At 63.9% G+C, this 57671-nt stretch carries 47 protein-coding genes and 1 pseudogene (1 of these 48 running past the window's edge); 20 read left to right on the forward strand and 28 right to left on the reverse strand.

Features of this window, described 5'->3' with window-relative positions:
* Window positions 1-242: 242 nt before the first annotated feature.
* The 3 genes from GGD65_RS35775 to GGD65_RS35785 form a co-directional block, all read right to left on the reverse strand.
* The gene (locus GGD65_RS35775; protein ID WP_157644419.1) at window positions 243-626 is read right to left on the reverse strand and encodes a hypothetical protein; all 384 of its coding nucleotides are present in this window, start codon (window positions 624-626) and stop codon (window positions 243-245) included.
* Window positions 627-656: 30 nt separating this feature from the next.
* Entirely contained in the window at window positions 657-2243 is a 1587-nt protein-coding gene (locus GGD65_RS35780) for a lipopolysaccharide assembly protein LapB (RefSeq protein WP_018321026.1), read from the reverse strand.
* Window positions 2244-2566: 323 nt separating this feature from the next.
* Complete coding sequence (locus GGD65_RS35785; RefSeq protein WP_026202471.1) at window positions 2567-3613, reverse strand: transglycosylase SLT domain-containing protein; 1047 nt, start codon at window positions 3611-3613, stop codon at window positions 2567-2569.
* 435 nt (window positions 3614-4048) lie between these two features.
* On the opposite strand from GGD65_RS35785, the pseudogene GGD65_RS35790 reads away from it, so the two are divergent.
* Window positions 4049-5554 (forward strand): annotated as a pseudogene (locus GGD65_RS35790) (glucan biosynthesis protein G).
* Here GGD65_RS35790 and GGD65_RS35795 read toward each other — a convergent pair.
* Window positions 5536-6648 carry a sugar ABC transporter substrate-binding protein gene (locus GGD65_RS35795; protein ID WP_018321023.1) on the reverse strand — a complete coding sequence of 371 codons (1113 nt, stop codon included), beginning with the start codon at window positions 6646-6648 and terminating at the stop codon, window positions 5536-5538. The pseudogene GGD65_RS35790 and the gene GGD65_RS35795 overlap by 19 nt on opposite strands.
* Before the next feature lie 114 nt (window positions 6649-6762).
* Window positions 6763-7497 (reverse strand): DeoR/GlpR family DNA-binding transcription regulator, encoded by a 735-nt coding sequence (locus GGD65_RS35800; RefSeq protein ID WP_245283312.1) that lies wholly within the window; start codon window positions 7495-7497, stop codon window positions 6763-6765.
* Between GGD65_RS35800 and GGD65_RS41050 the strand changes: the two genes are divergently transcribed.
* From GGD65_RS41050 to GGD65_RS35830, 7 genes are all read left to right on the forward strand, one after another.
* Window positions 7402-7599, forward strand: coding sequence for a hypothetical protein (locus tag GGD65_RS41050; RefSeq protein ID WP_245283313.1), 198 nt, complete (start codon window positions 7402-7404; stop codon window positions 7597-7599). The two genes, GGD65_RS35800 and GGD65_RS41050, sit on opposite strands and share 96 nt — an antisense overlap.
* A gap of 189 nt (window positions 7600-7788) precedes the next feature.
* Entirely contained in the window at window positions 7789-8808 is a 1020-nt protein-coding gene (locus GGD65_RS35805) for an ABC transporter ATP-binding protein (RefSeq protein WP_183238264.1), read from the forward strand.
* A gap of 56 nt (window positions 8809-8864) precedes the next feature.
* The gene (locus GGD65_RS35810; RefSeq protein ID WP_183238316.1) at window positions 8865-10112 is read left to right on the forward strand and encodes an ABC transporter substrate-binding protein; all 1248 of its coding nucleotides are present in this window, start codon (window positions 8865-8867) and stop codon (window positions 10110-10112) included.
* A gap of 57 nt (window positions 10113-10169) precedes the next feature.
* Window positions 10170-11090 carry a carbohydrate ABC transporter permease gene (locus GGD65_RS35815; protein WP_018321019.1) on the forward strand — a complete coding sequence of 307 codons (921 nt, stop codon included), beginning with the start codon at window positions 10170-10172 and terminating at the stop codon, window positions 11088-11090.
* On the forward strand, window positions 11087-11896 hold the full coding sequence (locus tag GGD65_RS35820; RefSeq protein ID WP_183238265.1) for a carbohydrate ABC transporter permease: 810 nt from the start codon (window positions 11087-11089) through the stop codon (window positions 11894-11896). Before GGD65_RS35815 ends, GGD65_RS35820 begins: the two co-directional genes overlap by 4 nt.
* On the forward strand, window positions 11896-12735 hold the full coding sequence (locus tag GGD65_RS35825; RefSeq protein WP_183238266.1) for an endonuclease/exonuclease/phosphatase family protein: 840 nt from the start codon (window positions 11896-11898) through the stop codon (window positions 12733-12735). Before GGD65_RS35820 ends, GGD65_RS35825 begins: the two co-directional genes overlap by 1 nt.
* A gap of 3 nt (window positions 12736-12738) precedes the next feature.
* Window positions 12739-13116: an NUDIX hydrolase gene (locus tag GGD65_RS35830; protein WP_183238268.1), complete on the forward strand. Its 378-nt coding sequence runs from the start codon at window positions 12739-12741 to the stop codon at window positions 13114-13116.
* 42 nt (window positions 13117-13158) lie between these two features.
* Here the strand turns inward: GGD65_RS35830 and GGD65_RS35835 are convergent, their stop codons facing one another.
* Entirely contained in the window at window positions 13159-13746 is a 588-nt protein-coding gene (locus tag GGD65_RS35835) for an ANTAR domain-containing response regulator (protein ID WP_018321015.1), read from the reverse strand.
* On the reverse strand, window positions 13743-14918 hold the full coding sequence (locus tag GGD65_RS35840; RefSeq protein ID WP_018321014.1) for a transporter substrate-binding domain-containing protein: 1176 nt from the start codon (window positions 14916-14918) through the stop codon (window positions 13743-13745). Before GGD65_RS35840 ends, GGD65_RS35835 begins: the two co-directional genes overlap by 4 nt.
* Window positions 14919-15346: 428 nt before the next feature.
* On the opposite strand from GGD65_RS35840, the gene GGD65_RS35845 reads away from it, so the two are divergent.
* The 9 genes from GGD65_RS35845 to GGD65_RS35885 all read left to right on the forward strand — a co-directional run bounded on the left by GGD65_RS35845 (window position 15347) and on the right by GGD65_RS35885 (window position 24809).
* The gene (locus GGD65_RS35845) at window positions 15347-16747 is read left to right on the forward strand and encodes an amidase (RefSeq protein WP_183232640.1); all 1401 of its coding nucleotides are present in this window, start codon (window positions 15347-15349) and stop codon (window positions 16745-16747) included.
* 17 nt (window positions 16748-16764) lie between these two features.
* Complete coding sequence (locus GGD65_RS35850; RefSeq protein WP_018321012.1) at window positions 16765-17760, forward strand: acetamidase/formamidase family protein; 996 nt, start codon at window positions 16765-16767, stop codon at window positions 17758-17760.
* Window positions 17761-17793: 33 nt separating this feature from the next.
* The gene (locus GGD65_RS35855; protein WP_026202469.1) at window positions 17794-19035 is read left to right on the forward strand and encodes an urea ABC transporter substrate-binding protein; all 1242 of its coding nucleotides are present in this window, start codon (window positions 17794-17796) and stop codon (window positions 19033-19035) included.
* A gap of 93 nt (window positions 19036-19128) precedes the next feature.
* Window positions 19129-19995: an ABC transporter permease subunit gene (locus tag GGD65_RS35860; RefSeq protein WP_018321010.1), complete on the forward strand. Its 867-nt coding sequence runs from the start codon at window positions 19129-19131 to the stop codon at window positions 19993-19995.
* A gap of 13 nt (window positions 19996-20008) precedes the next feature.
* Window positions 20009-21076 (forward strand): branched-chain amino acid ABC transporter permease, encoded by a 1068-nt coding sequence (locus GGD65_RS35865; RefSeq protein WP_183232641.1) that lies wholly within the window; start codon window positions 20009-20011, stop codon window positions 21074-21076.
* A gap of 2 nt (window positions 21077-21078) precedes the next feature.
* Window positions 21079-21798, forward strand: a complete 720-nt coding sequence (locus tag GGD65_RS35870; RefSeq protein WP_179737427.1) for an ABC transporter ATP-binding protein — start codon at window positions 21079-21081, stop codon at window positions 21796-21798.
* A complete protein-coding gene (locus GGD65_RS35875; RefSeq protein ID WP_179737429.1) occupies window positions 21788-22513 on the forward strand; it encodes an ABC transporter ATP-binding protein in 726 nt (241 codons plus the stop codon). Before GGD65_RS35870 ends, GGD65_RS35875 begins: the two co-directional genes overlap by 11 nt.
* A gap of 46 nt (window positions 22514-22559) precedes the next feature.
* The gene (locus tag GGD65_RS35880; RefSeq protein ID WP_183238269.1) at window positions 22560-23321 is read left to right on the forward strand and encodes an SDR family NAD(P)-dependent oxidoreductase; all 762 of its coding nucleotides are present in this window, start codon (window positions 22560-22562) and stop codon (window positions 23319-23321) included.
* A gap of 84 nt (window positions 23322-23405) precedes the next feature.
* Window positions 23406-24809 carry an amidase gene (locus tag GGD65_RS35885; RefSeq protein ID WP_179737433.1) on the forward strand — a complete coding sequence of 468 codons (1404 nt, stop codon included), beginning with the start codon at window positions 23406-23408 and terminating at the stop codon, window positions 24807-24809.
* A gap of 776 nt (window positions 24810-25585) precedes the next feature.
* Here GGD65_RS35885 and GGD65_RS41055 read toward each other — a convergent pair.
* Window positions 25586-26839, reverse strand: coding sequence for a site-specific integrase (locus tag GGD65_RS41055; RefSeq protein ID WP_179737435.1), 1254 nt, complete (start codon window positions 26837-26839; stop codon window positions 25586-25588).
* Window positions 26840-27122: 283 nt separating this feature from the next.
* On the opposite strand from GGD65_RS41055, the gene GGD65_RS35895 reads away from it, so the two are divergent.
* Window positions 27123-28583, forward strand: a complete 1461-nt coding sequence (locus tag GGD65_RS35895) for an ATP-binding protein (protein WP_018315832.1) — start codon at window positions 27123-27125, stop codon at window positions 28581-28583.
* Window positions 28580-31564 carry a bifunctional [glutamine synthetase] adenylyltransferase/[glutamine synthetase]-adenylyl-L-tyrosine phosphorylase gene (locus GGD65_RS35900; RefSeq protein WP_183238271.1) on the forward strand — a complete coding sequence of 995 codons (2985 nt, stop codon included), beginning with the start codon at window positions 28580-28582 and terminating at the stop codon, window positions 31562-31564. Before GGD65_RS35895 ends, GGD65_RS35900 begins: the two co-directional genes overlap by 4 nt.
* On the opposite strand, the gene GGD65_RS35905 is transcribed toward GGD65_RS35900, so the two are convergent.
* Genes GGD65_RS35905 through GGD65_RS35925 form a run of 5 tightly spaced genes read right to left on the reverse strand, consistent with a single transcriptional unit; the run spans window position 31524 to window position 37501 of the window.
* Window positions 31524-31754: a formate dehydrogenase subunit delta gene (locus GGD65_RS35905; protein ID WP_018315834.1), complete on the reverse strand. Its 231-nt coding sequence runs from the start codon at window positions 31752-31754 to the stop codon at window positions 31524-31526. The genes GGD65_RS35900 and GGD65_RS35905 overlap by 41 nt on opposite strands.
* Complete coding sequence (gene fdhD / locus GGD65_RS35910) at window positions 31744-32571, reverse strand: formate dehydrogenase accessory sulfurtransferase FdhD (RefSeq protein WP_183238272.1); 828 nt, start codon at window positions 32569-32571, stop codon at window positions 31744-31746. The genes GGD65_RS35905 and fdhD overlap by 11 nt, the downstream gene beginning before the upstream one ends.
* Before the next feature lie 4 nt (window positions 32572-32575).
* Window positions 32576-35461: a formate dehydrogenase subunit alpha gene (gene fdhF / locus GGD65_RS35915; protein ID WP_183238274.1), complete on the reverse strand. Its 2886-nt coding sequence runs from the start codon at window positions 35459-35461 to the stop codon at window positions 32576-32578.
* A gap of 10 nt (window positions 35462-35471) precedes the next feature.
* Entirely contained in the window at window positions 35472-37028 is a 1557-nt protein-coding gene (locus GGD65_RS35920; protein WP_183238275.1) for an NADH-quinone oxidoreductase subunit NuoF, read from the reverse strand.
* On the reverse strand, window positions 37025-37501 hold the full coding sequence (locus GGD65_RS35925; protein WP_018315838.1) for a formate dehydrogenase subunit gamma: 477 nt from the start codon (window positions 37499-37501) through the stop codon (window positions 37025-37027). Before GGD65_RS35925 ends, GGD65_RS35920 begins: the two co-directional genes overlap by 4 nt.
* A 225-nt stretch (window positions 37502-37726) precedes the next feature.
* Here GGD65_RS35925 and GGD65_RS35930 point away from each other — a divergent pair, with 225 nt between their 5' ends.
* On the forward strand, window positions 37727-38620 hold the full coding sequence (locus GGD65_RS35930) for a LysR family transcriptional regulator (RefSeq protein WP_018315839.1): 894 nt from the start codon (window positions 37727-37729) through the stop codon (window positions 38618-38620).
* Window positions 38621-38623: 3 nt separating this feature from the next.
* On the opposite strand, the gene GGD65_RS35935 is transcribed toward GGD65_RS35930, so the two are convergent.
* The 15 genes from GGD65_RS35935 to GGD65_RS36005 all read right to left on the reverse strand — a co-directional run.
* Window positions 38624-40954, reverse strand: a complete 2331-nt coding sequence (locus GGD65_RS35935) for a PAS domain-containing sensor histidine kinase (protein ID WP_092256462.1) — start codon at window positions 40952-40954, stop codon at window positions 38624-38626.
* Window positions 40955-41181: 227 nt separating this feature from the next.
* On the reverse strand, window positions 41182-42555 hold the full coding sequence (locus GGD65_RS35940) for a cation-efflux pump (protein ID WP_018315841.1): 1374 nt from the start codon (window positions 42553-42555) through the stop codon (window positions 41182-41184).
* Between the two features lie 207 nt (window positions 42556-42762).
* On the reverse strand, window positions 42763-43734 hold the full coding sequence (locus GGD65_RS35945) for a zinc-binding dehydrogenase (protein WP_183232644.1): 972 nt from the start codon (window positions 43732-43734) through the stop codon (window positions 42763-42765).
* A gap of 25 nt (window positions 43735-43759) precedes the next feature.
* A complete protein-coding gene (locus GGD65_RS35950; RefSeq protein WP_183238276.1) occupies window positions 43760-44734 on the reverse strand; it encodes a nitronate monooxygenase family protein in 975 nt (324 codons plus the stop codon).
* A gap of 1330 nt (window positions 44735-46064) precedes the next feature.
* Window positions 46065-46715, reverse strand: coding sequence for a hypothetical protein (locus tag GGD65_RS35955; RefSeq protein WP_183238278.1), 651 nt, complete (start codon window positions 46713-46715; stop codon window positions 46065-46067).
* Between the two features lie 59 nt (window positions 46716-46774).
* Entirely contained in the window at window positions 46775-46972 is a 198-nt protein-coding gene (locus GGD65_RS35960) for a hypothetical protein (RefSeq protein WP_018315845.1), read from the reverse strand.
* A gap of 188 nt (window positions 46973-47160) precedes the next feature.
* Entirely contained in the window at window positions 47161-48567 is a 1407-nt protein-coding gene (locus GGD65_RS35965; protein ID WP_183238279.1) for a hypothetical protein, read from the reverse strand.
* A 743-nt stretch (window positions 48568-49310) separates the two neighbouring features.
* Window positions 49311-50084, reverse strand: a complete 774-nt coding sequence (locus tag GGD65_RS35970; RefSeq protein WP_049814768.1) for a fumarylacetoacetate hydrolase family protein — start codon at window positions 50082-50084, stop codon at window positions 49311-49313.
* 11 nt (window positions 50085-50095) lie between these two features.
* The gene (locus GGD65_RS35975; RefSeq protein ID WP_018315848.1) at window positions 50096-51115 is read right to left on the reverse strand and encodes a 2-dehydropantoate 2-reductase; all 1020 of its coding nucleotides are present in this window, start codon (window positions 51113-51115) and stop codon (window positions 50096-50098) included.
* Between the two features lie 98 nt (window positions 51116-51213).
* Window positions 51214-51642 carry a CBS domain-containing protein gene (locus GGD65_RS35980; protein WP_018315849.1) on the reverse strand — a complete coding sequence of 143 codons (429 nt, stop codon included), beginning with the start codon at window positions 51640-51642 and terminating at the stop codon, window positions 51214-51216.
* Window positions 51643-51820: 178 nt separating this feature from the next.
* The gene (gene oxlT / locus GGD65_RS35985) at window positions 51821-53155 is read right to left on the reverse strand and encodes an oxalate/formate MFS antiporter (protein WP_018315850.1); all 1335 of its coding nucleotides are present in this window, start codon (window positions 53153-53155) and stop codon (window positions 51821-51823) included.
* Window positions 53156-53415: 260 nt separating this feature from the next.
* The gene (gene oxlT / locus GGD65_RS35990; RefSeq protein ID WP_026201561.1) at window positions 53416-54705 is read right to left on the reverse strand and encodes an oxalate/formate MFS antiporter; all 1290 of its coding nucleotides are present in this window, start codon (window positions 54703-54705) and stop codon (window positions 53416-53418) included.
* A 406-nt stretch (window positions 54706-55111) separates the two neighbouring features.
* On the reverse strand, window positions 55112-56611 hold the full coding sequence (locus GGD65_RS35995) for a tripartite tricarboxylate transporter permease (RefSeq protein WP_183238280.1): 1500 nt from the start codon (window positions 56609-56611) through the stop codon (window positions 55112-55114).
* Window positions 56612-56653: 42 nt separating this feature from the next.
* Window positions 56654-57151 (reverse strand): tripartite tricarboxylate transporter TctB family protein, encoded by a 498-nt coding sequence (locus GGD65_RS36000; RefSeq protein WP_092256893.1) that lies wholly within the window; start codon window positions 57149-57151, stop codon window positions 56654-56656.
* Between the two features lie 84 nt (window positions 57152-57235).
* Window positions 57236-57671, reverse strand: partial view of a tripartite tricarboxylate transporter substrate binding protein gene (locus tag GGD65_RS36005; RefSeq protein ID WP_183238282.1) — the end only. 569 nt of this gene lie beyond the right edge of the window; the window shows 436 of its 1005 coding nt (coding positions 570-1005); its start codon lies beyond the right edge, outside the window — the gene reads right to left on this strand; it ends in the stop codon at window positions 57236-57238.

A 57671-nucleotide genomic window follows, 5' to 3' on the forward strand; every position in this document is an offset into this window, starting at 1 on the left:
GATTGCATAGGCTGCTCCTCCGAATCGTGGGAGCCTCAAACGGCGCCCCATCCTTGGCACTCTCGTGCCCATGGAGGAGCCGTCCACAGCATCAAAAACGGACTTACGGCAGCCACGTGCCCGCCGGCGGGGGAATGGCGAGCGCTTCAAACGTAAAAGCCTTGGCAGGCGATTAGCCCATCTCTTCGCGATCAGCGCAGTGCTCGTCCTTCTTCCAAGAACCTGGCTGTTTCCTGACCCAACTATTTCACCCATAGTTTGAGCGGAACCGGCTGCCGATCAGGGCAAATCATCGTGCCTGTGTAGTAGTCTGACAGCCTTCCGGTGTAGGTGCATTCGACGCCAGAAAACGAAAATGTCGCGTTCAATCGCGATGCTAAGACTGACATCCGCAGGCGCATTTCGCCGATCCTCTCCTCCGGACCATCCTGAGTGCACAACCCGACGTGCTTCATCGTCAATGGTCCGGAGTACTCCTTTATGACTTGGCCGGAGGCCGCTTCCGTGACGGTGGCTGTCAACTCCCATTCGCCGAGGTGACCGGAATATCCGACAACCTCGAGCGATTGAGCGTTTCCCGCACTCGCAACAACGCCCAGAACGATCGCCAGCAATATTGATTTCACGTGTGCTCCCATGCCTCTCGTGCCCGTTTCTCAGCGCTTCATCAGAAATGCCCGCGCCTCGGCAACTTCCGTTCGGGTGCTATCAGCTGCATCAGCGATCGCTATGACCTTTTTATAGTATTGCTGAGCCTTGTTGGATTCGCCGGACTTTTCCGCCGCCTTGGCTGCGCCTACGTAAGCGCCGAGCCGGTTTGGCTCCTTCCGCAGCGTTGCTTCAAATGCCCCAAGCGCTTCATTTGCCTTGCCGCTCTCAAGCAGCATTTCTCCATAGAGTTCGCGCGCCGGTTTAGGCACTCCCGGCGTCACTGGATGCTTCTCCGTTTTGTCCTCGGCAGCGGCGGCGGCGCTCATGGCATTCAGCGCAGCGTCACGATTGTCTTCGGCGAAAAGCTGCCAAGCCGTCGCAACCTGCCGCTCAATTTCGACCTGTTCGGCCCAATAGGTGTCCTTGGCGGCACGTAGCTTGTCGCGCAGTTCGGCGAGTTTGGCGATGTGGGCCTTCGCGACTTCTGGCTCGCCTGCACGGGCCGCGCCCAGCGCCCGCACGAAATAGGTTACCGCCTGCACGTGAGGCAGCAGGCTGGGACGAACCTCAAGCGCCGCAGCAGCCTTCCAATCGCCGCGCTCCACTGCATAGCGTGCCGGCGAGGCGGCCAGCGCGTATGGCCCGGCGATAAAAGTCTCGGTGAAGCCTGTGACCCCCTTCATCTCGTCGACAACGGCTGCTGCGTTCTCGTCCTGCCCGAGTTGCAAATAGGCGTAGACGAGGTAATCCATTGCGTGCAGCTGATCGTGGCCCTCTTTGTCCGCTCTCGCCACACGCGACGATTCGGTGTTGGAAGCAATCGACTCCCTCCAGTATCCGACGCGGGTAAAGATGTGGGACGGCATATGTTGGGCGTGGGCTGCCGCTGGTGCAACCTTGGCGTAGCGTCGCGCAGCCTCGAGCCCTTTTTCGGCAATTGGCGGATAATCGTAAAGATGAATCAAGTAGTGCGCCACGCCGGGATGTTGGGGCTGCCGTATTGCGATCGGCTCAAGGATTGCCGCACCCTTGAGCTGGTTAGTGTAGGTTTTGTCGGCCGGCGACGCCGAGGTGTTGAGGGCCAGCGCATAGTAGATCTGCGCTTCGTCATCGTTTTGATACCGCTGCGCAAGTTGCTCCATGGCCTTGGCGTAAGCCAGCATGCGCGTGCGATGATCGACCTTGTCGTAGTCGGCGTACATGGCACTAAGCGCATCGAGGTAGTCGCGTTCGCGCTGGGTCTTGGCGCCGATGAGCTTTCCTTTTGCGATCGCCTCAGCACCCTCGGCGAGGTTTTTCGCGGGGGTGGGAACGTGGGGATTCCACAAGAGGCTGAGGGCAATGCCCCAGTATGCGATGCCGCACTCCGGATCGGCCTTCAGAGCATCTCCGAACGCGTGCTGCGACGCGCGGTACCAGAACGAGTGCTGGTACAGCATCCCGCGATCGAAAAGCTTCTGCGCCTCCGGCTTGCACGATGTTTCGAAATGCACCGTACCGAGCTGATCGCCGTCCGATTCTGCTAACGAAGGTTGTGCAAACGAAAGGCCCAACACAACCGTAGCCGCGATAGCGAATGGCGTCTTGATCATGACCTGCCTCCACGCGAGAACTAACTTTGCGAGGCGCGCATTCTAAGCCTGTTCACACAGGCCGACCATGCAATTCCGTTCGGAGAAGAGCCAGAGATGGACGTGGCCGTGTGGCACGTCAGCTGTCCTGACATTGGACCTGCGCTTAGCTCGTCGACAAAGCGCAGAACACGTCGCGCCAGCTGGCGCAGTCAAACTGCGATGCGTCACGCCAGCTTTGGGTCATTGCGGGCGTCGGCTCAAGCAGTGCGGATGGTCAGCTACGGGGCATGAGCGGACTTGGTATAGCCTGCAAGCGGTGGCAGGGCCTGCCGAAAACGGATTTATTGGCTTGCCGCCGCAGCGGCAGTCGCCACATATTTCGTGTAGAATTCGGCGACCCGGCCGCGCCACATACCGACGAACGCCTCTGAAGTCACGTTGTCCACCGATTTCCAAGTACGCTTGAACGCTGGAAGTGCATTGCCCCAGATAGCGCGTTTGCACCACCTTCCGCCCTTCTCCTTGCCTTCGCTGGTGGCGCACATGGATTTCCAAGCGATGCGAGCGGGCTGGCTGATGTGCTCAGCGGCGCCTTCCCAGCCCTGCTGATGGATCAGGTAAAGATCGCTCAAATCCGGCTTCCGGTGCGTGATCCACTCGAACAGGATGCCTTCCGTAATGACCTTATAGGCGGCCGCAACGGCGTTATCCCTCGGACTGCGAATCTGCCCGAAGCCGAACTTCCCGAACTCATATTGGCTCAGCTGAAACAGGCCGATATACGACCCGGTGCGTTGATTGGGATTGAAACCGGATTCGATCTTGGCAACCGCCATCATGAAATTGAAATCGAGACCAAACGCGTCGGAAGCGCGCTTGATCTCTTCGGCCGGCGTTCCGACTGGGATGTCCTTGAACGAACGCAAGACGATCTCCGCCGGTTTCTCGGCGGACGGCAGTTCAGACCAGACGTAGTAGACCAGATAACGGAAATCCGGCGTCGACGCCGCTTTCGGAGTATCGTTGGACGCATCGCGTCCTGCCGGCAGCGGTTTGACGATATCCTGCCCCAACGACGCCAATTTGGTCGTGACGGGTTCATCGACGATCTCGGCTCCGGTGCTCAACGGCCCGGAACCTGCTGACGTCACCGAGCCCAGCTTGGCTCCTTCTGCCCGAAGCGCTATCGCAAGTCTGGCCGATGCCTCGGCGTACAAGGCGGGCGTCACCATGTTCGCAGGAGCCGCCATGTTCTCGGGAGCCGCTATGTTCGCTGCAGCGCCCAGTATGACATTCGGCCCCGTCCCGGCCGGCCTGTTACCGGCGGCTAGATAAAGTCCCACGGATGCGACCGCAGCCGCGATGCAGCTCGTCTGCCAAACCTTCATTGCCCGAAGTCCACGGATGGCTTCTGTACAAAGGCTGTTCGCATGTTCCTGCGGTCTGTGGTGAGTCCTCCTTCGTAAAATCTTAAGGTTTAAATGTGGTGAATGAGAGCAGACCTTCTGCCTCGTCACTCATCCTTGGCGGGAGACGCTGTGGGTCGGCTATGGGCCAGAAGCGTCGCTCAGCGGGCATCACCGTGAAAGTCAGGCTACGCGCCAATAGGCGACAATTGGATGAGAGAAATCCACCAACTGCGGGCGGGCCTCCGTTGAACCTGATCAACCAGCACGTTTTGAGGCACCGGAACCCCGGATTCCGGCAGATGCCCGTGATTGGGCTGCTCAACTTTCCTCCCGCCAGTGATGGCCGGTCGGGTCGAACTCGCGGGCGCGGTGGCCGTTGCTTGGCCGCGATAGCAGTAGCGAGTAGGAGAACCCGTGAACCGACGCCAGTTTGTTCGAGGGTCGGCGTTGCTGCCGGCATTGTTGCTCGCTTCGCGGAGCGGTTTCGCTGCTGCTGGCCCGCCGGAGGGCGCGTTCGGTCCTTCCACCGTGAGGGACCTCGCCCGTATGCTGGGGCGCAAACCGTACGAGGCGCCAGACGAGAAGCTGCCAGGCGGGTTGAAGAACCTCGACTGCGATCAGTACCGTTCGATCCGCTTCCAGCCCGAGCGCGCCCTTTGGCGCGGCAAGAATCTTCCGTTCGAGGCGCAGCTCTTCCATCGCTGCTTCTTCTACAAGAACAGGGTGAGCATCTTCGAGGTCGCGGACGGAAAGGCTACCGACCTCAAGTACCGCAAGGCGGACTTTTCCTTCGGCGAGAAGTTCCCGCCGTTCGAGGACAGCGATCTCGGGTGCGCGGGCTTCCGCATCCATGCGCCGATGAACCGTCCCGACTATTACGAGTCTGCGTCTTCCTGGGCGCGACCTACTTCCGCGCTGTCGCCAAAGGGCAGACATACGGCCTTTCCGCCCGGGGACTGTCGATCGATACGGGCGAAGCAAAGGGCGAGGAATTTCCGCTCTTCAAGGCCGTCTGGCTCGAGCGGCCGGCTTCGGGTGCAACTTCGATGGTGATCCACGCTCTTCTCGACAGCAAGAGCTGCGAGGCAAGCTACCGCTTCACTGTGCGGCCGGGCGAAACCACGGTGTTCGACGTCGAAATGTCAGTCTATCCGCGGGTCGAAATGCAGCGGGCCGGTCTCGCGCCGATGACCAGCACGTTCTTCTACGGTCCGAACGACGCAACGATATCGACGACTTCCGCCCGTCGGTCCACGATTCCGACGGCCTCGCGATCTTCAACGGGAAGGGAGAAAGCCTCTGGCGGCCGCTCAACAATCCCCGCGATCTCCAGATCAGCACGTTTCAGGATCTAAATCCCCGCGGGTTCGGGCTGATGCAGCGGGAGCGAAACTTCTTCGCCTATCAGGACATCGAATCCAGCTTCGAAAAACGCCCCAGTCTCTGGATGGAGCCGATCGGCGATTGGGGCGAGGGCGGGGTCGTTCTGTTCGAGATCCCGACGAAGGAAGAGGTTCACGACAACATCGCCGCACTCTGGCGCCCGAAGAATCCGCTACAGGCCAAGGGCGAACACAACTACACCTATCGACTGCACTGGGGACCTGATAGCCCGAAGCCGCATTCGCTGGCCCGCTTCACGCGAAGCGGAATAGGGGCGAGGGGCGAAGACGCCCGCCTCTTCGTCCTCGATCTGTTCGGCGACAACCTGAAGGGCGTCGATCCTGCCGGCGTCAAAGGGGTCGTGACGGCGGAAAAGTCCGAGGTGAAGAATATCGTCACGCAGCCCAATCCCTACACCGGCGGTTGGCGGCTGAGCTTCCAGTGCCAGGTGAAGGGAGAGCCGATCGAGCTGCGGGCATTTCTGACAGAGGGCGACAAACCCTTGTCGGAAGTCTGGTCTACCGATGGGCTCCCTGAACACAGCGCTCCAGCCGGTCGCCGGCGATAACGCGCCTTCGCGGCAGAGGCGGAGCTGCCTGCGATCGCGAGCCGCACTGCCATGCTGCTTCCCACCTACAACGAAGATCCTTCCACACCGAGGTGCGGTTGACACCCGAGCGCTTGGTGGGACCGGCGAACTTATGCGCGGTGCGCGCCTGGGTCTCGGCGCTCGCGGCCCACTGGATGAACAGCCAGGTCGCTTTCCGCTTCTTCTCCGGCAGCGCGGAATTGATCGGAAAGCCCCAGTTCCAGATCGACGTGGTGCGCTTGCCCGAGGGCCCCTTGGGCCAGCGGGCATAGGCGACCTTGCCGATCACCTTGGACTTCTCAGGATTGTTGATGACCGAAGCCGACGAATGCGCGTCGATGTAGCTGGCGACGGTGCCTTGCGAGAAGGCGTCGGCGACATCCGGCCAATTCCAGTTGGCGGCTGCCGTCGGCGCGTACTTCTTCATGATGTCGACGTACCAGGCGAGCGCCGCCTCGGCCTCGGGGCCATTGACAGTGAGCTTGCCGCCCTTCATCCAGTCGCCGCCGAACTCGCGGAAGATCGACGGATAGATGTACATGTTCTGGCCGGCACCGGCGACGCCGCGCAGCGCAGCCCCCCAGACGCGATCGTTCGGCGTGTTCAACGCCGCGGCATTGGACATGTAGGCTTCTAGTGTGTCGGCCGGCTTCAGGCCTTTCGCGTCGTAGAGGTCCTTGCGATAGACCTGAATGGTGACTTCACCGTCATAGGGCATGCCGTAGAGCTTGCCGTCGATGCCGTTGGCGCTGCGCCAGGCCGGAATGATGTCGTCGAGCTTGAACCAGGCCGGATCGGTCAGCGATTTGTCTGCGAGGTAAGTGTCGAGCGGCTCGACCCATTTGTTCGCGGCATAGAGCGCGTAATACATGGGATCGGCAGCGTGGGTTGCGTAGGTGCCCGTCTTCGAGGTCAGGTCGATGACGCTCTTCTGCCGGATCTGCGCCGGCGGGATCTTCTCGAAGCGGACGTCGATGCCGGTGAGCGCCTTGAACTGCGGCGCCAGTGCAATGAGGTTTTCGAAATAGCTCGCCGGGATCACGGCGACCGTGATGGTCTCGCCGGAAACCTGCTGCCAGCGCGAAGCGGGGAACGACCGCGGACCTCGCCTCCGGGAGGCGCGATCAAGCCGAGCAGCGATCAGATGCAGTGTCGGCTAGATGTCGCCGAGGAGCTCGAAATCTGCGCGAGCGTCGCCGGCCGTATGGATCTGGCCGCTATATCGTTGTGCGCTCAGCTCGAACGCTGCCGGCAATCGGTCGTCGATAACGAGATGGTGGCACTCGTCGAGGTGGCCGCCGCGAACCGTCGCATTGCGCCCGAATTTGGTGATGTCGGCCACGAGCACGGACGTTCGTGAATTGGCGGCGATGGATTGGCGTGCCTTGACTTCATCGACATGGAAGTCGAGCAGCGAGCCGTCCGCATCGACGCCGCCGACGCCGAAGATTCCGAAGTCGGCGCGAAATCCAGAGAAGAAATGCACGGCGGCCTCGCCGATGATGTCGCGGTCGAGCGGCCGCAGCGTGCCGCCGGCGATGGTGATCTCCACGTCCGGATTGTGCGAGAAGGCTGCGGCCACGTTCAGGCTGTTGGTGATCACCCGCAGATCCCGTCGGCGGGAAAGTGCCTGCGCGACATATTCGGGAGTCGTGCCGAGCCCGATCATCAGCGACGTCCCGTCGGGAATGAGTTTGGCGGTCGCAAGCGCGATCCGCCGCTTGGCTTCGGCGTTCAGCCTGTGCCTGCTGCTGTAGGCGAGGTTCTGATTCTGGACGGGGAGGCTGACCCCACCATGCACGCGCCGAAGCAATCCCTGGTCGCAGAGCGCATTCACAAGGCGGCGGATAGTCTGCTGGGTCACTTCGAAACGCGCCGCAAGCTGCTCGATGGAAGCGAAGCCTTGCTCGCGCACGATCTCCAGTATGTGGACCTGACGTGTCCTGGCGCTCCTGGCCATGAGCCCTCCGTTCGCGACAAAAATATCATTTGAAGGGGCAAGAGGCAATTTTCTGTTTCATATGGTGTCACACTATGTTCATATGAACATAATAGCTGCTACGCCGATGAATGAGCGTGGCTCGAGGGAGGACGCATGTACTGGTCTTTGACTGGCACTGTGCTGCTCCGTTGGAGCGAGCCGCCATCAGCGTAGCCGCATCATGCTGCGAGCGAACCGGCCATGTCGGCGATTACGCTGAATCATGTCTCCAAGTCGTGGGGCGCGATGCGCGCCGTCGATGACATCAGTCTGACGGCGGACGAGGGCTCGCTGCTGGTGCTGCTGGGGCCGTCCGGCTGCGGCAAGTCAACCACGTTGCGGCTGATCGCCGGGCTCGAGGAGGCCGATGCCGGCATGATCGCCATCGGCGGCGTCGACGTGACTCGCCTGTCGCCGGCGGACCGGAAGATCTCCATGGTCTTCCAGTCCTATGCGCTGTTCCCGCATTTGAGCGTAGCCGAAAACATCATCTTCGGCCTGCGCGTGCGGCGGGTGTCGCGCGCCGAACGCGACGTCCGGCTTCGTCGCGTCGCCGACATCGTTGGTCTTGCGCACCTGCTCGATCGCAAGCCGTCGCAATTGTCGGGAGGGCAGCGCCAGCGCGTCGCGCTGGGACGCGCCATCATCGCTGAGGCGCGGGTCTGTCTCATGGACGAGCCGCTGTCCAACCTCGACGCAAAGCTGCGGCACGAGATGCGAACGGAAATCCGCGCGTTGCAGCAGCGTCTCGGTATGACGATGGTCTACGTCACCCACGATCAGACCGAAGCGATGACGATGGCGGACCGCGTCGTCCTGATGCGCGATGGCCGCGTCGAGCAGAACGGCTCCCCGGAAGAACTCTATAACCGGCCGGCGACGGCGTTCACCGCGCGGTTTATCGGTACCCCGCCGATGAATCTGGTGCGTCAGGGCAATCATCTCATCGGCGTTCGGCCGGAGCACATCCGCATCGTGCCCGGTGGCGATCATGCCGCGCGGGTCAAGGCCGTCGAGCATCTCGGAGCCGACAGCATCGTGCTGTGCGACATCGACGGTCAGCCGATCTCGGTGCGGCTCGACGGCTTCAGCAAGGTTCAGCCCGGCGAGGATGTCCGGCTGGCCTGGGAGGCCGGTCACGAGCATCGATTCGATCCGGCTACGGAATGCCGATTGGAGACTTCAGCCAGGGAGGGCCGGCTGGCGACCTCCGCTGGATAGCAGCGGTGGCGCTCGGCGGATTACAGAGGGAGAGAGAGATGTTTGCGCGACGAACGATGTTGATGGCAGCCGCACTTGCCGTGCTCTCGATGCGTCCCGCCGCTGCGGTGGATCTGACGATGTACTATCCGGTCGCGGTCGGAGGTCCCGTCACCAAGATCATCGATGACATGGTTTCGCGCTTCGAGAAGGACAATCCGGATATCAACGTGACGGCGGTCTATGCTGGCAACTACACGGACACGATGACCAAGGCGATGACCGCCATGAAGGGCGGGCAGCCGCCGCAACTGTCGGTGTTGCTGTCGACCGACGTATTCACGCTGATGGACGAGAATGCCGTCGTGTCGTTTGACGACCTCGTCAGCGACAAGGCCTGGTTCAAGGAGTTCTATCCCGCGTTCATGGCCAACGGCCAGGTGGACGGCAAGACCTGGAGCATCCCGTTCCAACGTTCGACCATCGTGCTGTACTGGAACAAGGACGCCTTCAAGGAAGCCGGCCTCGATCCCGAGAAGGCACCAGCGTCCTGGGACGAAATGGTCGAGATGTCGAAGAAGCTGGTCAGGAAGGACGGCGCCAACACGACGCGTTGGGGCGTCGAGATCCCGACGACCGGCTACGGCTACTGGATGCTGCAGGCGCTCGCCATTGAGAACGGCCAGAAGATGATGAACGAGGCCGGCACCGAGGTGTATCTCACCGCGCCGAAGACGGTCGGCGCTCTCGACTACTGGGTCGACCTGTCGCGCAAGCACAACGTCATGCCGACCGGCAGCATCGACTGGGCGACGCTCCGCACCGACTTCCTCGAAGGCAAGACGGCGATGATGTGGCACACGACGGGCAACCTCACGGCGGTCAAGGACGCCGCGAAATTCCAGTTCGGCGTGGCCATGCTGCCGGCCAAGGAGCGGCGGGGATCGCCGACCGGCGGCGGCAGCTTCTACATCTTCAAGAGCGCTTCGGCCGAGCAGCAGAAGGCCGCCGTCAAGTTCATCCAGTGGATGACGGCGCCCGAGCGTGCGGCGGAATGGAGCATGAAGACCGGCTACGTCGCGGTGTCGCCGGCCGCCTACAAGACCAAGGCGATGGAAGACTACGCCAAGGGCTTTCCGCAGGCGACCGTCGCGCGCGATCAGCTCGAGCATGCCGTGCCGGAGCTCTCCGTCCACGAGAACGGTCGCATCTACAAGTTCGTGAACGATGCCGTGCAGGCTGCGGTCACGGGCTCGCAGAAGCCGCAGGAAGCGCTGGCCGCAGCGCAGGCGCAATCCGACCGCGTGCTGCGCGCCGCCAAGTAAGCGCAAAGTAAGGGACATGGCGGGGTGGCGGTTCGCCGCCATTCCGCCGACTCTAGAATGACCGACTTCGCCGCCTCATCGCCAATCTCCGAACGCCGCGCCCGGTCGCAGGCGTGGTGGAATGCCGTGAATGCGTGGCTGCTGCTGTTGCCGGCGGCGGTGCTGCTGGTTGCGTTCACGCATTGGCCTATCCTGGCGACGATCCGGCATTCGCTGTTCATCACCAAGCGGAACGGCACCGAGGTCTTCGTCGGGGCGGACAGCTACCGGGCCATGGCGGCCGATCCGATCTTCTGGAAGGCGCTGGTCAACAATTTCTGGTTCGCGCTCGGCACGATCCCGACGTCGATCGCGCTCGCGCTGATCATGGCCGTTTGGGTCAATCGCAACATGCGCGGCCGCGGCTTTCTGCGGCTGGCGTACTTCACGCCGACCGTGCTGCCGATGATCGCCGTCGCCAACATCTGGCTGTTCTTCTACACGCCGGATTACGGCGCGCTCGATCAGCTGCGCGGGCTGTTCGGCCTCGGCGGCCGGAACTGGCTCGGCGATCCCTCGACGGTGATGGGCTGCCTGATCGTTATGGTGATCTGGAAGGAAGCCGGCTTCTTCATGATCTTCTATCTGGCGGCGCTGCAGCAGCTCTCGCCGGACCTCGATGAGGCCGCCTCCATCGAGGGCGCGAGCCGATGGTACACGTTCCGCCGGATCACTTTTCCGCTGCTGATGCCGACCACGCTGTTCGTGGCCATCAATGCGGTCATCAACTCGTTCAAGCTGGTGGACCATCTGGTCATCATGACCAAGGGCGGTCCCAACAACGCCAGCACGCTACTGCTCTATTACATCTATGAGGTCGCCTTCACGTTCCAGGATTCTTCCTACGCGGCAACGTTGACGGTTGTGCTTCTCATGCTCCTGAGCGCGATTGCGCTGATCAAGTTCGGCTATCTCGATCGCAGGATCCACTACCAATGAGAGGCCGGACACACCCCGTCGAAGCCGTCGCAGCATGGCTCCTGGCTTTGATTTGGCTCGCCCCGCTGGCCTATGCCTTCTGGAGCGCGCTGCATCCGGCTGCCTACGCCACCTCGTTCAGCCTGTCCGCGCCCTGGACGCTGGAGAATTTCACGCGGGCCTGGAAGCAGGCGCCGTTCGCCCGGTACTATCTCAACACGGTCGTGCTGGTGACGTTGGTCCTTGTTGGCCAACTCATCCTGTCGACGCTGGCTGCGTATGCCTTTGCGCGCTTCAGGTTCAAAGGCAGCGGCATGGCGTTCGCCCTCGTGCTGCTCCAGCTGATGATCATGCCCGACGTCCTCATCGTCGAGAACTATCGCGCGATTGCCAAGCTGGGCTTGCTCGATACGATCCCTGCCATCGCGCTGCCTTACATGGCGAGCGCCTTTGGCATCTTTCTGCTGCGGCAGACCTTCAAGAGCGTGCCTCAGGAGCTGGTCGAGGCCGCGCGGGTCGAGGGAGCAGGCCCACTCGTGATCCTTTGGCGGGTCTATGTGCCGTTGGCACGCCCCACCTACGTCGCCTTCGGCCTCGTCTCCGTCAGCTATCACTGGAACAACTTCCTGTGGCCGCTGATCGTCACGAATTCGGTGGAAGCGCGTCCGCTCACGGTGGGTCTTGCCGTGTTCGGCGCGCCTGAAACTGGTGTGGACTGGTCGGTGATCACGGCGGCGACCGTGATGACGATGGCGCCCCTGCTGGTCGCATTCCTGTTGTTTCAGCGCCAGTTCGTTCAGTCATTCATGCGCGCGGGTATCCGGTGATGCGGCTTCTCACCTGGAACATACAGTGCGGCAAGGGGTGCGACGGCGTCACCGATCTGTCCAGGATCGTTGCCGTCGCCAGGCAGACGCTCGATGCCGACGTGTTCTGCTTCCAGGAAGTGAGCGCCAATTTCTCGAGATTTGGCGATGGCGCGGATCAGAGCGCCCAGCTCGTGGCCTTGCTGCCCGGCTACTCCGCGATATTCCGGCCGGCGATCGAGACGATGGATCGCGCGGGCAGCCTCCATTGCTTCGGCAACATGACGCTGTCGCGATTGCCGGTGTTGCAGATCGCCAATCACCTCTTGCCGTTTCCGGGCGCGGGTGGGGTGCGCAGCATGCGCCGTCACGCCCTGGAGGTGACAGTTCAAGCCTCGTTTGGCGCGATCCGCATCGTTAACACGCATCTCGAGTTTCATTCGGCCGATCAGCGTCACGCGCAGATCACGCGGCTGCTCGATCTGCAGCAGGACGCATCGGGGAGTCCCAAGCAGGCCAGCTCCGGGCACGATGAGCCATATGGAAGCCAGACCGTCGCTGCGTCGAGCCTGATGTGCGGCGATTTCAATTTCGACGTGGCCGATCCCCAGCACACCCTGATCGACCGCTCCGGGCGACGCGGTCTGAATTACCGCGATGCGTGGACCGCCAATCGTCCGGGACGCCAGCGGGCGCCAACATGCGGAATCTACGACCGCGCGCAATGGCCCGACGGGCCGGACTGTCGCGACTTTATTTTCGTGACCGAAGATCTGATCGGTCAGGTTCGCAACATCGATGTCAACGAAGCCACCAATGCTTCCGATCATCAACCTGTTGTGATCGAACTTGGGGAATAGAGAATGGCTAAGTCGTCAAAGCTTGTTGTGGCGAGGAAGGGCAGAGTGCTCCTGGTCAGACGGCGACGCGACAAGCGCTGGATGTTTCCGGGCGGCCGCAAGCGGGCCGGCGAGAGCGAGAGAAGGTGTCTCCAGCGCGAGATCACGGAGGAGCTGCCCAAGCTCAGACTGGGTGACTTGAGGCTGTGGAAGGAGGTCAACGGCAAGAATCGCCGGTCCGGCCGAAAGATGAGCGACGCGATCTTCCTGACCAAGAAGGTTACAGGTCCATTGAAGATCGGCGACAAGAGAGAGATCGACAGGGCGGCTTGGCGAAAACCGCGCGGACTGAAGCTGACCCCAACCTCGCGCTACATTCGCGACAAGCTGTTTCCGAAATAGGCGGGGGCCTGGCTGTTCGCTGTGCGGAGCAGTACAGGCAGTCTAACCAGTTGCGCGCGGGAGCACGCCCCTGGCAGTGATCTCCGCCGAGAGTTCTTCGATCGTCTTGCGCTGCTCCATCGCGGTTCTGCGGATCAGGGCAAAGGCGGCAGGTTCGGCGAGCGCATGCGAATGCATCACCTGGAGAACGGCGGCGAGCACGACGCGACGCGACCGCAGGCGCTGCTCAAGCTTGAGAATCTGCTGCTTCAATTCGCCTGTGCGTTCGTTGCGCTCGAATGCCATGACGAGCGCTGCGTAAATGCCGGCGGACCGCAGCGGCTTGATCAGGAACGATGCCGGGTCGAGCTCGAACACCAGCTTGAGGCGGCTCGGCGTTTCGGTGCCGAGCAGGGCGATGACGGGCGATCGCGCCAGGTACGCGCGTTGCGCCGGTTGCAGCAGGGGCAGGAACTCGTCGTCGATCAGCGATAGATCAGGGGCGAAGCCGACGGGCTCCGCCGGCGTCCATGCGACACCCTCGATCCCGAGACGTTCGAACTGCCGTCGCACGATGGTTGAGTCGCGCTCGTCCTTGATGGCGACGAGCGCCTTGCGTCCGCGTAGCGAAAATGAAGACGGTCTGCTCATTTCACAACCCGCAAATGCGGCGCGTTCGGCAATGCGCAGCCCGCCGAGGTGTCTTTCGACGGGCTGACGGCAACGTCGAGCTGCGTCAGGTAGGGATCAGGCTTAACAGGCGCGTCGGCTTCCCAGAAAATATCAAACTGTCCTTGCGGATTGGATACGGCAAGCCGTGGTGTAAGGACGCAATGATTGTTGCCGCCATCGATCCACACCGGTCCTTGCGGCGAATTGTAGCGATAGCCCGCCGCGGCGCGCCGCACCTCGGCAATGTCGGACGTCCCCGCGCGCTGCAACGCGCGGGCCAGCAGATAGACCGCGACATAGGCGGACTGCCCGTCCACGGAAGGACTGCTGTCCGCGCCGTAGCGCGCCTTCCAGCGTGCGACGAAGGCGCGGTTCTCCGGCAGGCGGATGCTCTCGAAATAGGCCGACGAGGTGATGCAGCCGGCCGATGCCGGACCGACGATCGCCAGTTCCGGCTCGCAGAGGCTGCAGCTCAGCATGGGTATCTCGAGGCCGGCGGCTTTGGTGCCGGCGTCAAAGGCGCGGATGAAGTCGTAACTCGAGCTTCCGACCAGCGTGTTGAACACGATCGGCGGCTTGCGGCGGACGATCTCGTCGACGATGTGACCGACGGCGCTTTCGCCGAGCTCGAGCAGCCGTTCGGCGAGGATGTGGCCATCTGCCGCGCTGACCAGCTCACGGGTGACGCGATTGGTCTCCCAGGTCCACACATAGTTGGAGCCGACACAGAAAAACTCTCGCGACAGATTGTCGAGCACGTAGCGGACCAGCGGCAACACGTTGTGATTAGGCGAGGCGCCGACATAGATCACGTTGTCCGAGCACTCGAAGCCCTCGTAGCGGGCGGGATACCAGAGCAGGCGATCGGTGCGCTCCACGATGGGGAGGACCTGCTTGCGCGAGGCCGAGGTGTAGCAGCCGATGATGTGCTCGACGCCGACATTGCGGATCAAATCGTCACAGACCGTGTGATATTCGGAGACGATGCCGCGGGGGTCGCGGATGTGGGGCGTGATCGAGAAGGCGAACTCGGTCTGCGTGTTGATCTCGTCGACCGCCATCATCGCGCTCTTGAGGATCTCGCGGCCCATTGCCTGATAGGGCCCTGACTGCGAGCAGATGATGCCAACGGGAACAGACGGCTTTGTCATTGGCGGCTTTCGATCGCGAAACGCGAAGATGAAATCATCATCGCCGATGAGAGCGCAAGGGGCTTAGAGTCGGCTTGCCGTTTTGCTGCGCAGCACTCTCGAAATTTAGGCAGGGAGTATCGTTGACAACACGATGGTCAGTTACTTAGACTTTTCTCCTACAGGGCGACCTGTCGAACCTCGCGTGCGCTGATCTGGCCGATGACGTCCAGCTCTTTGCTAACCAAGTGCTTCGTTCGATCACGGCCCCTAAGCGATAGATCATAGCCGCGGCATTTGAGCCATTCGTTACCTCATTCGGGAGGGGCGGGTGGCTTTTTTCGTTTTGCCGCCAGGACAGCTGGCGATGCGTCCGCGTCGCCAGAACGGTGACGCATGTCCGCGCGCGAGCGTGCGTGTGCGTCACATCGCGTGGGAGGATAGGAACGATGGCGGCAACAGATCTCCACTATCTCGGTCTCGTCGACGTCGGACGGAAGATCCAGGCGGAGGAGCTGTCGCCGGTCGAAGCCACCAAGGCGATGCTCGGCCGGATCGAGAAGCTCGACGGCAAGCTCAAAAGCTTCGCCTATGTCATGGCCGACTCGGCGCTCGCGGAAGCGGCCGCGGCCGAGAAGGAGATCGCTTCCGGCAAGATCAGGGGACCGCTGCACGGCGTGCCGGTCGCTGTGAAGGATCTCTGCTGGGCCAAGGGCGCGCCGGCCGCGCATGGCATGACGATCCATCGCGACTTTCGCCCGACCGAGGACGCCACGGTGGTTGCGCGGCTGAAGGAGGCCGGCGCGATCATCCTCGGCAAGCTGCAGCAGACCGAGGGCGCCTATGCCGATCATCATCCGAAGATCGACCCGCCGAAGAATCCGTGGAACGCGGATCTCTGGCCCGGCGCATCGTCGAGCGGCTCGGGCGTGGCGACCGCGGCCGGCCTCTGCTTCGGCTCGCTCGGCACCGATACCGGCGGGTCGATCCGCTTTCCGTCCGCGGCCAATGGTGTCACCGGGCTCAAGCCGACCTGGGGACGGGTCAGCCGCTACGGCGCGTTCGAGCTGGCACCGACGCTGGATCACATCGGCCCGATGGCGCGGAGCGCGGTCGATTGCGGCGCGATGCTTCGCGTGATCGCCGGGCAAGATCCCAAGGATACGACGGCGGTTCCGCTGTCGGTACCCGATTATCTCGCCGGCCTGACCGGCGATCTGCGCGGCGTGACCATCGGCCTCGACCGGCGCTGGACCAGCGAAGGCACCGACGGCGATGCCGGCAAGGTGCTGGCCGAGGGGTTGCGGGTCGCGGCCGATCTCGGTGCGAAGATCAAGGAAGTTGCCTTTCCCGATCCCAAAGCGATCATCGACGACTGGTTCCCGCTCTGCGGCATCGAAGTCGCGGTCGCGCATGAGGAGACCTATCCAGCGCGCAAGGACGAGTACGGCCCGGCGTTGACCGGCCTGCTCGATCTCGGCCGGCAACAGTCCGGCATGGATTACCAGAAGATCGCGCTCCGACGCGAAGCGTTTCGCGGCGCCGTGCGTGTGCTGTTCGAGACGGTCGATCTCCTCGCGATCCCGGCCCAGGCGTTCGCCGCGCCGACGCTTGCCAAGATGGCAGCGCTCGGTGAGGACGCCTCGCTGATCGGAGGCCTGCTCCGCTTTACATGCCCGTTCGACATGACGGGAAGCCCGACCGTGACGTTGCCCGGCGGCTTCGCGGCGAACGGCGGCCCGATTGGCTTCCAGTTCGTCGGCCGTCATTTCGATGAGGCCGGTCTCGTTCGCGCGGGCGATGCGTTCCAGCGCGTCACCGACTGGCACAAGCGTCATCCCGCGATCTGAGTCGAGGAGCCGATCTCATGTCTGAAGACTGGTTGAAGACATCCATCATGGCCAAGCGCGCCGTCGCCAAGGGCGCGACCGGCACGACACATAGCCTGACCATCGAGCAGCAGGGGGACTTCCACTACGTCTATGGTCCCTATGCCAAGCCGACCCTGTCGATCGACCCCGGCGGGGTCGTCGTCGTCGAGACCGAAGATGCGTTCGGCGGCGTGTTGACCAAGGACACCGACAGTCCCACCGCCAAGTTGAACTTTCCCTATCTCAACCCGCAATGCGGGCCGATCGCGGTGAAGGGCGCCAAGAAGGGCGATTGCCTCGCGATCTATATTCGCGACGTCGAGACACGGGGCGAGCAGCCGGCCGGCACGACCTGCATCATTCCGGAGTTCGGTGGGCTGGTCGGGACCGGGTCGACGGCACTGCTCAATCCGCCGCTGCCGGAGCGCGTAAAGAAGCTGCATGTCGACAGGAGCGGCGTGCGCTGGAACGACAAGCTCACGCTGCCCTACGAGCCCTTCATCGGCACCATCGGCGTCTCGCCGGAGATCGAGGCGATCTCGTCGCTGCAGCCGGACTATCACGGCGGCAACATGGATTTGCCCGATGTTGCGCCCGGCGCGATCATCTATTTCCCGGTGCATACCGACGGCGGGATGCTCTACGTCGGCGACTGCCACGCAACGCAGGGCGACGGCGAACTCTCCGGCGTTGCGCTCGAGCAGCGTGCGACTGTCACGCTCCAGGTCGATTTGATCAAGAATTGGAGCTTCGCCTGGCCGCGGCTCGAGACCAAGGACTTCATCATGACGATCGGCAGCGCGCGTCCGCTCGAGGACGCCGCGCGCATCGCCTATCGCGAACTGGTGCGGTGGATGGCGGCCGATTACGGCTTCGACGAGATCGACGCCTACATGCTGCTCAGCCAGGCCGGCCGCATGCGCCTCGGCAACATGGTCGACCCCAAATACACGATGGGGGCGTCCATCTTGAAGAATTACCTCAAGCCATGACACCCAGCCGCTTTCCATAGAGGGGACATCACGATGAATTCGGGACACAAGCTACGGATGGTTTTGCTCGGCGCCATGTTCGGAACCGCGGCGTCGATGAGTATTGCCAACGCCGCGGAGCCGCCGCTGAAGGTGGGCCTGCTCGAAGACGTGTCCGGCGATCTTGCCTTCATGGGCATGCCGAAGCTGCACGGCTCGCAGCTCGCCGTCGAGGAGATCAACAAGAGCGGCGGCATTCTGGGCCGGCAGATCGAGCTGATCCACCTCGATCCCCAGGGCGATAACGCACGCTACCAGGAATTCGGCCGGCGCCTGCTCAATCGCGACAAGGTGGACGTACTGATCGGCGGCATCACTTCGGCCTCGCGCGAGGCGCTGCGTCCGATCGTCGATCGCACCACGACGCCGTATTTCTACACCAACCAGTACGAAGGCGGCGTCTGCGATGCCAGCATGATCAGCATGGGCGCGGTGCCCGAGCAGCAATTCTCGACGCTGATCCCCTGGATGGTCGAGAAGTTCGGCAAGAAGGTCTATGTCATCGCGGCCGACTACAATTTCGGCCAGATCTCGGCGGAGTGGAACCGCAAGATCATGAAGGAACTCGGCGGCGAGGTCGTCGGCGAGGAGTTCATCCCGCTCGGCGTGTCGCAGTTCGCGCAGACCATCCAGAACATCCAGAAGGCCAAGCCCGACTGGCTGCTGACGATCAATGTCGGCGCTGCCCAAGATTCGTTCTTCGAGCAGGCGGCGGCGGCCAACCTCAATTTGCCGATGGGCTCGTCGATCAAGGTCATGCTCGGCTTCGAGCACAAGCGGTTCAAGCCGCCGGCCCTCAACAACATGCACGCGACTGCGAACTGGTTCGAGGAGATCGATACGCCCGAGGCCACCGAGTTCAAGAAGCGCTGGCACGCCAAGTTCCCTGACGAGCTTTACATCAACGACATGGGGTACAACGCCTATAACGCGCTCTACATGTACAAGGCGCTGGTCGAGAAGGCGAAATCGATCAAGCTCGAGGACATGCGGAAAGTGATCGCGACCGGCGATGCCTGCATCGACGCGCCCGAGGGCAAGGTCTGCATCGACCCGAAGAGCCAGCACACCTCTCACCGCATGCGCCTGATATCGGTCGGGCCGAAGCACGAGGTGAAGGTCGAGAAGGACTACGGCACGATCCAGCCTTACTGGCTTGGCGAGATCGGGTGCGATCTCACCAAGAAGAACGACAAGGATCAGTACACGCCGAGCCATCTCCCCAAGAAGTCCTGAGGCGGGCACGGATCTTGCTCGTGTTTGATGTCACGTTTCTGAACAAGACCGGCGCCGCAACGACGCGGCGTCGGGATCGGCAAGGGGACCAAGATGTCGGCTGAAGTGTTCTCGCTGTTCTACCAGTTCGCCGACGTCTTCGCGTTCCTCATTCTCTCGGCCGCAGGCCTCGCCATCGTGTTTGGCATGATGGGTGTCATCAACATGGCGCATGGCGAATTCATAATGTGCGGCGCCTATGTGACCGTCGGCTTGGTGAATCTCGGCGTGCCGCTCGCGATTGCCCAGATGCTGGCCGCGGTGACGGCCGGGCTCATCGGTGTCCTCGTTGAATTCCTCGTCGTGCGGCGGTTCTACAAGCGCCCCCTGGATTCGCTGCTCGCGACCTGGGGACTTAGCCTGATCGTGACGCAGTCGATGCTCCTGATCGTCGGTTCCGCCGTGCGCGGCATCGGGACGCCCGAGGGGAGCTTTGCGATCGGCGGCTATACGTTCTCGACCTACCGCCTGGTGCTGTTCGGTTGCGCCGTGGCGGTGCTGGCCGGCCTCTACACCATCTTCATGAAGACGCGCTTTGGCGTGATCGCGCGAGCGACGATGCAAAATGCGGCAATGGCCAAGGCGCTGGGTGCACGCACCGGCCGCATCTATGCGATCAGCTTCGGGATCGGAACCGGCCTTGCCGGGCTTTGCGGCGCGCTCTACGCGCCGACCATGACGCTGATCCCGACCATGGGCGCGACCTTCGTGGTCGAGAGTTTTGTCACCGTCGTGATCGGCGGAGCCAACGTGCTGCTCGGAACGGCGCCGGCCGCCGTGTTCCTGGCGATGATCCGGATGGCGTTGAACGCGAGCTACGGCCAGATCATCGGACAGATCGGCATGCTGGTCGCCGTCATCCTGATCATCCGCGTCTTGCCCGAGGGACTCTCCAGCGTGCTGGTTCGCCGTGGACGCTAAAGGGGAATCTGTGATGTTCAAGCTGCTCGAAGGTCCACAGACGCTCGGACGCGGCAAGATGTTCTGGTCGTGCTTCCTGGTCGTGCTCGCGGGCGCGCTGGCCTATCCGCTGTTCGCCGATTCCTACGATGTCGGCAATTTCGCCTACTTCCTGATCTGGATCTTCATGGCGCTCGGCCTCTGCCTGATGTGGGGCTATGGCGGCATGCTGTCCTTCGGCCAGACACTTTTCTTCGGTATTGCCGGTTACAGCTACGGCGTGCTCGCGATCAACATGGGCGGCGGCACCGCGACGATCGCCGCGCTCGTTCTCTCTGTCGTCCTGGCAATGATCGCGGCCGGCATCCTCGGCTATTTCATGATCTGGGGCGGCATCAACGGCATCTTCTTTGGCATCGTGACGTTGTCCGCGACGTTGGTGCTGGCTTTCTTCCTCGGCCAGACGGCCGGGCCGGAATGGCATATCGGGCCGGCGCGGCTGAACGGCTTCAACGGCATGAAGGGCATGGACCCGCTGACCGTCGGCGACTTCTATATCGAGGGCTCGGCGCTCTATTACGTCATGATCGCCCTAATCGTGATCGTCTATCTCGCGCTGCGGATGCTGGTGAATTCCGGCATCGGCAACGTCATCGTGGCGACGCGCGAGAATCCGCAGCGTGCCGAGATGCTGGGTTACGACGTCCGCAAATATCAGCTGCTGACCTTCGTGATCGGAAGCGGTCTCGCAGGCCTCAGCGGCGCGCTGTACACGTCCTGGGGACAGTTCATCACGCCGTCCAGCATCGGCTTGCCGGCCGCCGCGATGCCCATCGTGTGGGTGGCGTTCTCCGGGCGCAGCGATCTGACCGCGACCTTGGTCGGGTCGTTCCTGCTGCTGTTCGGCTTTCAGACCATCACGGTCTACAGCCAGCAGGCGGCGCTGGTGCTGATGGGCGCGCTGCTGCTCGCGACCGTGATGCTGGCGCCGCAAGGCTTCGTGCTCGGCATCGGCAAGCTCGCCGCCGACTGGTGGCAGGGGCGCCGGCGACGCAGCGACGTGGTGGCTGAGGCCGGCCGCTTGCAACCGGAAGAGTCCTGATCATGGCGCTGGTCGAAGTCAAAGGCGTCTCGAAGCGCTTCGGCGGATTGACGGCCGTCTCCGGCGTCGACCTGACGGTCAATGCCGGGGAGATCCACTGCCTGATCGGCCCCAACGGTGCCGGCAAGAGCACACTGTTCAAGCTGATCGCCGGCCTCTATCCGCCGACCGAGGGCAGTATCCTGTTCGACACCGTCGATATCACGGCCGAGCGGCCCTACGCGCGCGTGCAGCGGGGCATGAGCATCAAGATGCAGGCCCCGAGCGTGTTCAAGGAATTGCCTGTCCGGCAGAACATCCAGACCGCGCTGCAGGAGCGATTGTCCGGCTCGGAACGCATCGCTGAGGAAGATCGCCTGCTGACGCTGCTCAATCTCGCGGCGGACGGCGACAAGCTCGCGGGCGCGCTGTCGCATGGCCAGCAGCAATGGCTCGAGATCGGGATGGCGCTGGCGTTGAAGCCGCAGCTCCTGCTGCTGGACGAGCCGACCGCGGGCATGTCGCCCGAGGAAACCTTCAGGACCGGCGAACTGATCAGGTCGTTCAATGCCGAGGGCATGACGGTGCTCGTGGTCGAGCACGACATGGCCTTCGTCCGCCAGGTCGCCCGGCGCGTCACGGTGCTGCATCTCGGCAGGATTTTTGCGCGCGGCACGCTCGAAAGCATCCTGCAGGACGAGAAGGTCGCGGAAATCTATCTGGGTAAGACCCATGCTCACTAAACCGTCGTCCTCTGAGCCGATCATCGACGTTGCCGAGTTATGGGCGGGATATGGCGCGACGCCGATCCTGCAGGGCGTCACCATGTCGGTCTCGCGCGGCGAGATCGTCGGCGTGATCGGCCGCAACGGCGTCGGCAAGTCGACCCTGATGCGCTGCCTGATCGGCCTGCTGCAAACTTGGCGCGGGACGATCAGCTTCATGGGGCAGGACGTCACGGCGCTGGAGGCCGACGCACGGGCAAGGGCTGGCTTCGGCTACATCCCGCAAGGGCGCGACGTCTTTCCGCAAATGACCGTCGAGGAGAATCTTCAGGTAGGCGAACTGATCGGCGGTCCTGGCGGCAAGAAGCTGCCGGAGCTGATCTACGAATATTTCCCGCGGCTGAAGGAGCGCCGGCGGCAGGCCGCAGGCACCATGTCGGGCGGCGAGCAACAGCAGCTCGCCATCGGCCGCGCGCTGATCGGCAATCCGTCCCTGATGATCTTGGACGAGCCGTCCGAGGGCATCCAGCCTTCGATCGTGCAGCACATTTGCGAGGCGCTGCGATCGTTCCGGAACGAGCTCGGAACCACCATCATCTTCGTCGAGCAGAACCTCGACACGATCCTGGCGATCGCCGAGCGCTGCTACATCATGGAGAAGGGCAAGATTACGCGGTCGCTCGCTGGCGGCGAGGTCAGTGAGGACAACGTGCGCGAACAGCTTCTGCTCTGATGGGCCTCGGGCGTGCTTTCAAGTCGTCAATAGGGAGGGAATGAACATGGATCTCGGACTCAAGGGAGCAAAGGTTCTCGTCACCGGCAGCACCAAGGGCATCGGCAGGGCGATCGCCGACACCTTCGCGGCGGAAGGGGCCAATGTCGGAATCTGCGCGCGCAACCAGGCGGACGTCGACGGCGCCGTCACCGCGATCAAGGCGAAGGGCGTCGCCGCGTTCGGCAGTTCGGTCGACGTCTCCAATGGTCCGGCGCTCAAGGCCTGGGTGGAGGATATGGCCTCCAAGCTCGGCGGCATCGACATCGTCGTCGCCAATGTCAGCGCCCTGTCGATCGGGCAGGACGAGGAGAGCTGGGAGAAGGAGTTCTCCACCGACATGATGGGCACGGTGCGGCTGGTCAATGCCGCGATGCCTTATCTGGAGAAGAGCAAGGCCGCTGCGATCGTCACGATCTCCAGCGTGTCGGGCCGCGAGGTCGATTTCGCCAGCGGTCCCTACGGCACGTTCAAGGCGGCGATCATCCACTACACGCAAGGGCTCGCCTTCCACCTGGCCGGCAAGGGCATCCGCGCCAACTCAATGTCGCCCGGCAACACCTATTTCGAGGGCGGTGTCTGGAACCAGATCAAGGACGGCAATCCCGAGCTGTACAAGACCGCGCTGGCGCTGAACCCGACCGGCCGCGTGGGCACGCCGCAGGAAATGGCGAATGGCGCGGTGTTCCTTGCCAGCAAGGCGGCGAGCTTCATCACCGGGACCAATCTCGTGGTCGATGGGGCGCTCACGCGCGGGGTGCAGTTCTAGGCGCATCCGGAGCCGCGCCGCTACGAGACCGGGCCGTCGCGGCGCCGGTGAGCGAAGCCGTTTCGACAACAACAGGGCTGTCAGATGTCAGCAGATCCAATTCACTACAAGTCGATCACAGAGCTCTCCGAGCTGTTCCGCCGTGGTGAGCTGCTGCCCTCGAAGGTCACCGAGGCCATGCTGAGCCGGATCGCCAAGCTCGATGGCAAATTCCATGGCTATGCGCTTCTCCTCGCTGAGCGCGCCATGACGCGGGCGAAGCGCTGCGACGCCGAGCTGGCCAGGGGCATCTGGCGCGGACCGCTGCACGGCGTGCCGATCGGGCTGAAGGACCTCTGCTACACGACTTTTGCGCCGACGGCCGGTGGCACCACGATCCACGCGAAGTTCATTCCGTCCTTCAACGCCACGATAGTGGATCGGCTGGAGCAGGCCGGCGCCGTCACGCTCGGCAAGTTGAAGATGACCGAGGGGGCCTACACCAGCCATCACCCGAACGATCAGGCACCGCTCAATCCCTGGGGCGTCGATTACTGGGTGGGCTCGTCCTCGAGCGGATCGGGCGTGGCGACGTCGGCGGGGCTCTGCTTCGGCTCGATCGGCAGCGACACCGGCGGCTCAATCCGGTTTCCGTCGGCCACTTGCGGGCTGACCGGGATCAAGCCGACTTGGGGACGCGTCAGCCGCCACGGCGTCTTTCCTTTGGCCGACTCGCTCGACCATGTCGGGCCGATGTGCCGGAGCGCGGCCGATGCGGCCGCGATGCTCGGCGTCATCGCCGGCGCAGATGTCAACGATCCCACCGCGCTGCAGGCGCCGGTGCCGAACTATCTCGCAGGGATCGTCGACGGTGTCCGGGGGTTGCGGATTGGCGTCGACCGCAGCTACACCCAGGACGGAGTCGATCCGCAGGTGGTCGCCGCGTTGCTGGAAGCCGAGCGGACGCTCGCGGCGCTCGGGGCCGATATCCGCGATGTCAAATTCCCGGCCTACGAGAAGCTCGTGAGCATGTGGATTCCGATGTGTTCGATCGAGACCGCGGAGGCGCATCTCGAAACCTATCCCGCGCGGAAGTCGGAATACGGCCCGGACCTGGCGCAGCTGATCGAGCAGGGCAGGTCGGTGAGCGGCGTCGAGATCGCGCAGATCCATCACGAGCGGCTGAAATTCTGCGGCAGCCTGACCGCCCTGTTCGGCGATATCGACCTGCTGTTGATCCCCACCATGCCCGTGCCGATCCCGACGCTGACCAGGATGGGCGAGTACGGCGCCGATCCCAACGTGCTGCTCAGCATCCTGCGCTTCACGGCAGTGTTCGACTTCTCGGGCAGCCCGACCATCACGCTGCCGAATGGCGTGGCGTCGGACGGCCTGCCACTCAGCATGCAGCTCGTCGGCCCGCATCTGTCGGAGGATGTGCTCGCGCGCGCCGGGCATGCCTTCCAGTCGGCGACGGACTGGCATACCCGGCGCGCTCTGATCGATTGAGCCAGTGTCGGCTCGGCTCGTGGACTGGACCACCGCTTTCCTGATCACTGGCGGTATGTGAAGTATACTGTGGCAGTACAAGCGGTGGCGAGTTGCTCTACCTTTGTAAGACAATTCAGTTGATTGATCCCGATAGGTAAAAAAATTCGAGTATTACGAACGGCGCAAATTATCCTGTGAATCCAAGATCGAAAAATTGCGACGAATAGCTCTCACTTTTCCTTGACGTTCTCACCCGCTTCCAAAGTAGAGCTTTGCCGATAAGGGTAATGATCGATCGAAGATGGTTGCGTTGGTTTACAATGCCTGGCCCCACCTGAAGCTCGCCCATGATGGACTGGGCTGACCCACGCTAGCTGACGTTGGCCGTCGCTGGATAGAATTGACCGGCCCGGCCCAGCAGCGTGGGCGCGAGATACCGTGCTCACTTCCGGGAACTCAAACTGAGGTGTAGCGCCATTGCGCCCATGAGCAGTCAGCATTGCAGCGCCGGAAGTCGGCGACTGGCACGAGAGTCATTCTGGCAGGAGAAAATTCTGTAACGATCTCACCAGGCGCAAAGGCTGTGAATTGTCAGAACGAGCCTTGAGCAGGCACAGGAAAACTCGAGGAATCGATCTGCGTCTCCAACAGATCATCTCAGCGCGCGGAATTCCAGTCTGCGCAACACAAGCGTATCGGGAAGAGAGCCAGGAGATTTGAATTCCGGCCTCCTACGATCTGGTCTTATTCTGGTGTCAAAAATAGATCGCTGGCTGAAAGCTTTGTGCGCCTCTTTACACGACAAGTCTGAGCTTCTGCCGCTTCCTTCCGACCGGCTGTTGGCCGGACGGATCTTTGCGCGGCTTGATGAAGTCAGCCCACGCCTGGAGCACCTCGCGTCGCCGTTGGATCATCTCGCTGTCCCAATACGACAGTTCTGCCTCATCGCCGACACGATGCGACAAGCAGAACTCAAGCACTTCACGGCGGAAATTGTGCTCCTTATTGTCTGCGCCCCAGTTTCGGAAGGTCGTGCGGCAGCCATGCATGGTAGATTTGATGGCAGTGCGCTCGATAGCTCCAACAAGGGCGTTCGCGCGGAACGGCTGATGTCCCTCAGCGTGGTCGGAGGGGAATACGTATTTATCTGTGCGCCGCATCGATTGGATGATCTCGATGGCCTGATCTGACAGCGGAACGAGATGCGGTTTGGGTTCTAGGTCGCCCTTTATCTTCATCTTCTCAGCTGGAACCATCCAGGTCTTTGCTTCGAAGTCGAGCTCGGTCCATTCCATGAGCCGGATTTCTTGGCTGCGTGAGACCGTGAGGATGCCGACTTCGGTGCAGCGCGCGGCATTGCCGGGATCAGAGCGCAGCCCTGTCATCATTTGCTTCATCTTCGTGTAAGGGGCGGACCGATGTCCCTTTTTGCGATTTAGCTTGCGGGGAGACGGGAGCAGGTGTTTGAGGTTGCCGCGCCACGCGGCCGGATTCTCACCCGTGCGCAACTTCAACGCCTTGGCTGCGTCCATCAGCCGCTCGATTCGCTGGCGTGTTCGCGACGCTGTGACCGGCTTCACGGTCCAGATCGCTTTGAGAGCATCCAAGACGTGCTCGGTGGTGATCTCATGGAGCTTTTTCTCGTGCAAGCTCGGCACGTCGCGGATGGAGCGCTGCCATTGGGTTAACTCCTCTTTGGACAAGCCCCGGCACCAACCAGGGTACTGCTCGTCTGCAAATTCTTTGAACGTCTTGCTGCTCTGAGCAGCGGCCCGCTTTTTGACGCGCGGATCGATGCCCTCGCGCTTCAATGCAACCTTGTAATCGCGGGCCTTCTCGCGCGCGCTGCTTAGGGTCAGAACGTCCCCCCCTGCGCTGTCGCGGTCGCCAGCCCTGGCGAACTCCATCTGCGCCCGTTTGCCCTCGGGGTCGGTGAAACGGAAGGCCCACACCCGATCTCCGCTCGCGCGTACCACCAGGTAGAGTCCCGCACTGTCCGCATGAACGCCAGCTTGCAGGGATTTAACTTGGTTCGAATTGAGCGCCACTTTAACGTTCCCTTTCGCTTACCACTTACCGTCACGGATCCTTTTTTGCGTCATGGTCAGTGATTCCACGGGAACCGGTGCAGATGTGTGGCCGTCACGGATACTTTCAAATGGACGTATGTGCCTCCTTACCACTTTTTTGCCTGGGCCGCCTGGCGTTCGGCGATTTTAAGCGAAGATAGACGATAGCTTATAAACCCAAGATGCTGTAAATAAAGTAGAATACGAAGAGTGACGATGCTTGGTGATAGTAGACGCGCTACTGAAATTGGATACATGATCCGTGACGGCATTCGGTAAACTCGTCCGCACCACGGCGTTCCGGCTGACGCTGGTCTATCTGCTGCTGTTCGCGATGTTCGCGGCCTCGCTGCTGGCCTATTTCGCCTGGAATACGCGGCGGCTGATCACCGAGGAAATCACGCAGACGGTCAATGCCGAGACCTCGGAAATCAACGAGATCTACGGCCGCGGCGGCATGTTTCGCCTGGTGCGCACGATCGAATACCGCGCGCTGCGCCCGGGCGCCAACCTCTATCTCGTGACGACGCCGACAGGGCAGGCGATCGCCGGCAATGTCGGCTCGCTGGCGCCCGGCGTGATGGCGACGCGGGGCTGGTCGGAGACGGCCTACCGGCGGATCGAGGACGCCGACGACCGCGACCATCGCGCGCTCGTGCGCGTCACCGAACTGGAAAACGGCTTCCGGCTTCTGATCGGCCGCGACCTCGCCGAACGGCGTCGCCTGTTCGGCATCGTCGCCAAGGCGGCGCAATGGTCGATCCTGATCGTCGTCGTGCTCGGTCTCGGCGGCGGCATCTTCGTCGCGCGCCGCGTGCTGAGGCGCATCGACGCGATGACCGGGACCGCGCAGCGCATCATGACCGGCGATCTCAGCGGGCGTCTCCCGGTGGGGCGTAGCGGCGACGAGCTCGACCGCCTCGCGGAAAATCTCAATGCCATGCTGGAGCGGATCGAGGCGTTGATGGCCGGCTTGAAGGAAGTCTCCGACAACATCGCCCACGACCTGAAGACGCCGCTGACGCGCTTGCGCAACCGCGCCGAGGAGGCGCTGGCGAAATCGGGCTGCGAAGCCGATTACCGCGCGGCGCTTGAGCGGACCATCGAGGAATCCGACGGATTGATCCGCACCTTCAACGCGCTGCTGATGATCGCGCGCGCGGAGTCAGGGCAGGCGCGCGGCAACATGGACGATTTCGACGCCGCCGAGGTCGCCAACGGCATCCACGAGCTCTACGAGCCACTCGCCGAAGACGACGGCATGACCTTGAAGGTCAAGGCCGAGCCGACGCCGGTTCACGCCAATCGCGAGTTGATCAGCCAGGCGCTCGCCAATCTGGTCGAGAATGCGATCAAATACGGCAAGCCGGTCGCGCAGGCCGGCGGAACCGTGGTCAGCATGGACGCGAGGCCGATCACGATCGAGGCCCGACGCGACGGCGACAAGGTGCTGCTCAGCGTCACCGATCGCGGTCCCGGCATCCCCGAAGCCGACCGCGCGCATGCCGTCGAACGATTCGTTCGCCTGGAAGCGAGCCGCACGCTGCCGGGCTCCGGCCTCGGTCTCAGCCTCGCTTCTGCGGTTGCGACGTTGCACGGCGGTGAGTTGAGGCTGGGCGACGCCCAACCCGGTCTCGTCGCAACGCTGGCGCTGCCCGCGCGCGCCGGGGCCGGCGACAGGGTTGCTCCGCCAATACCGGATGTGCCACAGAAGGTGGCATGAACCACTCCGCGCCGGGAAACGCGGACAAGCATGGTGAGAGGCTGGCCGCGCGCTTCGCGGAGGCTCCCCATATTGCCGCTTCCACAACCGACGAACGACGTCTTGAAAGCTGGCTGTCCGAGCTCGAGCCGACCCAATCGGCGCGTCTCGAAACGCTGCTGACACCTCCCTTCGCCCGGAACATCCTGGCCGGCATCGCGGAATTCTCGCCCTATCTGTTCGATCTGGTGCGCGCCGATGCCTTGCGCCTGATCCGGTTGCTCGAATGCGATCCGGATGCGCATCTGACGGCACTGATCGCGGAGGCGAGGGGGGCGGTGCTCGCGGCCCCTGACGAGGCCGAGGTGATGCGGCTGCTCCGCCGCATGAAGGCTGAGGCCGCACTCTTGACTGCCCTGTGCGACATTGGCGGGGTCTGGCCGGTGATGCGGGTGACGGCGGCGCTGACCGATGTCGCGGTGTCCTCGGTGCAGGCGGCGCTCCAATACCTGCTGCGGCAGGAAGCCGCACGGGGCAAGATCTCACCGCCCAATCCCGAGGCGCCCGAGGAGGGTTGCGGCCTGATCGTGCTCGCGATGGGCAAGATGGGGGCGGGCGAGCTGAACTATTCCAGCGATATCGATCTCATCGTGTTCTTCGATCCCGACGAGACAACGCTGGCAGCGGACATCGAGCCGCAGCCGTTCTTCGTCCGGGTCACGCAGGGGATGGCGCGCATCCTGCAGCAGCGCACCTATGACGGCTATGTGTTCCGCGTCGACCTGCGCCTGCGTCCCGACCCATCCTCGACGCAGGTCGCGATCTCCCGTGACGCCGCGCTGAATTATTACGAGCGGGAAGGGCGCACCTGGGAGCGCGCCGCGATGATCAAGGCGCGTGCCTGCGCCGGTGATGCCAGGGCGGGCGAGGCATTGCTCGCCGAGATCGCGCCCTTCGTCTGGCGCAAGCATCTCGATTTCGCCGCGCTCGCCGACGTCCACGACATGAAGCGGCAGATGCAAACCTATCGCGGCCAGAGCGAGGTCGCGGTGGAAGGGCACAACGTCAAGGTCGGCCGCGGTGGCATCCGCGAGATCGAGTTCTTCGCGCAGACCCAGCAATTGATCGCCGGCGGCCGGCATCCGGAATTGCGGGTGCGGCCGACACTCGAGGCGCTCGACATTCTCGCCTCCAGCAACTGGATCACCGTTGCGGCGCGTGACGAGCTGACCATTGCGTACGAATTCCTGCGCCGGGTCGAGCATCGCCTCCAGATGATCGCCGACGAGCAGACCCACGCATTGCCCGAAGACAAGGACGCGGTCGAGCGCTTTGCGCGCTTCTTCGGCTATGCGGATCGCGAGGCCTTCGCGGGCGAGCTGCTGCGACAGCTCAAGATCGTGCAGGGGCACTACGAAAAACTGTTCGAAGGCGACGATCCGACCGGCACGGCAAAGCTGCCGGCGCTCGACCACCGTGCGGGTCCCGAGGATCCGCGCCTGCTCCAGCACCTCGCGACGCTCGGATTCAAGAAGCCTGCCGCGGTCGCGCAGACGGTGCGCGACTGGATCACCGGCGACTATCGCGTGTTCCGCAATGAGGCGACGCGCAGCGCCTTCGTCGAGTTCGTGCCGGCCCTGATCGACGGCCTTGCCCATGCCGAGGAGCCGGATCGCGCCGTCGTGGCGTTCGATCAATTCCTTGGGGCGCTCCAGCGCGGCGGCCGGCTGATCACCCTGCTCGGCCAGAACCGCGAGCTCGTCGCGCTGGTCGCGCTGGTGCTGGGTGCGGCGCCGCGGCTCGGTGAGATGCTGGCGCGGCAGCCGCAGCTGATGGATGGCCTGATCGATCCGCGCTTCTTCGGCGCCATGCCGGACAGGCAGGAATTGTCGGGGCGGTTGGCTGCGACCGTGCAGGACGCCGGCTCATACGAAGAGTTCCTCGATCGGCTGCGCCTGTTCGGGCAGGAGAGCCTGTTCCTGATCGGCACCCGCATCCTCTCCGGCACCGTCTCGGCACAGCAGGCCAGCACGGCCTTTGCCGATGTCGCCGAAGGAATCGTCCACACCGTGCACGGCCTCGTTGCCGACCGCTTCGCGGCCCAGCATGGCCGGATCAAGGGGCAGGAGACCGCGATCATCGCGATGGGCCGGCTCGGCAGCCGCGAGATGACGGCCTCATCCGATCTCGATCTGATCCTGCTCTACGATTTCGACAGCGACAATCCCGACTCCGATGGGCCGAAATCGCTGCAGGGTCCGCATTATTTTGCGCGGCTGACCCAGCGCCTGATCAGCGCGTTCACGACGCGCACCAATTATGGCGTGCTCTACGAGATCGACATGCGGCTGCGTCCTTCAGGGCGCGCCGGCCCCGTGGCCTCGAGCCTCGTCTCATTCGCGGATTATCAGGCCAACGAGGCCTGGACCTGGGAGCACATGGCGCTGACGCGCGCGCGCGTGGTGTCGGCTTCGCCCGAATTCCGGATGCGGATCGAACGCGTCATCCGCGGCGTCCTGACCCGCCGCCGCGATTCCGCAATCACCGCCAACGACGTCGCCGACATGCGACGCGCGATCGCCCAGGAGAAGGGCGAGGCCGATTGCTGGGATCTCAAACATGCCGCCGGCGGCATGGTCGACATCGATTTCATCGCGCAATATCTCCAGCTCGTGCACGCGCACGATAAGCCGGAGATCCTCGACGTCAGCACGTTGCAGGTGCTCGACAATGCATGCAGGCTCGGCGTCCTCCCGCAATCGGAGACCGAGATATTGCGTGCGGCCGCACGGCTCTATCACGACCTCACGCAGATCCTGCGGCTCTGCGTCAGCGACCGCTTCAAGCCGGAAACCGCGGGCACCGATCTGCAACGCGTGATGGCGCGGGCCGGCGACGCGCCGGATTTCTCGTCGCTGGAGGCGCGCGTGAAGGAGACGCAGAGCGAGGTGCGGCGCGTGTTCAGGGCGCTGCTGGAAGGGACGTTGCCTTCAACGAGCTGAGCGCCTCGCGGACGTCAGGCTCGAGCCCCGCGCCGCCGGCATCGAGATGGGCGAAGATCGCGCGCTTCATCCTGGGATCCCAGAACTTCTTGATGTGCTCGGCAATTCCCGGCACGGCCTTGCCGTGGCCCTGGCTCTCGAAGAACTTGCCGATCTGGTTGGCCATGTAGATCAGGCGGTCAGGCGACATCGGCAACCTCCGTGGCATGGCGATCGACGATCCGGTCACCATGCGAAAACACCTCGAACCCATCCTGGCGGGCAATGGCGATCAGCGTGATGCCCGCGGCTTCCGCGGTACGCACCGCGAGCGCGGTGGGGGCGGACACCGCGATCATCACCGGCGCGCCGATCGCCGCAGTCTTCTGCACCATCTCGACCGAAACACGGCTCGTCAGCAGCACCATGCCGGCGCCTGCGTCGGTGCGGCTGCGCGCGAGGGCGCCTGCGAGCTTGTCCAGCGCGTTGTGGCGGCCGACATCCTCACGCAGCGCGACGATGTGGCCGGCAGGGGACCAGAACGCGGCGGCATGAACCGCGCGGGTCTGCAGATTGATCGATTGCAGCGGCGCGATCGCCTGCATCGCCGTCATGATTTCTTCCGGCGTGAAGCTCTGCCCCTGCGGCACGACCGCAGCGGGTCGCACGGCTTCGGCAATCGACTCGATACCGCAGATGCCGCAGCCGGTGGGACCGGCGACGTGGCGGCGGCGCTCGCTGATCAGTGCCGCGTCATCCGACGCCAGCCACATCCGCAGCTCAATGCCGTCGTCGAGGCGAACAATTTCGAGCGAGCGGATGTCGTCGACCGATTTAACGATGCCTTCGCTCAGGCTGAAGCCGACCGCAAAATCTTCCAGGTTCTGCGGCGCTCCCATCATGACCGCGTAAGTGCCGCCATTATAGGTCAGAGCCAGCGGCGTCTCCTCCGGAATGAACCGCGTTCCTTCGGACGCGACGCCGTTGCGCCAGATTCCGCGATCGATCGCCTGGACAGCTACATGCATGCGGTTACTCCGCGGCCTCGGCCGGCGCAATGCGCCGCGACTGGCGCGCCTGGGCGTCATAGGCCTTCTGCCAGTCGGACGGGCCGTTCGAGGGCGAGACCTCGACCGCCGTCACCTTGTATTCGGGGCAGTTGGTCGCCCAGTCCGAATAGTCGGTCGTGATGACGTTGGCCTGCGTGTCCGGATGGTGGAAGGTGGTGTAGACGACGCCGGGCGCCACGCGATCGGTGATCTCCGCACGCAGCGTGGTCTCGCCGGCGCGGCTTTTCAGTCGCACCCAGTCGCCGTCGCGCACGCCGCGCTGTTCGGCATCGTGCGGATGAATCTCCAACCGGTCCTCGGCGTGCCAGACCACGTTGTCGGTGCGTCTTGTCTGCGCGCCGACATTGTACTGGCTGAGGATGCGGCCGGTCGTGAGCAGCAGCGGATAACGCGGGCCGGTGCGCTCGTCGGTCGCGACATATTCGGTGACGACGAACTTGCCCTTGCCGCGGACGAAGCCGTCGATATGCATCACCGGCGTGCCTTCGGGTGCCTTCTCGTTGCAGGGCCACTGCACCGAGCCGAGCTCGTCGAGCTTGGCGTAGGAGACGCCGGAGAAGGTCGGCGTCAGCGCCGCGATCTCGTCCATGATCTCGGAAGGATGGCTGTAGTTCATCTCGAAACCCATCGCCTTGGCAAGGCCGATGGTGACCTCCCAATCGGCCATGCCGTTCTTCGGGGTCATCACCTTGCGCACGCGCTGGATGCGGCGCTCAGCGTTGGTGAAGGTGCCGTCCTTCTCGAGGAAGCTCGAGCCGGGCAGGAAGACATGGGCGTAGTTCGCGGTCTCGTTGAGGAAGAGGTCGTGGACGATGACGCATTCCATCGCGGACAGTGCAGCCACCACGTGCTTGGTGTTGGGATCGGACTGCAGAATGTCCTCGCCCTGCACGTAGATCCCCATGAAGGTGCCCTCGACCGCGGCATCGAACATGTTGGGAATGCGCAGGCCCGGCTCGGGGTTGAGCTTGACGTTCCACAGCGCCTCGAACTGATCGCGCACTGCGTCGCCGGAGATGTGGCGATAGCCGGGCAGCTCGTGCGGGAACGAGCCCATGTCGCAAGAGCCCTGCACGTTGTTCTGGCCGCGTAGCGGGTTCACGCCGACGCCGGGACGGCCGATATTGCCCGTGACCATCGCAAGGTTCGCGATCGCGATCACGGTGGTCGAGCCCTGGCTGTGCTCGGTGACGCCGAGGCCGTAATAGATCGCGCCGTTGCCGCCGGTGGCGTAGGTGCGGGCGGCTTCGCGCAGATCCTTCGGATTGACGCCGGTGAGGATGGCGGTGGCTTCCGGACTGTTCTTGGGCTGCGCGACAAAGGCCGCCCATTCCTCGAACTCGCTCCAGTCGCAACGCTCGCGCACGAAGGCTTCGTTGACGAGGCCCTCGGTGACGATGACATGCGCCAGCGCGGTCATGACCGCGACGTTGGTGCCGGGCATCAGGGGCAGGTGCAGCGCCTTCACGTGCGGCGATTCCACCATCTCGGTGCGGCGCGGATCGATCACGATCAGCTTGGCGCCCTGGCGCAGCCGCTTCTTCAGGCGGGACGCGAACACCGGATGAGCGGAGGCCGGATTGGCACCGATCACAAGGACGACGTCAGTGTCCTCGACCGAGTCGAAATCCTGCGTGCCTGCGGAAGTGCCGAAGGTGGTGGCAAGGCCATAGCCGGTCGGCGAGTGGCAGACGCGGGCGCAGGTGTCGACATTGTTGTTGCCGAAGCCGGCGCGGATCAGCTTCTGCACCAGATAGGTCTCTTCATTGGTGCAGCGGGACGAGGTAATGCCGCCGATGGCATCACGGCCGTATGTCTTCTGGATGCCGCGCATCTTGGCGGCGGCAAACGAGAACGCCTCGTCCCAGGACACTTCGCGCCAGGGATCCTCGATCCGTTCGCGGATCATCGGATTGAGGATGCGTTCGCCGTGGTTGGTGTAGCCCCAGGCGAAGCGGCCCTTGACGCAGGAATGGCCGCGATTGGCCTTGCCGTCCTTGTACGGCACCATGCGCACGACTTCCTCGCCGCGCATCTCGGCCTTGAAAGTGCAGCCGACGCCGCAATAGGCGCAGGTGGTGACGACGGAGTGCTCGGGCTGGCCGATTTCGATCACCGACTTTTCGGTCAGCGTTGCGGTCGGGCAGGCCTGCACGCAGGCGCCGCAGGAGACGCATTCCGAGCCGAGGAAGCTTTCGCTCATGCCCGGCGAGACGCGGCTGTCGAAGCCACGGCCGGAGATGGTCAGCGCAAAGGTGCCTTGCACCTCCTCGCAAGCGCGGACGCAGCGCGAGCAGACGATGCACTTGGAGGGATCATAGGTGAAATAGGGATTGGATTCGTCCTTCGGCATCCAATGGTCGTTGTCGCAGCCGTGGCTCTTGCCGGGTGTCTTGGCGAAGACGTGGTTTTCGCCCTCATAGCCGTAGCGCACGTCGCGTAGGCCCACGGCGCCGGCCATGTCCTGCAACTCGCAATCGCCATTGGCACCGCAGGTGAGGCAATCGAGCGGATGGTCGGAGATGTAGAGCTCCATCACGCCCTTGCGAAGCTTCTTCAGCCGCTCGCTCTGGGTATGGACGACGAGGCCGGGCATCACCGGCGTGGTGCAGGACGCCGGCGTGCCGGCGCGGCCCTCGATCTCGACGAGGCAGAGACGGCAGGAGCCGAACGCGTCGACCATGTCGGTGGCGCAGAGTTTTGGGATCTGGTGGCCCGCGTCCATCGCGGCCCGCATGATCGAAGTGCCCTCGGGCACCGTGACCTCATTGCCGTCGATGGTCAGCGTTACCATCGTTTCCGATTTGGAAGCCGGCGTGCCGAAGTCGATTTCTTCGATCAGAGACATTGTCGTTCTCCTATTCCGCGGCCTGAAGCGTGGTCGGTGCCGGAATGAAATCCTCCCGGAAGTGCTTCAATGCGCTGAGCACGGGGTAGGGCGTGAAGCCGCCGAGTGCGCAGAGCGAGCCGAATTTCATGGTGTTGCAGAGGTCTTCGACCAGCGCGAGATTTTCGCTGACGCGCTCACCGTTGATGATCTTCTCGATGGTCTCGACGCCGCGGGTCGAGCCGATCCGGCAGGGCGTGCACTTGCCGCAGGATTCGACGGCGCAGAACTCCATTGCGAAGCGCGCTTGCTTGCGCATGTCGACGCTGTCGTCGAACACGACGATGCCGCCATGGCCGATCAGGCCGTCGCGCGCGGCGAAGGCCTCGTAGTCGAACGGCGTGTCGAACAGGGCACGGGGGAAATAGGCCCCTAACGGCCCGCCGACCTGCACGGCGCGGACCGGCCGGCCCGTGAAGGTGCCGCCGCCGATGTCGTCGACGAGTTCGCCAAGCGTCACGCCGAACGCGGTTTCATACAGCCCGCCATAGCGGATGTTGCCGGCGAGCTGGATCGGCATCGTGCCGCGTGAGCGGCCCATGCCGAAATCCGCATAGGCATTGGCACCCTCGGCGAGGATGAAGGGGACGGCCGCGAACGACAGCACGTTGTTGATGACGGTCGGCTTGCCGAACAGGCCGTGATGCGCCGGCAGCGGCGGCTTGGCCCGCACGATGCCGCGGCGGCCTTCGAGGCTCTCCAGCAGCGAAGTCTCCTCGCCGCAGACGTAAGCACCGGCGCCGACCCGGACTTCGAGGTCGAAGCTGTGGGTGGATCCGCCGATCCTGTCGCCGAGATAACCGCCGCGCTTGGCAGCCCGGATCGCAGCGTTCATCGCTTCGACCGCATGCGGATATTCGCTGCGGATGTAGATGTAGCCCTTGGTTGCGCCGACCGTGATGCCGGCGATGGTCATGCCCTCGATCACCAGGAAGGGATCGCCTTCCATGATCATGCGGTCGGCGAAAGTGCCGCTGTCGCCTTCGTCGGCGTTGCAGACGATGAACTTGCGGTCGGCCTTGGCCTGCGTGACCGTCTTCCATTTGATGCCGGTCGGGAAGCCGGCGCCACCGCGGCCGCGCAGGCCCGAGGCCGTGACTTCGTTGAGGATCGCATCCGAGCCGAGTGACAGCGCGCACTCCAGCCCCTTGTAGCCGCCATGGGCGCGGTAGTCGTCGAGCGAACGCGGGTCGATCACGCCGCAACGGGCGAAGGTGAGGCGGGTCTGGCGCTTCAACCAGGGAATCTCGTCGGTCGCCCCCAACCGCAGCAGATGCGGCGTGTTGCTCGCGAGCGCGTCGAGCAGGGAGGGCACATCGGCTTCAGTAACCGGGCCGAAAGCGATCCGGCCCTGTGGCGTCGCCACCTCGACCAGCGGCTCCAGCCAGTACATGCCGCGCGAGCCGGTCCTGACGATCTCGACTGCAATGCCGCGTCCGGCTGCTGCCTGCTCAAGCGCCAGCGCAACCTGATCAGCACCAACGGCGATCGCGCCGGCGTCGCGTGAGACGAACAGACGCAAGCTCATCGCTGTGCCTCCACAATCAACGCATCAAGGCGCTTCTGATCGAGCCTGCCGATGAGGCGGCCGTCGAGCATTGCGGACGGGGCGGTGGCGCACAGGCCGAGGCAGTAGATCGGCTCCAGCGTGACACGATCGTCGGCCGTCGTGTTGCCGAGCGACACGCCGAGTTTTGCTTCGGCGCGCGCCGCCAAGGCATCGCCGCCCGCGGCCTGGCAGGCCTCCGCGCGGCAGAGCTTCAGCACGTGGCGGCCGGCCGGCTTGTGGCGGAAATCATGATAGAACGTGAATACGCCGTGGACTTCGGCGCGCGACAGGTTGAGCGCCTGCGCGACCATGGGAATGGCGGCCTCCGGCACGTAGCCGAACGCCTCCTGCAGCGCGTGCAAGATGACGAGCGTCGCGCCCTCCTGGTTGGCGTGCTCGGCGATGATTTCGGCGCCGCGCGTCTCGTTCCAAGGCTCAAAAACCGCTGTCATTCTTCGTTCTCAACCAGAGCGTTTCCTTGGGCGCAAACTAGTTGGAATCATTCGAAGATCAATAAAGCTGTCCCGTGCTGCGATTGCGAATTCGGATCGATTTGCAACCGCAATCGACCGATACGAATTGGTAATGGAAGTTGGATCGGCTGCCGGTTTTTGCGTGTTGGCGCAGGCCCGGCGTGCTAGCTTGCATGCCACGATGGAATTCGAGGGGACGACCGGTTGATCGACAAACTTGAACTATTGCTGGCGCTGGCGAAGGAGCGGCATTTCGGACGCGCGGCGGAGGTCTGCGGCGTGACGCAACCGACGATGTCGACCGGGCTCAAGCAGCTCGAGGAGATTCTCGGCGTGATGCTGGTGCAGCGCGGCTCCCGTTTTCAGGGGTTCACTCCCGAAGGCGAGCGCGCGCTCGACTGGGCGCGGCGGATCGTCGGTGATGCCCGCGCGATGCGTGACGAGATCAACGGGCTGAAGCATCAGCTCTCCGGCGAAATCCGCATCGCGGCGATACCGACCGTGCTCGGCATGGTGGCCGCGCTGACGACGCCGTTTCGCGCAAGGCATCCCGAGGTGCGTTTCAGTATCCGCTCAACGACCTCATCGGAGGTGCTGGGATTGCTCGAAAATCTCGAGGTCGATGCGGGGCTGACCTATATCGAGAACGAGCCGATCGGCAAGGTGCGGACCATTCCGCTCTACAACGAGAGCTATCGTTTGCTGACGTCGCCGGACGGCATGTTTGGCGACCGCGAGACGGTGACCTGGAAGGAAGTCGGGCAGGTGCCGTTATGCCTGCTGACGCCCGACATGCAGAACCGCCGTATCATCGACCGCGCGCTGCGTTCGGTCGGCGCGGAGGCGACGCCGACGCTGACCTCGAACTCGTTGCTGGTGCTGTTCACGCATGTGAAGACGGGGCGCTGGGCGAGCGTGATGCCGGCCAAGCTTGCCGAGACGCTCGGCCTGTCCGACACGGTGCGCTCGATCCCGATCACCGATCCCGACGTCAATTACAGCATCGGCATGGTGATCCCGCAGCGCGATCCGATGACGCCGCTGATCGCAGCGCTCGTTAATGTCGCGCGGGAAGTCGCGCCGTCGCTGCAGCTGTAGGGATCACGCCGCCGCCGAAATCCCGGACGCCGCCTTGATCGCGTCGCGCGGCAGGGTCACGCGGACGACGGTGCCGACCTCGATCTTGGAGCGCAGCCGCATCGAGCCGCCGTGGAGTTGCGCCAGCGAGCGGGCGATCGCAAGGCCGAGGCCCGAGCCGTGATAGGTCTTGGTGAGCTGGCTCTCGACCTGCTCGAACGGGCGGCCGAGCCGCGCCAGCGAATGCGGCGCGATGCCGATGCCGGTGTCGGCGATCATCAGCACGATCCGGTCGTCGAGTTGCCGGCTGCGCACCACGACGCGTCCGCCGTCCGGCGTGAATTTCACGGCGTTGGAGAGCAGGTTGACGATGATCTGCTTGGTGGCGCGGCGGTCGGCGACGACGGAGATGGATTTTGCGATGTCGGCATCTAACGTGATGTGCTTGTCCTGGGCCCGGCCGGTGACGACCCGTAAGGATTCCGCCAGCGTCCGCGACAGGTCGAGCTCTTCCATGTCGAGCTTCATGCGGCCCGCCTCGATCTTGGACATGTCGAGGATGTCGTTGATGACCTCGAGCAGATAGTGGCCGCTGGTCAGGATGTCCTGGCAGTATTCCTGGTACTTTTCGCTGCCGAGCTCGCCGAACATGCCCGAGCCCATGATCTCGGAGAAGCCGATGATGGCGTTGAGCGGCGTGCGCAGCTCGTGGCTCATATTGGCGAGGAATTTCGACTTGGTCTGGTTGGCTTCCTCGGCGCGGGTCTTCTCGCGCTGGTACTTCTCGGCGAGGTCGGCAAGCTCGACCGCCTGGCGCTCCAGGGCCGCCTGCGAGCGCTTCAGGTCGATGACGGTGGCGCGCAGGCGCAGATCGTTGTCGACCAGCTTCTGCTCGTGCTCCTTGATGCGGGTGATGTCGGTGCCGACCGAGACGTAGCCGCCGTCCTTGGTGCGGCGCTCGCTGATGTGCAGCCAGCTGCCGTCGTCGAGCTGCGCCTCGAAGGTGCGCGCGCCGGGGCCTTGGGCAGCGGTCTCGTTGTGGCGGGTGCGCACCTCCGGCATGCGGCCGACCTCGAGCACGGTCTCGTAGGAGGTGCCGGGGATCACGGCGGTGTCGGGCAGCTTGTGCAGGCGCTGGAAGTGCGAGTTGCAGAGCACGAGGCGGTCGCTGGCGTCCCACAGCACGAAGGCTTCCGGAATGGTCTCGATCGCGTCGCGCAGGCGGAGGTCGGCTTCCACGGTCCTCTCGGCGAGGCTCTTCTGCTCGGTGATATCGACGGCGATCCCGATCAGGTGCACGCTGGAATCGGTCGCCCCGCGCGTCTTCTCGCAGCGGACGCGGAGCCAGATCCAGTGGCCGTCGACATGCTGCATCCGGAAGGTCTGGTCGATGTGGTCGATCTTCTCGGAGATGAGCTGGTCGGCGATCGCGAACAGGTCGATGTCGTCGGACTTCACCAGCGCGTTGACCTCGCCGAAGGTGAGGAGCTCGTTGCGGCCGTCGAGGCCGAGCATCGAGAACATCGACTGCGACCAGAAGATCCGGCCGCGCGACAGGTCCCAGTCCCACAGTCCGCAACGGCCGCGGTTGAGCGCGGTGTCGATCCGGCCGCGCACGGCGTCGTTGATGAGGTCGCCTTCGCGGGCGCGGGTGGACTGCCAGTGGAAGGCGAAGCCCAGGATCAGGACGACGAATCCTGTTGTCGCCGACAACGTCACCGAGAGCGCGGCGTCCGAGCCCCAGATCGGCTCGTTGCGCTCCTGGATCACGGTGACGAAGCCGGGCAGCGACTTGATCTGCCGCGAGGTCGCCATCGCGGCGTTGCCGCTCGGCAGCGTCATGTCGGAGACGTTGCCGTCGCGCGTCGGCGCCGCGAGCAATTGTGCTGTCGTGATGGCATCGAGCAGGCGGTCATTGCCGGAAGGGTCGCTGTCGACCGGGACGCGGGCGAGGAGACGGCGATCGACGCCGGCCGAGGTGACGATGACGTGGCGGCCCGAGGCCGTGCCCCAGGACGGGATCATATCCGGCAACAGCGCCGGCAGGCTCTCGATGTTCTTGAGCCGCTCCTGTCGCGCGGAGGTGAGGCGGTCGATGCGTTCGGCGAGCAGGTCGGCCAGCGCCGAGATGTCGTGCCGGATCACCAGCCGCTTCTGACGCGTCTGATCGACCACCTGCACGAATGCACCGAGGCAGATCGTGATCAGGAACGCGATGATGAGCGTCGGCACGGCGCGACGAAGCGCCGGCTCTGCAATCAAGAGCCGATGATAGGCAGGTTTCGCGATCGATTGCGCCAATCCCTTGATCGAATCGGATTGGACGCACGCGTTCGCGGCGTCTGCACGCGACATGCCTTCGGCCCCCTAAAAACCTAGCTTGCAACTGAAGTTCGGAGGCAGCCCCACATCGCTTCCGAATCACAGCGATTTGAATCCAGTTTTCGCGGGGTGTCGAGAGTCAATGAATCGTTAACGCGAAATTATTCTTATCCCACGCGCAGTTTGCGCATCGCGCGTCCGCAAACGCACGGGCGCGAGGAGTCCGAAACGAGAACGTGTGACTCCTCGCACGCTCTCCGTCACGCACGCGGCGGTTCGGCGTGGCTGATCACGCGCTTCACGCTCGGGAACGCGCGCCGCAGCGCGCGCTCGATGGCGTCGACGTGCTCGTGCACCTTGATCACGCTCATCGACGGCGCGGCGCGGCAGTGGAAATTGACGATCTCGCCGGCGTCGGTGTTGCGGACGCGCACATTATGGATGTCGTGGATCTCGCCGCCGGCGGCATATTCGGTCAGCGCGGCGGCGATGGCCTGGACGCGTTCCGGCGCGGCATCGACCCCGAACGGCAGTTCCGGTTCCAGCGGCTCGATGTGGACGTCGACCTCGACGTCCTCGCCGAACTCCTCCTGGATGTTGCGCTCCAGCGTGTTGGCGACGTCGTGGGCGGCCTCTAACTGCATCCCGGCGTCGACCTCGAGGTCGATGCTGACGATCAGCTTGGCGCCGAGATCGTGCACCGTGACGTGGTGGACGGCGAGGCCCGAATTGCGCGCGATCACCATGATGCGGTCGCGCACGGTCTCGTTGTCGCGTGCGACGGGAACGGCGGTGAAGGAGAGGTCGGTGTCGCCGAATGCCTTGGCGACGGCGGCTTGCGCGTTGTGCTTGATGTCCTCGACGCGGTCGATCGGATAGGTCCGCGGCACCTTGACGATGGTGTCGATGAACGTGGTCGCCCCGACCATGCGCACCCGCAGCCGCTCCACGTCGATCACGCCCGGGACGCTTCGGATCGCGGCCGTAGCCTTCTCCTGCGCGCCCTCCGGGGCGCGGTCGACCAGCGTCTGCACGGTCGAGCCGGCCATGCGCAGGCCGAGCGCTGCGATCATCACGGCGACCGCGGCGGCCGCCGCGGCGTCGCCCCACCAGAAGCCGAGGGCGGCGAGGATCAGGCCGATGATCACGGCGAACGAGCCCATCACGTCGGAGGCGAAATGCAGCGCGTCGGCGGCGAGCGCCTGGCTCCTGGTCTCGCGCGCGGCGCGATGCAGGGCGCGGGCGCGCCAGAGATTGACGACGATGTCGATCACCAGCACGACGAACGGCACGGCAGAAATGGTCGGCGGCGGGGTTCCCTCGCGCAGCCGGCTGTAGGCCTCGACCAGGATGCCGCCGGCGAGCACGTAGAGCAGCGCTGTGACGCCGAGCGCCGAGACGCTCTCCAGCTTGCCGTGGCCGTAATGGTGCTCCTCGTCGGCCGGCTTGTCCGACACCCGCACCACCGCCCAGGTGATGATGGTCGCGACCAGGTCGATCGAGGAGTGCAGCGCCTCGGAGATCAGCGCGAGCGAGCCGATCGCGATGCCGACCACGAACTTGGCCGCCGCCATGCCGCCGCTGGCGAAGATCGAGATCGCGGCGACCGAGGTTTTGTTGTGCTGGGAGGTCATGGCGGGGATTTAGCAGCCCGGGGGTGAACATCAAGCGGCGATCCACAGCTGTTGTCGCTAGTGATTTGCAGGAGCGATCCGCGTCTTGCTCCGGCCTCCTAGGGTGGGCAAAGGCGCGTTGGCGCCGTGCCCACCATTCGTCCGTGATGGATACAGATCGTGGGCACGCTTCGCTTTGCCCACCCTTACGGGACCGCTGTCGGCGCTCTACGGCACCGTCACCACGATCTTCCCCAAATGCTTGTTCGCCTCCATGTGCTCGAACGCCTGGTCGATGTCGTCGAATGCGAACACCCGGTCGATCGGCAGCTGCAGTTTTCGCGACTCCACCGCGCCCCAGATGTCCTTCCTGACCTCCTCGAAGATCTCGCGGACCTCCTCGATGGTGCGGGTGCGGAAGGTGACGCCGACATAGTCGATGCGGCGCGCGGCGTGCAGGTCGAAGTTGAAATCGGCATGGGTGCCGCCGAGCCGGCCGACATTGACGATGCGGCCCTTCACTTTGGTCGCCGCAAGGTTCTGGCTCGCGACCTTGCCCGAGACCTGGTCGACGATGAGGTCGACGCCTTCACCGTTCGTCGCCTTCAGCACCTCGTCGACCCATTTCGGATCGGAGCTGTCGACGGCGAGGTCGGCGCCGTGCTCCTTCAGCCGGCCGCGGCGCGTGGCGTCGGTCGACGAGCCGATCACGAGCTTTGCGCCCTTGAGTTTTGCAATCTGCATCGCCATCAGGCCGACACCGGAGCTGGCGCCTTGGATCAGCACGCTCTGGCCCGCCTGCACGCCACCGACGGTGACGACGGCGTTGTGCATGGTCGCGAGCGCGACGGGCAGGGTGGCGGCTTCCTCGAAGTTCATGTTCGAGGGCGCGCGGAACAGCCGGCCGTGATCGGCGAGCGTGTACTCGGCAAATGCCGCGCCGCCCGAGCCCATGATGCGGTCGCCGATCTTGACGCCCTTGGCATCCGGACCGAGCTCGGCGACCTCGCCGGCCCATTCCATGCCGAGCACGGTGCCGGCACCCCCGGCCGCGCCATGGGCGTGCCCCTTGCGCATGCCGGTGTCGGCGCGGTTCAGCCCGCAGGCGCGGACGCGTACCAGCACCTGCGTGCCTTTCGGCTTTGGTTGAGCGACGTCGGAAATCCTAGCGCCCTCAGGGCCGTAGACGTAAGCCTTCATGGATTGCTCTCGCTTCTTGCGGTGATTATTCGGCGGCTTCGCGTTGCGGCTGAACGATCATGGCTTCGAGCCGGCTACGAATGATCGCTTCCGCCTCGCGCACGATTCGGGAGATGAGCTCGGCGCAGGTCGGGATGTCCTGGATCAGGCCCTGCACCTGTCCGGCCGACCAGATGCCTTCGTCGGAATTCCCGGTCGCATAGACCATCTTGCCGCGGGCCCCCGCGACCAGCTCGCGGATGTCCTCGAACTTCGCGCCTTCCTTCTCCATCGCGACGACCTTGGTCGAGATCTCGTTCTTGGCGACGCGCGAGGTGTTGCGCATGGTGCGGAAGATCAGCTCGGTCTCGCGCTCGTCATTGGCGACGATTTTCTCCTTGATGAGCTGGTGGATCGGGCTTTCCCTGGTCGCCATGAAGCGCGTGCCCATGTTGATGCCGTCGGCGCCCAGCGCCAGCGCGGCGACGAGGCCGCGGGCGTCGGCAAAGCCGCCCGAGGCGATCATCGGGATCTTGATCCTGTTGGCGGCGGCGGGGATCAGGATCAGGCCGGGCGTGTCATCCTCGCCGGGATGGCCGGCGCATTCGAAGCCGTCGATCGAGATGGCGTCCACGCCCATGCGTTCGGCCGAGAGCGCGTGGCGGACGCTGGTGCATTTGTGCACGACCTTGACGCCGTGCTTCCTGAACTCGTCGACGTGCTCCTGCGGCTTGTTGCCGGCGGTCTCGACCACCTTGATCCCGGCCTCGATGATGGCGGCGCGGTATTCGGCATAGGGCGGCGGCTTGATCGCGGGCAGGATGGTGAGGTTGACGCCGAACGGCTTGTCGGTGAGGTCGCGACACCGCGCGATCTCCTTGGTCAGATCCTGCGGCGTCGGCTGGGTCAGCGCCGTGATGAAGCCGAGCGCGCCGGCGTTGGCAACGGCGGCGACCAGCTCGGCGCGGCCGACCCATTGCATGCCGCCCTGGACGATCGGGTGCTCGACGCTCTGCAACATGATGTGTTTCCCCCGCGCCTCGCGGGGCGCTCTGTTGTCGGTTGATGCGTGGAGGATGCCGCCCGGGTCGGGAAATGTCTATTGCGCGGGCGTGCGGTGGGGGCGGGGCGATCATGCGGGAGGTGGGGATGATTCCGCGGGGCGGATAATTTTGTTCCGTCATCCCCGCGCAACCGCGAAGCGGCTGTCGCTGGAGGTGCGAGCTGCACGGTGCGAAGCAAGGTGCAGCAAGCCTCGAAGGATGAACGGCCACGCTGCGAAAGCCGGGCTGTCGCCCTTCGAGGCTTGCTCAGTGGCGCGATGCGCCCCTGAGCGCGCACCTCAGGGTGACGATCATAGATTTGGACCCGCGGCAATAAGCAGTTTGTGCTCATCGCAGACACACCTTCGCGCTCTCGCGGCATCTGCGCCCGAGTTTTGCTTCGTCGCGTTGCCCTCATGAAAGACAAGGGCGCAGGGAAGGCCGGGCACCGGCTGGCACCCGTAAGTCCGTGCGCGAAAAAGATGCACACGGGGTGGACCACAGGTGAGCCGAACGCCCGGCCTTCCCCTGCGCGATGGTTTACGGCGTACTTCGTGCTCTCCCCGGGGAGCGATGCACTATTGCCCCCGTCGCCTTGCGGATGACTGATGCGCGCACCGGTTGGCCGCCACATCACCGCAGGACTTGACGCACAGACCCCGGGCGTCAGGACCACACGACTTGACCGTCCGCGCACGTCTTCGCATGTCGCTTCGAGTGCTGGCGCGTGCTCACGCCCGAAGCCATGCGAAGACGCTGTCGGCGCCGGGTCGTATGCGCGAAGCGCTTTGCTCACGGTTTCCCGCCCTGCAATGCTGCTCGCGCCCGACGCCGTCGCGTCCATCGCACCCCGGCCCGCGGTTCGTGACGATCGCGATCCGCCCCTTGTCTCGGGCCAGGGTGGCTTGTGTGTACGACAAATCCGAATTTCGGTAAAGTGGAATATTTTGGCGGGCGGGCTTGACAGGCGGAGTAGAGAAATTGGCAGGGTGTTTTGCCCGACGGGCGAGGGTGCTCCGAACGTGCCGGAGCGCTATGCGCACCGCTGCGTCAACCACCGTCATTGCGAGCGCAGCGACTTGTCCGCCGAAGCCTTTGGCGAAGGCGGAAGCAATCCAGAATCCCTCCGCGGAAACACTCTGGATTGCTTCGTCGCAAGGGCTTGCCTCGCAATGACGCCGGAGGTGACGGCGGCGGTTCGTAGCCCGGATGGAGCGTAGCGCAATCCGGGGCCTGTGCGACAAGCGAAGGCGGTCCCGGATTTCGCTTTCGCTCCATCCGGGCTACGAGGCCGCCGCTACAGGGCAGCTACTCCGCCGACAGCCGCACCATCTGGCGGCCGCCGTTCATGTCCTTCAGGCTGTTGACGAAGTTTTCCGGGCGCTGCCAGCGATACGGGACCTTCAGGCCCATGAACTCGGCGATGTCGCCGATGAAGCCGGTGCAATTGGTGGTCTCGGCGTTCCAGACCGGCGAACTCGCCTGCAGTTTCTTGATATAGGCGAACACGCGCTTGGCGTCGGCCTCGTTCAGATAGACCCGGTAGCTCGCGGTCAGATATTCCGGATCGAGATCGCCGTAGCTTGCACCGGTCTCCGACGGCACGAAGGTGATGTGGCCGAGCACGTAAGCCAGCGTGTCGCCGGCGGGCGTGAGGCCTGCGACCTCGACCGCCTTCTCGCTGGTCTTGCCGTACCAGACGAAGGCGTGGCCCCAGCTCGCGGCCGTGCGGGCGCGGAAGTCGACGTAATAGGGACCTTTCTCCACACGCGCGACGGAGCGCCGCGCCGCTTGCGGCTGAGGCCGCGATGTGGAGCCGGTCGTGGCAAGCGCGTTGGCATCGGCAACGCGCTTGTTCGCTTCGTGGGCCGAGGCCGAGGGCGTCGTACACGCGATCATGGCCGCGAGGGCGAACCCCGCAAGGATGCAGGATCCCGATCGATCAGGTTTGTTCGCCACGCTGTGCCCCTCGACTGTCAGCCGCTTACGCTAGTTTTGCGCTTGGTCTCTATTGCGCGTCAGTAGCGCGCAGCGACCGGGCCGGGCGCCTTGCCGATCGGGGCCTTTCCAACCGGGCTCTTGCCAATCGGCATCTTGCCGATCGGCGCCTGCTCGGCCGGATAGACCGGCACGGGCTGGCGGCGCGGCAGATCCGCAGCGTTCGCAGCCGTCACCAGAGCAAGCGTGGCACCCAGAGCAATTACAATCTTCTTCACAGCGATACCCCTAGAAGGTTTGGTCCAAACACGGCAGTGCCGTGCCCCCCAGACACGCCTCACAGAAGGGCGGCCGAATGCGACCAAGTTGCGGCGCGCGCGGGACATGTTGGCGGCATATCTCTGACACGCACAGATGTGATGTGTCTGGATGTTTCGGAGTGCTGCTGTCAGTCCTACGCGGCAACTCACCCGATCCGGTTGAGGCTATTCCTGATCGTCGAGAAGATGCCGCCGATGTCCTTGCGCAAGGCATCGAGCGCGTTGAAATTGTCGAAGATGCGGGCGAGGCGGTCTTCGACCTCGCGCTTGCTCTTGGTGAGCGCGTCGACGCGCGAGGTGAGGGTGACGTCGCCGTTCGCCTCGATCTCGCCGACGGTTTTGGCGAGGAGGTCGCGGGTGCTGCCGACCTCCGCGATCAGGGCCTCGATGCCGAACACCGGCGCCTTCAGCGGGACGAGGTCGGCCTGCGATTTCGACAGCTCCGCCTTGAAGGCGTTCAGCGTCGCCAGCGTCTCCTGCAGGGCGCCGAGGCGCTGGCGCGACTGCAGGACGAAATCGTTCAGCGCGTTCTGCCGGTCGGCAAGGGTCTTGCCGTCGGGGTCGGTCTCGACGTCGGCGAGCGAGCGTTCGAGCTGGGCCTGGCGCTGGCCGAGCTCTTCGAAGTCGAGCCGGATGCTTTTGAGAATGTTGAAGCTGTCGTCGATGCGGGCGAGGCGCTGCTCGATCTCGATCTTGTTCTTCGACAGCGTCTCGACGCGCGTGGGAAGCGGTGTCTCGCCGCCGGTCTCGAGCTCGTCGATGGACTTGGCAAGGCGCTCGTGGCCGAGGCTGAGCTCCCCGATCAGGGCGTTGATGCCGGCGTCGGTTGACCGCAGCGGCACCAGCTCCGCGTGGGATTTGGCCAGATCCTCCTTGTACTGGTTGAGGGTCGCAAATGTCTCCTGGACGCTGTTCACCCGTCCTAGAAGCGCCGCCACGTCGCGCGCGATGTCCCTTTGCCGGTCGGCAAGGTTGTTCTTGCGATCGTCGGTCTCGAGATCGTGCAGGGAGCGTTCGAGCTGATTCTGGCGGTCGCGGATCTCGGTGAAGATCGGCTCGACCGCGTGGCGCTGCTCGGCGATTTTGCCGACCATGTCGCGCAGGTGCTGCTGGCGACCGCGGATTTCGGCGAGCTGGTCGTGCATGTCGGTGGATTGGTTGCGCCCCTGCTGGAGCAGCGCGCGCTGCTCGGTCTCGCCCAGCTTGTCGTGGAGCGCGGAGACCGCCTCCCTCGGGTCGCTCTCGATCAAATGCTGGACGGTGGCGTCGAGATGGTTTTGCAGGGCGTGGGCGACGACGACGTCCTCGCGGGTTTTCTTGAGCCGGTCACGCAGCGTCTTCAGGCTGCGGTCCTGGCGCGACAGCCGCCAGGCTGAAGCGCCGATCAGGGCCAGGGCGAGGGCGGGGAAGACTCCGGTCGCGACGCGTTGCGGCACCGGCAGGCCCGCGAACCAGGCGGGCAGGTGACTGAAGTCGTGACCGAGCGCCTGCTGGGCGAAGACCGCGACGATGGCCAACAGGCCGAACCAGGCAACCAGGAAAAACAGCCACATCGTGAATTCCTCACGCCGGCGCACATTTTCGCCATGATTGCCAAGAGCGGAACCGGGCGCAAGGGGCGGAGAGGCTTGTAGGCTGTTTCGGGCGGCGTGATCCACGGCTGGTTGCGTTGGGCCTATGGGTGGAGGCGGCGCGGGGAGTGCCGGGTTTTCCCGGACAGACGTTCCCCACACACGCGTCATGCCCGGGCTTGTCCCGCCTGCGCGGCCGAAGCCGCTTCGGCGCGGCGAAGGCCCGGCCAACCTGTCAGTGATGTGTCCGAACAGGTGTCAGCCATGTCCCCGGACTCTAAACAACAAACGCGGCCATGACGGAGCGAGCAGCATTAGTAGCCCGCATGAGCGGAGCGACATGGGAGACCATGCGAAGAATCGTCCCGGATGTCGCTTGGCTCATCCGGACTGCGGCGCCGAGCGCGCTATCATTTCCCGAGGAAGTTCGAGCGCATCTTGTCGGCGAACCAGACCGCGAAGATCGCACCGAACGCGAGAGCAAAGTACAGAGCTGTCCACAAAAGTGCATTACCTGCATTCGTCATGGCATCCTCCCTGGCGTCAGAAATTGACTGCCGGGAAGGATAAGGCGGTCGTGCTGGCGCGATTTGCGCCGGATCAATTTTGCCGCGCTGCAGCGAGAATAAGTGAGTAGCCCGCACGAGCGTAGCGCATGCGGGACCAAGCGAAGAGCCGTCCCGGATGTTGCTGCGCTCATCCGGACTACGGGACGGTGTTCGCGGCTACAGCCGAAACTCGTTGGTGAGCTCGCCGATGCCGTCGATCGCGACGGTGACGGTGTTGACCGGCTCCTTCATCACGCCGACGCCGACCGAGGTGCCGACGGCGATGAGGTCGCCGGGGAGCAGGGTCATGTCGTGGGAGATCTTGCTGACCAGCTGCTGCGCCGAGAAGATCATGTCGGAGATCGGGTAGTTCTGCCGCTCCGCGCCGTTGAGGATGGTGCGGACGGTCAGCTTGGCCGGATCGAGGCCGGTTGCGATGACGGGACCGAACGGGCCGTAATCGTCGATGCCCTTGGCGCGGGCCCATTGCGGGAAGGTAGGGTCGCTGGTCAGGATGTCGTTGGCGGTGATGTCGTTGACGCAGGTATAGCCGAAGATGAAGCTGTTGGCTTCGCTGGGGGAGACACGCGCGCAGGTCTTGCCGATGACGATGCCGAGCTCGCCTTCATAGGTGGTCTTGCCGTCGTAATAGGAGGGACGGCGGATCACGGCGCCCGGCGTCGTGATGGTGGTGGTGGCCTTGAGCAGATAAAGCGGCTCCGGCGGCTCGGGCTGGTTCAGCTTGGCGGCGAGCGCGTGGAAATTATTCCAGAGCGCGACGATCTTGCTGGGCGCGCAAGGCGCCAGCAGCTCGACCTCCGACAGTGCCAGGATCTTGCCGGTGGCGGTGTTGCGGCCGAACATCTCGCCCTCGTGCACGCTGATGCCCGATGGCGTCAGCGTGCCGAAACCGGTCGCGCCATTATTCCGGAAGCGCAGCCACTGCTTCATCTCGCCCGCCATCACGCCACCGCCAGTGCGCGGGGATCTGACGGCGTCGAAACGCCGTCATAGAGCCCGGCGATGCGGGCGCGCTGGGTCACCATCGCCAGCACGGAATCGAGCGCGGGCGTCGCAATGCCGGTGAGGCGGCCCATCTCCTGCACCACGGTGACGAGCGGATCGATCTCCATCGGGCGGCCGCGCTCGAGATCCTGGAGCATCGAGGTCTTGTGCGCGCCGACCTTGCGGGCGCCCTCGATGCGGCGCTCGACGTCGACGCGGAATTTGACACCGAAGGTCTCGGCGATCGCTTGCGTCTCCACCATGATCGCGCGCGACAGCGCACGGGTAGACGGATCGGTGCAGATCACGTCGAGCGTTGCATGGGTCAACGCGCTGATCGGGTTGAAGCAGACATTGCCCCACAGCTTGAGCCAGATCTCGTCGCGGATGCGGTCGAGCACCGGCGCCTTCAGCCCGGCCGCGACGAACAGATCGGCGAGGCGCTGCGCGTCGCTGGTGATCTCGCCGGAGGGCTCGCCGAGCGGGAAGTTGTTGCCGTAGACGTGGCGGATCACGCCGGGCGCCTCGATCTCGGTGGCGGGATAGACGATGCAGCCGATGGCGCGCTCGGCGCCGATTTCGCGCCACTGCCGCCCGCCGGGGTCGATGCTCTCCAGCGTCGAATTCTCGTATTGGCCGCCGTGCTTGTAGAAGTACCAATAGGGGATGCCGTTGACGGCGGTGACGATGCGGGTGTGCGGTCCGAGCAGCGGCTGCATCTTCTCGATCACGCCGGTGATGGAATGGGCCTTCAGCGTGATGATGATGTAGTCCTGCACGCCGAGCTCGGCGGGATCGTCGGTGCAGCGCGGATGCACGGTGTGCTTCTCCTCGCCCGCGAGCAGCGTCAGGCCGCGCTCGCGCATTGCGGCAAGGTGCGCGCCGCGCGCGATGAGGCTGACATCGGCGCCTGCGCGCGCAAGCTGAACCCCGAGATATCCGCCGATTGCGCCGGCGCCGTAGATGCAGATCTTCATGAAATCCTCGCGGGAGACCGGAATTTTGGGACGAAAGATCCGGTCCGGCTCGAACGCGTCCGAGCCGGCCGGTAGTCACAGGGGAAGTGTGCGTCGCTTCAGGCTGCCGCTTGCGGCTTGCCGTTGATGGCCTCGTCCATGGCAGCTGCGATGTCGCGCATGCTGATGACGGAGACGAGGCTGTAATCGTCGATGACCGGCAAATGGCGGATGTGATGCCGGTTCATCAGATGCCGGACCTGCTCGATCGTATCGCTGGAGCTGCAGGACACCAGCTGCTGCACCGAGACGAGCTGCGAGACCTTGACGTTGACGGCATTCGCGCCGTGCTCGGCGACGGCGCGCACCACGTCGCGCTCGGTGAACATGCCGACGGCGGTATTACCCTCGGAGCGGACCACGTCCTTGACCACGAGAGCGCTGATGTTGTTGGCGCGCATCAGCTTGGCGGCGATACCCACCGTTTCGTTCATTCGCACCGTGACAACGCGCGGCGTCTTCTTGCGCAGAATGTCTCCGACCAGCATTGCAACCTCCCTGGGTGAATGTTGCGAGAAGTGTGGTATACATAATGCCAATCGTCAAGCGCTGGTTTGGGCGATCCGAAAAATCTTGCGACAGCAATACTGACGTTTGCCGTGCGCGAAAAAGAAAAGGGGCGCATCGCTGCGCCCCTTGGGTCGATCCCTGCAATGTAAGTGGCGGCTACGCCGTCTCGGTCTTTGCAGTGGTCTTGGCGCTGCCGGTTGCGGTGTTCGCGCTCTCGACTTCCTTGCCGAGGATGAAGGAGCGGCGCATCGGCTTGATCACGAACAGCGCCGTCAGCGCCGCCGTCGCGTTCAAGGCGACGGCGACCACGAACACGGCCTTCCAGCCGTAGGTCGCCGAGATCACGCTGGCGAGCGGGACGAGCAGGGAGGCGGTGCCCTTCGCGGTGTAGAGCATGCCGTTGTTGGTGGTCGCGAATTTCGAGCCGAAGGTGTCGCCGCAGGTCGCGGGGAACAGCGAGTAGATCTCGCCGAACACGCCGAAATACACCGCGGTCGCGAGCACGAACACGACCGGGACATGGCCGTAAGCCGACAGCGTCAGCAGCATCAGCGCCGCGGTGCCGAAGGCGATGAACATGGTGTGCTCGCGGCCGATCGTGTCGGAGACCCAGCCGAAGAAGGGGCGTCCGAAACCGTCGAGGATGCGGTCGAGCGAGATCGCGAAGGTCAGTGCCGCCATCTGGAAGCCGGCCAGCGTGACCGGGGTGTCGGCGATCTTGAAGTCGTGCGCGATCGGGCCGATCTGCGCCGCGGTCATCAGGCCGCCGGATGCGACCATGACGAAGACGAGATACATCACCCAGAAAATAGGGCTGCGCAGCACCTGCGGCGGGGTGAAGTCGATCTTGGTCTGCGGCAGGTTGAGCTGCTTCTTCTTCGGCGGGATCGAGAGCCGCGGCGGCTGGATGAAGAAGGCGAGCACGAACACGATCACGCCCTGGCCGATGCCGAAGGTGAAGAAGGCGTGCTGATAGCCGCTCGATGCGATCATCGTCGCGATCGGCACGATGGTGAGCGCGGCGCCGGCGCCGAAGCCGGCGGCGGTCGCGCCGGCGGCAAGGCCCCGGCGGTCGGGAAACCATTTCAGCGCGTTGCCGACGCAGGTGCCGTACACCGCGCCCGCGCCCATGCCGCCGATGATCGCGGCCGCGTAGAGCAGGGTGAGACTGTCGGCATAGGAATTGAGAATCCAGGACAGCGCGATCATCACGCCGCCGAACATGACGACGATGCGCGGGCCGTATTTGTCGACGAACCAGGCTTCGATCGGCACCAGCCAGGTCTCGGTGACGACGAAGACGGTGAAGGCGAGTTGGATCGCAGCGCGTCCCCAGTGGTGGGCCGCATCGATCGGATCGACGAACAGCGTCCAGCCATATTGCAAATTGGCGATCATCGCCATGCAGACGATGCCCATGACGAGCTGGAGCCAACGGAAACCGGTGCGAAGAGGCGCGGCCGTGACGGCGCCGTCCGTGCTGGAAATCATCAAGAAACCTCCCAACGCGCCTGATTGATCGCGACTTTGGATGGCAAGATGACCCAGTGTCGCAAATGTTGTGGCTTATCGTCGCAAGCGCGGCGCGAAGCTTGGTATACCATATTCCAGAATGCAAGCCCTAACTGCGGCGGATTGTCACAAATCTGCGGTTCCATTGGAGGGGAACGGCGCTGCAAGACGTCGCCAAAACGAAAACGCCCGGCCGTGAGGCCGGGCGTCTGCTTGATGAAGAGCTGTGATGGAGCGTGTCAGATGGTCGATTTGGCCACCACGACCTTGCGCCAGGGCTTGAGCACCGCGATCGCCAGCAGCGAAGCCAGGATGTTGGCACCGGCCGCGATGATGAACACGCTGTCCCACGTGCCCGACGACTGCTGCATGTAGTTGCCGATCGGGACCAGCAGTGCGGCGGTGCCCTTCGCGGTGTAGAGCAGGCCGGCATTGGTGGTCGCGAACTTGGCGCCGAACGTGTCGGTGCAGGTCGAGGGGAACAGCGAGTAGATCTCACCCCAGGCGAAGAACACGAAGCCCGAGAGCAGCACGAACCAGATCGGATCGTGGCCCCAGAGGTAGAGCATCCAGATGCCGAAACCTTCCATGCCGAAGGCGATGAACATCGTGTTCTCGCGGCCGATCATGTCGGAGATCCAGCCGAAGAACGGACGCGTCAGGCCGTTGAGCACGCGGTCGATGGTGGCCGCGAACGTCACTGCCGTCATCGTCACCGCCATCAGCGTGACCGGCACGTTGTCGACCTTCCAGTCGGCCGCGATGGGCTTCAGGTTGGCCGTCACCATCAAGCCGCCGGCGCCGACGATCACGAACATGAAGTACATCAGCCAGAAGATCGGCTGACGCAGCACCTCGGTCGGCTGGTAGTTGCGCCGGGTCTGCAGCAAGTTGGCATTGGCCACCACGGTCGGCACCTGGCCTGCTTTCGGCGCGAGCAGGAAGAAGGCGAGGATGCAGATGATGATGCCCTGTCCGAGGCCGAAATAGAGGAAGGTGGTCTGGAATCCACTGTCCTTGATCATGGCCTGGATCGGCGCGACGGTGAGCGCGGAGCCCGCACCGAAGCCCGCGGCGGTGATGCCCGCGGCAAGACCGCGCTTGTCCGGAAACCACTTCAGCGCGTTGCCGACGCAGGTGCCGTAGACGCCGCCGGCGCCGATGCCGGCGATGATCATGCCGAGGTAGTAGCCATTGAGCGAGGTGGCCTGGGCGTTGATCGCCCAGCCGATGGCGCAGAGCACGCCGCCGACCAGCACGACGATGCGCGGACCGTATTTGTCGACGAACCATCCTTCGACCGGGACCAGCCAGGTCTCGAACAGGACGAAGAGTGTAAAGGCCCATTGGATCGACGCGCGATCCCAGCCGAACTTCTTCTGGATGTCAGGGACGAAGAACGTCCAGCCGTACTGATAATTGGCGATCATCACCATCGCGGCGACGCCAACTGCCAACTGCGTCCAGCGATAGGCGTCGCTGACGCGCGCGACGCTTGGGGCCGCTGTTGACTGCACCATGTCTGTCATAAAAAACCCTCCCGAAGGCGCCGATCATTTTTATGCGTGCGCTGGTCGCATCCTGGTATTCATTATGCCAAGATTCAAGCGAAGGACTGGAGGGTGCGGCGAAATATCGCGGCTTTATCACATGCGCCATGGCTGGGCGATTGTAAAGCCCAATTCGCTTTCGGCCTGTGATCAACGCATTGATTTCGTGAGAAGTCTTCCCCGTTGCGGCGAAGCCGCAAGCAGCTGGTGGGAACCTACGCATCCACAATTTTCAGCTTCTGGGTCGGTCGAGCGCGCGGCCCCCTCGCACATCGGTGCGCGGCTGTGGCGTGACTGCTCAGTCGTGGAATTCTGTATTCCAGAAGTTTGGCCGCATGGCCGGGTTCAACGGCGGCCGCCGACGCCGATTGCGCCGGCGCCCGCCTCACGCCATCGACATGCGCAGCCGGCTGTAGCCTTCCTGGATCGCGGACCAGAACAGGGCGACCAGACCGAGCGCCATGATGGTGCTGACGAGGCCGTTGGAGAAGAACACCCCGAGCGAGCCCTGCGATCCCAGCAGCGATTGGCGGAAGGCTTCCTCCGCCTTGTCGCCGAGCACGATGGCGAGCACGAGAGGTGCGAGCGGGTAGTTGCACTTCTTCAGGAGATAGCCGAGCACGCCGAACACCAGCATCAGCATCACGTCGAAGGTGCTGTTGTGCACCGAATAGGCGCCGATCGCGCACAGCACCAGGATCAGCGGGGCGATGATGCCGAACGGCACGCGCAGGATCGCGGCGAAGAGCGGCACGCAGGTGAGCACGACGATGAGGCCGGCGAGGTTGCCGAGATACATCGAGGCGATCAGGCCCCAGACGAATTCCTTCTGCTCGACGAACAGCATCGGGCCCGGCTGCAGGCCCCAGATCAGGAGGCCGCCGAGCAGCACGGCAGCCGTCGGCGAGCCGGGCACGCCGAGCGACAGCATCGGCAGCAGCGCCGAGGTGCCCGCCGCATGCGCGGCCGTCTCCGGCGCGATCACGCCTTCGATCTCGCCCTTGCCGAAATTGTTGCCGCGCCGCGCCAGGCGCTTGGCGATGCCGTAGCTCATGAAGGAGGCCGGCGTCGCTCCGGCGGGTGTGACGCCCATCCAGCAGCCGATCAGGCAGGAGCGTAGCGAGGTCATCCAGTAGGTGGGCAGCTCGCGCCAGGTCTGAAGCACGACGCGAAGGTTGATGCTGGCATTGCCGCCGCGGAAGGCGAGCCCTTCCTCCATGGTCAGCAGAATCTCGCCGATCCCGAACAGGCCGATCACGGCGATCAGGAAGTCGAAACCGTTGAGCAGCTCGGTGACGCCGAAGGTGAGCCGCAATTGCCCGGTGATCGAATCGAGGCCGACGGCCGCGAGTGCGAAGCCTATCATCATCGCCGCGATGGTCTTGAACGGTGGCTCCTTGCTGAGGCCGACGAAGCTGCAGAAGGCGAGGAAGTACACCGCGAACTTCTCCGCCGGACCAAATCGCAGCGCAAAGCCCGCGACCAGCGGCGCGACCAGCGTGATCATGATGACGGCAAACAGCGCGCCGACGAAGGAGGAGGTGAAGGCGGCGGTCAGGGCTTCGCCGGGCTTGCCCTGCTGCGCCATCGGGTAGCCGTCGAAGGTGGTCGCCACGGACCAGGGCTCGCCGGGGATGTTGAAAAGGATCGAGGTGATGGCGCCGCCGAACAATGCGCCCCAGTAGATGCATGACAGCATGATGATCGCCGATGTCGGCGGCATGCTGAAGGTCAGGGGAAGCAGGATTGCCACGCCGTTGGCGCCCCCGAGCCCCGGCAGCACGCCGATGATGACCCCGAGCGTGATGCCGATGATCATCAGCATGATGTTATAGGGCTGGAGGGCGACCGCGAAGCCGTGAAATAGATTGGCCAACTCTTCCATATCGATACGTCCTGCAGCAGCAATTGAATGAATGCGTGGCCCTTACAGACCGAGCCATTCCTCGAACGGCCCCTTGGGAAGCGGAACCAGGAACCAGCGCTCGAAAACGAGATAGGTCACCACCGGCATGCCGACCGCCACCGCGATGACCGTCAGCCAGCGATAGCCGCCGAGCCAGCGCATGAACCAGGCGATGAAGACCATCGAGGCGATGTAGAGGCCGATGAACGGCATCGAACCGACATAGATCGCGGTGGGTACGACGACGCTCATGACCTGGCGAAGCTGTCCCCATTCCGCGAACAGGCGGCCGTCGTCGTCGCGTCGCGCGTGCCACAGGTTGATGGCGCTGGCGCCGACGATTGCGGCGCCGACATAGAAGGGGAAGAACCCGGCTCGCGGACCCTCCGCGCCCCAGTTGATGCCGGCCTTCAGACTGCCGAAGATCACGACGAGACCAAAGGCGCCGATCAACAGCGCCATGCCGATTTCCATCGTCTTGTGTGCCGGGCCAGATTCGGATCCGGATCGTTCAGTCATGAGACCTCCGCGCAGAAATGCAGTCGTCGCATTCGCCGACGGCCTGAGGACGACAGCATCCTCGGCCGTCATCGATGCCGTGGCTCAATTCGATGCGAGGAAACCGGCTTCCTTCATCAAGCCCTCGTGCCGCTTCTCCTCCGCCTCGATCCACTTGGCGTAGTCAGCCCCGGTCAGGAAGGTCGTGTTGAAGGCGCCGCTCTTCATGAAATCCTGCCATTCCGGCGTGGCGCGAACCTTCTTGAACAGCTCGACGTAATACTCGACCTGATCCTTGGTGGCCTTGGGCGACATGAAGATGCCGCGCAGCATGAGATATTCCATCGCGAGGCCCTGCGACTTGCAGGTCGGAATATCCTTCCAGGCCTTGCCCTCGGCGATCGGCTCGTCATAGGCCATCGGCTGGGCGTCGAAGACGCAGAGCGGACGGAGCTTGCCGCCGCGCCATTGCGCGACCGCCTCGATCGGATTGTTTACGGTGGAATCGACGTGATTGCCGACGAGCTGAACCGCGACCTCG

It is taken from the genome of Bradyrhizobium sp. CIR18, from assembly GCF_014198295.1.
Classification (GTDB): Bacteria; Pseudomonadota; Alphaproteobacteria; order Rhizobiales; family Xanthobacteraceae; genus Bradyrhizobium.

Coding starts and splice junctions, on each gene's coding strand:
- GGD65_RS35835 (WP_018321015.1), bottom strand. CDS start 13,746: ATGAGCAGACCGTCTTCATTTTCGCTACGCGGACGCAAGGCGCTCGTC.
- GGD65_RS35780 (WP_018321026.1), bottom strand. CDS start 2,243: ATGATCAAGACGCCATTCGCTATCGCGGCTACGGTTGTGTTGGGCCTT.
- GGD65_RS35950 (WP_183238276.1), bottom strand. CDS start 44,734: ATGTTGCAGAGCGTCGAGCACCCGATCGTCCAGGGCGGCATGCAATGG.
- GGD65_RS35840 (WP_018321014.1), bottom strand. CDS start 14,918: ATGACAAAGCCGTCTGTTCCCGTTGGCATCATCTGCTCGCAGTCAGGG.
- GGD65_RS35935 (WP_092256462.1), bottom strand. CDS start 40,954: ATGTCGCGTGCAGACGCCGCGAACGCGTGCGTCCAATCCGATTCGATC.
- GGD65_RS35850 (WP_018321012.1), top strand. CDS start 16,765: ATGTCTGAAGACTGGTTGAAGACATCCATCATGGCCAAGCGCGCCGTC.
- GGD65_RS35785 (WP_026202471.1), bottom strand. CDS start 3,613: ATGAAGGTTTGGCAGACGAGCTGCATCGCGGCTGCGGTCGCATCCGTG.
- fdhD (WP_183238272.1), bottom strand. CDS start 32,571: ATGCATGTAGCTGTCCAGGCGATCGATCGCGGAATCTGGCGCAACGGC.
- GGD65_RS35870 (WP_179737427.1), top strand. CDS start 21,079: ATGGCGCTGGTCGAAGTCAAAGGCGTCTCGAAGCGCTTCGGCGGATTG.
- GGD65_RS35865 (WP_183232641.1), top strand. CDS start 20,009: ATGTTCAAGCTGCTCGAAGGTCCACAGACGCTCGGACGCGGCAAGATG.
- GGD65_RS35975 (WP_018315848.1), bottom strand. CDS start 51,115: ATGAAGATCTGCATCTACGGCGCCGGCGCAATCGGCGGATATCTCGGG.
- GGD65_RS35965 (WP_183238279.1), bottom strand. CDS start 48,567: ATGTGGCTGTTTTTCCTGGTTGCCTGGTTCGGCCTGTTGGCCATCGTC.
- GGD65_RS35925 (WP_018315838.1), bottom strand. CDS start 37,501: ATGACAGCGGTTTTTGAGCCTTGGAACGAGACGCGCGGCGCCGAAATC.
- GGD65_RS35860 (WP_018321010.1), top strand. CDS start 19,129: ATGTCGGCTGAAGTGTTCTCGCTGTTCTACCAGTTCGCCGACGTCTTC.
- GGD65_RS35880 (WP_183238269.1), top strand. CDS start 22,560: ATGGATCTCGGACTCAAGGGAGCAAAGGTTCTCGTCACCGGCAGCACC.
- GGD65_RS35805 (WP_183238264.1), top strand. CDS start 7,789: ATGTCGGCGATTACGCTGAATCATGTCTCCAAGTCGTGGGGCGCGATG.
- GGD65_RS35920 (WP_183238275.1), bottom strand. CDS start 37,028: ATGAGCTTGCGTCTGTTCGTCTCACGCGACGCCGGCGCGATCGCCGTT.
- GGD65_RS35970 (WP_049814768.1), bottom strand. CDS start 50,084: ATGAAGCAGTGGCTGCGCTTCCGGAATAATGGCGCGACCGGTTTCGGC.
- GGD65_RS35820 (WP_183238265.1), top strand. CDS start 11,087: ATGAGAGGCCGGACACACCCCGTCGAAGCCGTCGCAGCATGGCTCCTG.
- GGD65_RS35845 (WP_183232640.1), top strand. CDS start 15,347: ATGGCGGCAACAGATCTCCACTATCTCGGTCTCGTCGACGTCGGACGG.
- GGD65_RS35815 (WP_018321019.1), top strand. CDS start 10,170: ATGACCGACTTCGCCGCCTCATCGCCAATCTCCGAACGCCGCGCCCGG.
- oxlT (WP_026201561.1), bottom strand. CDS start 54,705: ATGACAGACATGGTGCAGTCAACAGCGGCCCCAAGCGTCGCGCGCGTC.
- GGD65_RS35980 (WP_018315849.1), bottom strand. CDS start 51,642: ATGCTGGTCGGAGACATTCTGCGCAAGAAGACGCCGCGCGTTGTCACG.
- GGD65_RS35830 (WP_183238268.1), top strand. CDS start 12,739: ATGGCTAAGTCGTCAAAGCTTGTTGTGGCGAGGAAGGGCAGAGTGCTC.
- GGD65_RS35900 (WP_183238271.1), top strand. CDS start 28,580: ATGAACCACTCCGCGCCGGGAAACGCGGACAAGCATGGTGAGAGGCTG.
- GGD65_RS35995 (WP_183238280.1), bottom strand. CDS start 56,611: ATGGAAGAGTTGGCCAATCTATTTCACGGCTTCGCGGTCGCCCTCCAG.
- GGD65_RS36000 (WP_092256893.1), bottom strand. CDS start 57,151: ATGACTGAACGATCCGGATCCGAATCTGGCCCGGCACACAAGACGATG.
- GGD65_RS35875 (WP_179737429.1), top strand. CDS start 21,788: ATGCTCACTAAACCGTCGTCCTCTGAGCCGATCATCGACGTTGCCGAG.
- GGD65_RS35945 (WP_183232644.1), bottom strand. CDS start 43,734: ATGAAGGCTTACGTCTACGGCCCTGAGGGCGCTAGGATTTCCGACGTC.
- GGD65_RS35810 (WP_183238316.1), top strand. CDS start 8,865: ATGTTGATGGCAGCCGCACTTGCCGTGCTCTCGATGCGTCCCGCCGCT.
- fdhF (WP_183238274.1), bottom strand. CDS start 35,461: ATGTCTCTGATCGAAGAAATCGACTTCGGCACGCCGGCTTCCAAATCG.
- GGD65_RS35940 (WP_018315841.1), bottom strand. CDS start 42,555: ATGACCTCCCAGCACAACAAAACCTCGGTCGCCGCGATCTCGATCTTC.
- GGD65_RS35825 (WP_183238266.1), top strand. CDS start 11,896: ATGCGGCTTCTCACCTGGAACATACAGTGCGGCAAGGGGTGCGACGGC.
- GGD65_RS35885 (WP_179737433.1), top strand. CDS start 23,406: ATGTCAGCAGATCCAATTCACTACAAGTCGATCACAGAGCTCTCCGAG.
- GGD65_RS41050 (WP_245283313.1), top strand. CDS start 7,402: ATGCACGCGCCGAAGCAATCCCTGGTCGCAGAGCGCATTCACAAGGCG.
- GGD65_RS35905 (WP_018315834.1), bottom strand. CDS start 31,754: ATGTCGCCTGACCGCCTGATCTACATGGCCAACCAGATCGGCAAGTTC.
- GGD65_RS35855 (WP_026202469.1), top strand. CDS start 17,794: ATGAATTCGGGACACAAGCTACGGATGGTTTTGCTCGGCGCCATGTTC.
- oxlT (WP_018315850.1), bottom strand. CDS start 53,155: ATGATTTCCAGCACGGACGGCGCCGTCACGGCCGCGCCTCTTCGCACC.